50 protein-coding genes (1 of these 50 cut by a window edge) are annotated in these 57,433 nt (G+C 68.3%); 26 read left to right on the top strand and 24 right to left on the bottom strand.

Annotated features, from left to right (window positions below; all coding sequences use genetic code 11):
• Positions 1–1,054 carry the 5' portion of a CaiB/BaiF CoA transferase family protein gene (locus tag MMF94_RS39480; protein ID WP_277398938.1) on the bottom strand. The gene continues 158 nt to the left of window position 1, outside the view, so 1,054 of the gene's 1,212 nt are visible here — the first part of the coding sequence; it begins with the start codon at positions 1,052–1,054; the stop codon falls past the left edge of the window.
• Between the two features lie 78 nt (positions 1,055–1,132).
• On the opposite strand from MMF94_RS39480, the gene MMF94_RS39475 reads away from it, so the two are divergent.
• On the top strand, positions 1,133–1,852 hold the full coding sequence (locus MMF94_RS39475) for an IclR family transcriptional regulator (RefSeq protein ID WP_241042608.1): 720 nt from the start codon (positions 1,133–1,135) through the stop codon (positions 1,850–1,852).
• A gap of 46 nt (positions 1,853–1,898) precedes the next feature.
• Here MMF94_RS39475 and MMF94_RS39470 read toward each other — a convergent pair whose 3' ends face one another.
• Positions 1,899–2,792 carry a LysR family transcriptional regulator gene (locus MMF94_RS39470; protein ID WP_241042607.1) on the bottom strand — a complete coding sequence of 298 codons (894 nt, stop codon included), beginning with the start codon at positions 2,790–2,792 and terminating at the stop codon, positions 1,899–1,901.
• 85 nt (positions 2,793–2,877) lie between these two features.
• Between MMF94_RS39470 and MMF94_RS39465 the strand changes: the two genes are divergently transcribed.
• Together MMF94_RS39465 and fabG are read left to right on the top strand one after the other, a co-directional pair.
• Positions 2,878–4,125: an acyl-CoA dehydrogenase family protein gene (locus tag MMF94_RS39465; protein WP_241042606.1), complete on the top strand. Its 1,248-nt coding sequence runs from the start codon at positions 2,878–2,880 to the stop codon at positions 4,123–4,125.
• Entirely contained in the window at positions 4,125–4,895 is a 771-nt protein-coding gene (gene fabG / locus MMF94_RS39460; RefSeq protein ID WP_241042605.1) for a 3-oxoacyl-ACP reductase FabG, read from the top strand. The genes MMF94_RS39465 and fabG overlap by 1 nt, the downstream gene beginning before the upstream one ends.
• Positions 4,896–4,943: 48 nt before the next feature.
• Here fabG and MMF94_RS39455 read toward each other — a convergent pair whose 3' ends face one another.
• On the bottom strand, positions 4,944–5,879 hold the full coding sequence (locus MMF94_RS39455) for a LysR substrate-binding domain-containing protein (RefSeq protein WP_241042604.1): 936 nt from the start codon (positions 5,877–5,879) through the stop codon (positions 4,944–4,946).
• 136 nt (positions 5,880–6,015) lie between these two features.
• Between MMF94_RS39455 and MMF94_RS39450 the strand changes: the two genes are divergently transcribed.
• Positions 6,016–7,629 carry a thiamine pyrophosphate-binding protein gene (locus tag MMF94_RS39450; protein WP_241042603.1) on the top strand — a complete coding sequence of 538 codons (1,614 nt, stop codon included), beginning with the start codon at positions 6,016–6,018 and terminating at the stop codon, positions 7,627–7,629.
• Between the two features lie 31 nt (positions 7,630–7,660).
• On the opposite strand, the gene MMF94_RS39445 is transcribed toward MMF94_RS39450, so the two are convergent.
• Positions 7,661–8,563 (bottom strand): LysR family transcriptional regulator, encoded by a 903-nt coding sequence (locus MMF94_RS39445; protein WP_241042602.1) that lies wholly within the window; start codon positions 8,561–8,563, stop codon positions 7,661–7,663.
• A gap of 83 nt (positions 8,564–8,646) precedes the next feature.
• On the opposite strand from MMF94_RS39445, the gene MMF94_RS39440 reads away from it, so the two are divergent.
• The 6 genes from MMF94_RS39440 (at position 8,647) to MMF94_RS39415 (ending at position 16,780) form a co-directional block, all read left to right on the top strand.
• On the top strand, positions 8,647–9,903 hold the full coding sequence (locus tag MMF94_RS39440) for an MFS transporter (protein ID WP_241042601.1): 1,257 nt from the start codon (positions 8,647–8,649) through the stop codon (positions 9,901–9,903).
• Between the two features lie 150 nt (positions 9,904–10,053).
• Positions 10,054–11,316, top strand: a complete 1,263-nt coding sequence (locus MMF94_RS39435; RefSeq protein WP_241042613.1) for a CynX/NimT family MFS transporter — start codon at positions 10,054–10,056, stop codon at positions 11,314–11,316.
• Between the two features lie 166 nt (positions 11,317–11,482).
• A complete protein-coding gene (locus MMF94_RS39430; protein WP_241042600.1) occupies positions 11,483–12,745 on the top strand; it encodes a cytochrome P450 in 1,263 nt (420 codons plus the stop codon).
• The gene (locus MMF94_RS39425) at positions 12,742–12,939 is read left to right on the top strand and encodes a ferredoxin (RefSeq protein WP_241042599.1); all 198 of its coding nucleotides are present in this window, start codon (positions 12,742–12,744) and stop codon (positions 12,937–12,939) included. The genes MMF94_RS39430 and MMF94_RS39425 overlap by 4 nt, the downstream gene beginning before the upstream one ends.
• Positions 12,936–14,132, top strand: a complete 1,197-nt coding sequence (locus MMF94_RS39420) for an NAD(P)/FAD-dependent oxidoreductase (RefSeq protein WP_241042598.1) — start codon at positions 12,936–12,938, stop codon at positions 14,130–14,132. Before MMF94_RS39425 ends, MMF94_RS39420 begins: the two co-directional genes overlap by 4 nt.
• 251 nt (positions 14,133–14,383) lie before the next feature.
• Positions 14,384–16,780: a LuxR C-terminal-related transcriptional regulator gene (locus MMF94_RS39415; RefSeq protein WP_241042597.1), complete on the top strand. Its 2,397-nt coding sequence runs from the start codon at positions 14,384–14,386 to the stop codon at positions 16,778–16,780.
• Between the two features lie 5 nt (positions 16,781–16,785).
• Here the strand turns inward: MMF94_RS39415 and MMF94_RS39410 are convergent, their stop codons facing one another.
• Entirely contained in the window at positions 16,786–18,315 is a 1,530-nt protein-coding gene (locus MMF94_RS39410; protein WP_241042596.1) for a carboxylesterase/lipase family protein, read from the bottom strand.
• 410 nt (positions 18,316–18,725) lie between these two features.
• On the opposite strand from MMF94_RS39410, the gene MMF94_RS39405 reads away from it, so the two are divergent.
• The 7 genes from MMF94_RS39405 to MMF94_RS39375 are packed head-to-tail and all read left to right on the top strand — an operon-like array spanning position 18,726 to position 24,417.
• A complete protein-coding gene (locus MMF94_RS39405) occupies positions 18,726–18,989 on the top strand; it encodes a nickel-binding protein (protein ID WP_241042595.1) in 264 nt (87 codons plus the stop codon).
• 29 nt (positions 18,990–19,018) lie between these two features.
• Entirely contained in the window at positions 19,019–19,741 is a 723-nt protein-coding gene (locus MMF94_RS39400) for a hypothetical protein (RefSeq protein WP_241042594.1), read from the top strand.
• Positions 19,738–20,304: a cupin domain-containing protein gene (locus MMF94_RS39395; protein WP_241042593.1), complete on the top strand. Its 567-nt coding sequence runs from the start codon at positions 19,738–19,740 to the stop codon at positions 20,302–20,304. The genes MMF94_RS39400 and MMF94_RS39395 overlap by 4 nt, the downstream gene beginning before the upstream one ends.
• Before the next feature lie 57 nt (positions 20,305–20,361).
• The gene (gene fdxA / locus MMF94_RS39390; protein WP_241042592.1) at positions 20,362–20,712 is read left to right on the top strand and encodes a ferredoxin; all 351 of its coding nucleotides are present in this window, start codon (positions 20,362–20,364) and stop codon (positions 20,710–20,712) included.
• Positions 20,713–20,714: 2 nt separating this feature from the next.
• The gene (locus MMF94_RS39385) at positions 20,715–21,674 is read left to right on the top strand and encodes a CobW family GTP-binding protein (protein WP_241042591.1); all 960 of its coding nucleotides are present in this window, start codon (positions 20,715–20,717) and stop codon (positions 21,672–21,674) included.
• Positions 21,671–23,398 carry an amidohydrolase gene (locus MMF94_RS39380; protein ID WP_241042590.1) on the top strand — a complete coding sequence of 576 codons (1,728 nt, stop codon included), beginning with the start codon at positions 21,671–21,673 and terminating at the stop codon, positions 23,396–23,398. Before MMF94_RS39385 ends, MMF94_RS39380 begins: the two co-directional genes overlap by 4 nt.
• Before the next feature lie 38 nt (positions 23,399–23,436).
• Positions 23,437–24,417 (top strand): LysR substrate-binding domain-containing protein, encoded by a 981-nt coding sequence (locus tag MMF94_RS39375; RefSeq protein ID WP_241042589.1) that lies wholly within the window; start codon positions 23,437–23,439, stop codon positions 24,415–24,417.
• Positions 24,418–24,439: 22 nt separating this feature from the next.
• Here the strand turns inward: MMF94_RS39375 and MMF94_RS39370 are convergent, their stop codons facing one another.
• From MMF94_RS39370 to MMF94_RS39340, 7 genes are all read right to left on the bottom strand, one after another.
• Entirely contained in the window at positions 24,440–25,480 is a 1,041-nt protein-coding gene (locus tag MMF94_RS39370; RefSeq protein ID WP_241042588.1) for an amidohydrolase family protein, read from the bottom strand.
• Between the two features lies 1 nt (position 25,481).
• On the bottom strand, positions 25,482–26,003 hold the full coding sequence (locus tag MMF94_RS39365; protein ID WP_241042587.1) for a 3-hydroxyanthranilate 3,4-dioxygenase: 522 nt from the start codon (positions 26,001–26,003) through the stop codon (positions 25,482–25,484).
• Entirely contained in the window at positions 26,000–26,455 is a 456-nt protein-coding gene (locus MMF94_RS39360) for a RidA family protein (protein WP_241042586.1), read from the bottom strand. The genes MMF94_RS39365 and MMF94_RS39360 overlap by 4 nt, the downstream gene beginning before the upstream one ends.
• Positions 26,452–27,258, bottom strand: a complete 807-nt coding sequence (locus MMF94_RS39355) for a 2-keto-4-pentenoate hydratase (RefSeq protein ID WP_241042585.1) — start codon at positions 27,256–27,258, stop codon at positions 26,452–26,454. Before MMF94_RS39355 ends, MMF94_RS39360 begins: the two co-directional genes overlap by 4 nt.
• Positions 27,255–28,091, bottom strand: coding sequence for a 2-keto-4-pentenoate hydratase (locus tag MMF94_RS39350; protein WP_241042584.1), 837 nt, complete (start codon positions 28,089–28,091; stop codon positions 27,255–27,257). The genes MMF94_RS39355 and MMF94_RS39350 overlap by 4 nt, the downstream gene beginning before the upstream one ends.
• The gene (locus tag MMF94_RS39345; RefSeq protein WP_241042583.1) at positions 28,088–29,542 is read right to left on the bottom strand and encodes a 2-hydroxymuconic semialdehyde dehydrogenase; all 1,455 of its coding nucleotides are present in this window, start codon (positions 29,540–29,542) and stop codon (positions 28,088–28,090) included. Before MMF94_RS39345 ends, MMF94_RS39350 begins: the two co-directional genes overlap by 4 nt.
• Positions 29,543–29,743: 201 nt before the next feature.
• Positions 29,744–30,865 (bottom strand): PrsW family intramembrane metalloprotease, encoded by a 1,122-nt coding sequence (locus MMF94_RS39340; protein ID WP_241042582.1) that lies wholly within the window; start codon positions 30,863–30,865, stop codon positions 29,744–29,746.
• A gap of 117 nt (positions 30,866–30,982) precedes the next feature.
• Here MMF94_RS39340 and MMF94_RS39335 point away from each other — a divergent pair, with 117 nt between their 5' ends.
• Positions 30,983–31,738: a helix-turn-helix domain-containing protein gene (locus MMF94_RS39335; RefSeq protein WP_241042581.1), complete on the top strand. Its 756-nt coding sequence runs from the start codon at positions 30,983–30,985 to the stop codon at positions 31,736–31,738.
• A gap of 50 nt (positions 31,739–31,788) precedes the next feature.
• On the opposite strand, the gene MMF94_RS39330 is transcribed toward MMF94_RS39335, so the two are convergent.
• Both MMF94_RS39330 and MMF94_RS39325 read right to left on the bottom strand, forming a co-directional pair.
• The gene (locus tag MMF94_RS39330; protein ID WP_241042580.1) at positions 31,789–32,496 is read right to left on the bottom strand and encodes an SDR family NAD(P)-dependent oxidoreductase; all 708 of its coding nucleotides are present in this window, start codon (positions 32,494–32,496) and stop codon (positions 31,789–31,791) included.
• A 290-nt stretch (positions 32,497–32,786) separates the two neighbouring features.
• On the bottom strand, positions 32,787–33,659 hold the full coding sequence (locus MMF94_RS39325) for an alpha/beta fold hydrolase (protein WP_241042579.1): 873 nt from the start codon (positions 33,657–33,659) through the stop codon (positions 32,787–32,789).
• Positions 33,660–34,162: 503 nt separating this feature from the next.
• Between MMF94_RS39325 and MMF94_RS39320 the strand changes: the two genes are divergently transcribed.
• The 4 genes from MMF94_RS39320 to MMF94_RS39305 all read left to right on the top strand — a co-directional run bounded on the left by MMF94_RS39320 (position 34,163) and on the right by MMF94_RS39305 (position 39,588).
• Positions 34,163–35,494, top strand: coding sequence for an MFS transporter (locus MMF94_RS39320; protein ID WP_241042578.1), 1,332 nt, complete (start codon positions 34,163–34,165; stop codon positions 35,492–35,494).
• Between the two features lie 311 nt (positions 35,495–35,805).
• Complete coding sequence (locus tag MMF94_RS39315) at positions 35,806–36,741, top strand: alpha/beta hydrolase (RefSeq protein WP_241042577.1); 936 nt, start codon at positions 35,806–35,808, stop codon at positions 36,739–36,741.
• Positions 36,742–36,886: 145 nt separating this feature from the next.
• Positions 36,887–38,422 (top strand): GMC family oxidoreductase, encoded by a 1,536-nt coding sequence (locus MMF94_RS39310; protein WP_241042576.1) that lies wholly within the window; start codon positions 36,887–36,889, stop codon positions 38,420–38,422.
• A 194-nt stretch (positions 38,423–38,616) separates the two neighbouring features.
• Positions 38,617–39,588, top strand: a complete 972-nt coding sequence (locus MMF94_RS39305) for a helix-turn-helix domain-containing protein (RefSeq protein WP_241042575.1) — start codon at positions 38,617–38,619, stop codon at positions 39,586–39,588.
• Between the two features lie 66 nt (positions 39,589–39,654).
• Here MMF94_RS39305 and MMF94_RS39300 read toward each other — a convergent pair whose 3' ends face one another.
• A complete protein-coding gene (locus MMF94_RS39300) occupies positions 39,655–40,791 on the bottom strand; it encodes an ABC transporter substrate-binding protein (protein ID WP_241042574.1) in 1,137 nt (378 codons plus the stop codon).
• Between the two features lie 488 nt (positions 40,792–41,279).
• Here MMF94_RS39300 and MMF94_RS39295 point away from each other — a divergent pair, with 488 nt between their 5' ends.
• The 4 genes from MMF94_RS39295 to MMF94_RS39280 all read left to right on the top strand — a co-directional run bounded on the left by MMF94_RS39295 (position 41,280) and on the right by MMF94_RS39280 (position 46,317).
• Positions 41,280–42,290, top strand: coding sequence for a zinc-dependent alcohol dehydrogenase family protein (locus MMF94_RS39295; protein WP_241042573.1), 1,011 nt, complete (start codon positions 41,280–41,282; stop codon positions 42,288–42,290).
• A 752-nt stretch (positions 42,291–43,042) separates the two neighbouring features.
• Positions 43,043–44,017, top strand: a complete 975-nt coding sequence (locus MMF94_RS39290) for a carbohydrate ABC transporter permease (RefSeq protein ID WP_241042572.1) — start codon at positions 43,043–43,045, stop codon at positions 44,015–44,017.
• A 4-nt stretch (positions 44,018–44,021) separates the two neighbouring features.
• Positions 44,022–44,867: a carbohydrate ABC transporter permease gene (locus tag MMF94_RS39285; RefSeq protein ID WP_241042571.1), complete on the top strand. Its 846-nt coding sequence runs from the start codon at positions 44,022–44,024 to the stop codon at positions 44,865–44,867.
• A 208-nt stretch (positions 44,868–45,075) separates the two neighbouring features.
• Positions 45,076–46,317: an ABC transporter substrate-binding protein gene (locus tag MMF94_RS39280; protein ID WP_241042570.1), complete on the top strand. Its 1,242-nt coding sequence runs from the start codon at positions 45,076–45,078 to the stop codon at positions 46,315–46,317.
• A gap of 12 nt (positions 46,318–46,329) precedes the next feature.
• Here the strand turns inward: MMF94_RS39280 and MMF94_RS39275 are convergent, their stop codons facing one another.
• The 9 genes from MMF94_RS39275 to MMF94_RS39230 all read right to left on the bottom strand — a co-directional run bounded on the left by MMF94_RS39275 (position 46,330) and on the right by MMF94_RS39230 (position 56,780).
• The gene (locus tag MMF94_RS39275; RefSeq protein WP_241042612.1) at positions 46,330–47,538 is read right to left on the bottom strand and encodes an MFS transporter; all 1,209 of its coding nucleotides are present in this window, start codon (positions 47,536–47,538) and stop codon (positions 46,330–46,332) included.
• 74 nt (positions 47,539–47,612) lie between these two features.
• On the bottom strand, positions 47,613–48,125 hold the full coding sequence (locus MMF94_RS39270) for an aromatic-ring-hydroxylating dioxygenase subunit beta (protein ID WP_241042569.1): 513 nt from the start codon (positions 48,123–48,125) through the stop codon (positions 47,613–47,615).
• Positions 48,122–49,324: an aromatic ring-hydroxylating dioxygenase subunit alpha gene (locus MMF94_RS39265; RefSeq protein ID WP_241042568.1), complete on the bottom strand. Its 1,203-nt coding sequence runs from the start codon at positions 49,322–49,324 to the stop codon at positions 48,122–48,124. Before MMF94_RS39265 ends, MMF94_RS39270 begins: the two co-directional genes overlap by 4 nt.
• A gap of 276 nt (positions 49,325–49,600) precedes the next feature.
• Positions 49,601–50,437, bottom strand: coding sequence for a LuxR C-terminal-related transcriptional regulator (locus tag MMF94_RS39260; protein ID WP_241042567.1), 837 nt, complete (start codon positions 50,435–50,437; stop codon positions 49,601–49,603).
• 140 nt (positions 50,438–50,577) lie between these two features.
• Positions 50,578–52,089, bottom strand: a complete 1,512-nt coding sequence (locus MMF94_RS39255) for a GMC family oxidoreductase (protein ID WP_277398939.1) — start codon at positions 52,087–52,089, stop codon at positions 50,578–50,580.
• A 645-nt stretch (positions 52,090–52,734) separates the two neighbouring features.
• Complete coding sequence (locus MMF94_RS39245; RefSeq protein WP_241042565.1) at positions 52,735–53,853, bottom strand: NAD(P)-dependent alcohol dehydrogenase; 1,119 nt, start codon at positions 53,851–53,853, stop codon at positions 52,735–52,737.
• A 58-nt stretch (positions 53,854–53,911) separates the two neighbouring features.
• The gene (locus tag MMF94_RS39240; protein ID WP_241042564.1) at positions 53,912–54,448 is read right to left on the bottom strand and encodes a YceI family protein; all 537 of its coding nucleotides are present in this window, start codon (positions 54,446–54,448) and stop codon (positions 53,912–53,914) included.
• 249 nt (positions 54,449–54,697) lie between these two features.
• Entirely contained in the window at positions 54,698–56,110 is a 1,413-nt protein-coding gene (locus tag MMF94_RS39235) for an FAD/NAD(P)-binding protein (RefSeq protein ID WP_241042563.1), read from the bottom strand.
• 94 nt (positions 56,111–56,204) lie between these two features.
• A complete protein-coding gene (locus MMF94_RS39230; RefSeq protein WP_241042562.1) occupies positions 56,205–56,780 on the bottom strand; it encodes an isochorismatase family protein in 576 nt (191 codons plus the stop codon).
• Between the last annotated feature and the right edge of the window lie 653 nt (positions 56,781–57,433).

The following is a 57,433-nucleotide window of genomic DNA, read 5'->3' as shown; positions in this document are numbered from 1 at the left end:
AGCGGTAGCGGCCCTCACTGGGGTGGTCGGCCTCGGTGAGCAGCCCGCCGGAGACCACGTACGGGTCGGTCTCGGCGTCGTCCAACGACAGCACCGGTGCGAACGGGATCGAGTGCTCGGCACAGAGCTGCGCCCAATCGTCGGTGGTCCGGGACGAGGCCAGCTCACCGATCAGCGCGTACAGATCGGGCTGGTGCCGCGACAGCGAGGCCGAGTCGGCGAACCGCTCGTCCGTCGCAAGGTCCTCGCGACCCGCGGCATGGAAGAAGTCGGCGACGTTCGCCGGGGTGTAGGGGAGGATGCACGCCCAGCCGTCCTTCGTCGCGACGGCCTCGTGCTTCTCGGCCATCGACCGGTTGAACCCGGTCGGCCCCTCCGCCGGGACGAAGGTGTGCCCGGAGAGGTGCTCCACCAGGTTGAAGGCCAGCAGGGTGTCGGTCATCGGGACCTCGACAAGCTGGCCCGCACCGGTGGCCCGCTGGTGGATCACCGCGGCGAGCACCGAGTAGACGATGGTCAGGGCGCAGACCTTGTCGGCGAGGATCGTCGGCGCGTACGCCGGGGTGCCGGTGGCCCGGCGCATCAGGTCCACCATCCCGGATGAGGCCTGGACGATCTCGTCGTAGGCCGCCCGGTCGGCGAGCGCGGAGTCGCTGCGGAAGCCCTGGGCGCGGACCTGCACCAGACGCGGGAACCGTGCGGACACACGGTCCGGGTCCAGCCCGAGCCGGGCCAGCGCGCGGGGGCGCATGTTGGTGACGAGCACGTCGGCGGTGTCGAGCAGGTCGTCCAGTACCGCGCGGCCGTCGTCGGTCTTGAGGTTCAGCGCCAGCGACCGCTTGTTGCGGTTGACGTTCAGCGCAAGCGCGCCCATGCCGGCATTGCGTTGCGGCTGGGTCCGCCGGGTCATGTCGCCCTCCGGTGGCTCCACCTTGATCACCTCGGCGCCGAGGTCGCCGAGGATCTGGCAGGCGTAGGGGCCCATCACGACCGAGGCCAGGTCGATCACGCGCAGCCCGGACAGGGCCCCTGCGGCGCTCGCGTCCCGAGTCACGTCCTCACGTCCTTCCGTAGCGCTTCAGGGAATGAGTATTGCTAACTACTTTTCATGATCGGGGCTAGAGTTACCCATATGCGTAACCATCACCGAACCGTGGACCGGGTGGCGGGACTGCTGGAGGCGGCCGCCCGCCGGCCCGGCGGCAGCACGTTGACCCGCCTGGCCCGGGCGGTGGGCGCGCCGGTGTCGTCGGTGCAGAAGTTGGTCGACGGGCTGGTCGCCACCGGCTATCTGGACGAGCGCGAGCGCCGCTACACGCTCGGCCCGGCGCCGTGGATGCTGGCTGCGCGGGCCGGGGCGCCGCCGGTGCCGGCCGTGCCGCACGAGGCGCTGACCCACTTGTCCGGGGTCATCGGCCTGCCGGTGCTGCTCGCCGCCCGGGTGGGGGATGACGTCGTCTACGTGGACTGGGCGGGTGCCGACGAGTCGTTCGACGTCGCAATATCCGCGCGAGTGCGCTCTCCGCTGCCGGACACCGCGGCCGGGCGGGTGCTACTGGCGTTCCTGCCTGCCGCCGAGCGCAAGCGGATCGCGCTGGCCGTGTACGACGCGGACCCGGCCGCGGCTGCTGCGCTGCTCGACGCGTGCGCCCGGATCCGGGACACGGGGGCCGAGCGCGGGGAGAGCGGCGCGGTGCTCCCCGGTGCGGTGGCGGCCGCCGTCCCGCTGCGGCACGACGGGGTGGTCACCGGCGCGCTCTCGGTGGCCGATCGCCGCGCCGAGCCGAGAGGGAGAATCCCGGACGCCGTCATCGCCGCACTGTCCGATGTGACCGAGACCTGGTCGACCTGACCGGTCGGCGAACCTCCGCTGTAGCTCGTGTCCGGGTTCGCCGCGGTCACTCGGCGCCGGGCAGCACCTCCACCGACGTGCGCAGGACGCGGTGCAGGACGGGATCGTCGTCGCCCTGCCGCCACAGCAGGTAGACGGAGATCGCGGGCGGATCGGCGATCTCGCAGATGTGGACGCCGTCGAGCGGAAGGTGGGCGACCGCGGTCGCCGTCGTGAAGTGCAGACCCACTCCGGCCGAGACCAGCGCGATGCTCGTCCATGAGTCCGGGGCGATCTGCACGAACCGCGGGGCGAACCCGACGGCCTGGCACCCCGAGACGAGGATGGCGCGAACCGACGAACCGAAGGACTCGGGGAACGCGACGAACGGTTCGTCGCGGAAATCGTCGAACCGGAGCTCCTCGGCCTGCGCGAGCCGGTGGCTCGTCGGCACCGCGACGACGCAGCGGTCGCGGGCGATACCGCGGCTGGACACCTCGGCAGGTGGTTCGGCGAACCGCGCGAGCGCGAGGTCGCTGTCGTGGCGCAGCAGGTCCGACAAGACCGACGCACCGTAGCGCCCCGGCAGGAACACGAGGTCGATCAGCGGGTGCTGTTGCCGGACGGCCCGGGCGAGCTGCCCGACCGCGTCGTGCGCGGACGGCCCGGCGAAACCGATCCGCACCCGCCCGCTCCTCCCCTCGTGGGCCGCTGCGACCGAAGCGCGCGCTTCGTCCCCCATCGCAAGGATGGCCCGCGCCCGATCCACGAGTGCCGCTCCCGCCGGCGTCAGTTCGACCCGGCGGGTGGTCCGACGGAACAACGGAGCGCCGAGGTCCTCCTCGAGCGCGCGGATGGTGCGGCTCAGATACGGCTGGGCGATATGCAGACGCTGGGCTGCCCGGCCGAAGTGCAGGTCCTCGGCGACGGCCACGAACGCGCGCAGCTGGATCGGGTCCACCCGGACCTCCATTGATGCGGATCCGCCAACAATAACCAGCGAACTGGTCTTGGAATTGCATCAGCGCCGCGCACACCATCGGGTTATGACCGAGACACAGGTATCGGGTGAGTACTTCGAGGTCATCCGCCGGCGGGTCCGAACGTACATCCGCTCGGAGGTGGTGCCCCGCGAGATCGAGATCATGAATGAGGGCCGAATCCCCGACGACCTGCGATCAGCGGCGGCCGAGATGGGCCTCTTCGGCTACGCCATCCCCGTCGAGTGGGGCGGTCTCGGGCTCGACCTGACCCAGGACGTCGAGCTTGCGATGGAGCTCGGCTACACGACTCTGTCGCTGCGCTCGATGTTCGGCACCAATAACGGCATCGCCGGTCAGGTGCTCGTCGGCTTCGGCACCGACGAGCAGAAGCAGATCTGGCTGGAGCGGATGGCAGCCGGCGAGGTGGTGGCAGCGTTCGCGCTGACTGAGCGCGGCGCCGGCTCGTACCCTGCCGGCCTGCGGACCTGGGCCTGCCGTGACGGCGGTGCCGATGATGCGGGCTGGGTGATCGACGGGGAGAAGCAGCTCATCACCAACGCCCCCGACGTGGGCCTGTTCATCGTTTTCGCGCGCATCGCCGACGCGGAGCCGCGCGACCCCGGGATCGCGTTGTTCCTGGTCCCTGCGGACACACCCGGTGTGACGGTCAGGCCGAAGGGCACGAAGACTGGCCGGGAAGGCGCCTGGAGCGCCGATGTCACCTTCGACGACGTCCGGGTACCTGCCTCCGCTCTCGTCGGCGGCGAAGTGACAGCCGGCTACCGCGCCGCGATGATCTCTCTGGCGCGGGGTCGGGTGCACATCGCCGCCCTTGCGGTCGGTACCGCCCAGCGCGCCCTCGACGAGTCCGTCGCGTACGCCGCCCAGAGCACCCAGGGCGGCCGACGTACCGGCGATTTCCAGCTCGTCCAGGCCATGCTCGCCGACCAGCAGGCCGGTGTTCTCGCCGGGCGTGCCATGGTGCGCGAGACCGCCCGCGCCTACGTGAGCGGCGAGGATCGCCGGATCGCCCCGTCAGCAGCCAAGTTGTTCTGCACCGAGATGGTCGGCAAGGTGGCCGACCTGGCCGTCCGGATCCACGCGGACGCCGGATACATGCGGGAGCTGCCCGTGGAGCGGATCTACCGCGACGTGCGGCTACTGCGCCTCTACGAAGGCACCAGCGAGATCCAGCGGCTCATCGTCGGCGGCGGACTCGTCCGCCAGGCCGTCAGCGCCGACAGGGCTGGTCCCCACCCTCGGCGAGCACGACTACGCCATCCCGAAGCCTCTCGTGAAGGAGCCCTCTGATGCCTGGAACCCGATCGACCGAAGGACGCGTCGCGATCGTCACGGGCGCTGCCCGCGGCATCGGCGCTGCCACCGTGCAACGCCTGGCGGCTGACGGGCTCACCGTCGCCGTGCTGGACCTGGAGGAGTCGGGCGCGACGAAGACCGCCGACGGCATCAGGACGGCCGGCGGCACCGCGATCGCTGTCAGGTGCGACGTGACGAACGCCGGCGCTGTCGACGCCGCCGTATCCCTCGTGGCGGACGAGCTCGGGCCTGCGACGGTGCTGGTGAACAACGCCGGGATCACACGCGACAACCTGCTCTTCAGGATGGACGAGTCGGACTGGGACGCGGTGATGGGAGTACACCTGCGCGGCTCGTTCCTCATAACCCGGGCCGTACAGAAACACATGGTCAGCGCCGGCTGGGGCCGGATCGTGAACCTCTCGTCGACCGCGGCGCTCGGCAACCGCGGTCAGGCGAACTACTCGACGGCCAAGGCCGGGCTCCAGGGATTCACCAAGACCCTCGCCGTCGAACTGGGCAAGTTCGGGATCACCGCGAACTGCATCGCGCCCGGGTTCATCGCCAGCGACATGACGCGCGCGACGGCGAATCGGCTCGGCGTTGCATGGGAGCAGTACGCCGAGGATCGCGCAAAGGCCATCCCCGTCCAGCGGGTCGGCCGGGTCGAGGACGTCGCCAACGCAGTGTCCTTCTTCGTCGACGAACGATCGAGCTTCGTCTCCGGCCAGGTGCTCTACGTCGCCGGAGGCCCACGGGCGTGATGCGTCGACGCGGTCGCACGGTCCTGATTTCGCGTATCTGTGGCCGCCTCAGAGCTGCAGAGACGGGTGCCGCGCCGTCAGATCCGCCAAATAGCACGGCACCGACCTACGCGCGGCGTCGACGAAAGCCGACAGGGTTGCGGAAGTGTTGTCGGTCCGCCAGGCGAGCTCCAGCGGCCGATCCGGGATCGATCCGGTGAGCGGGACGAATCGCACACCGCGCCGGCCGAGGTTCACGAAGGACGTGGGCAGGAACGCGATGCCGAGGCCGGCCGCGACCAGGGCCAGGACGGACTCGACTCGGGGGGACTCGTCGACGACGCGGGGATCGATCTGGTGGCGCCGGAACAGTTCGACGACGTCGGCGTACACGGTGGGGGCCGCGGCCCGCGCCCACAGCAGCGTCGGTTGCCCTGACAGCACCGACGGGGAGAGCCGTTCCTCGCCGGCCAGGGGGTGATCGTCCCAGAACACCGCCATCAAGGGGTCGTGGAGCAGCGGTTCGACGGTCAGTGACGCGTCGTCGATGGGACCGCGCAGGAAGCCGATGTCGAGCCGGTGTTCGACGAGTTGATGCGCCTGCTCGAGTGTCCCGAGGTCCACCACCTCCAGCGCGACGTCGGGGTGGCTGCGCCGGTGCTCGCGGATGACGTGCGGCAGGACGCCGGAGACGGCCGCCTGCATCGCACCGATGCGGACCTGGCCCAGTTGGCCGGCGGCCGCGAGCCGCGCTGCGGTGAAGGCACGTTCGGCGTGCACGAGGCACAGTCGTGCCTCGGCGAAGAACGCTTGCCCCGCCTCGGTCAAGCCGATCGGCCGGCACGAGCGGTCGAGAAGCTCGGCCCCCAGCCCCTGCTCGAGTTTGCGGATCTGCTGGCTCAGCGGTGGCTGCGCCATGCGCAGGCGCTCAGCGGCCCGACCGAAATGGCGTTCTTCCGCCACTGCGACGAAGTAGCGAAGTAACCGCAGTTCGGACCTCGTCATATCTTCACGATATGACGAGGGCTGCAATCTGTCTTGGACGTAGATGTTTCCCGGTGCCTAGCGTGAGATCCACAGGAACCGCAGCGCGCGCCGGCTCACGACCGTAGGCGCGTTTTGCCGGATTGAGGGAGATTGAATGAAGCTCTACCAAGCGTTGGCCGACGCCTTGATCGAGCAGGACGACGCGCCGGTCTTCGGGCTGATGGGTGACGCGAACATGCTCTACGCCTCGGCGTTCCGTGAGCGGGGCGGCAGGTTCGTCGCTGCGGCCCACGAGACGGGCGCGGTAGCGATGGCGGACAGCTGGTCGCGGGCTACCGGCCGGATCGGCCTCTCGACCGTCACCCACGGGCCGGGTGTCACCAACGCCCTCACCGGCCTCGTGGAGGCGGTGCGCAGTCGCAGCCACGTGCTGCTGTTGACCGGCGCGACCCCGGCCGAGCCGACGCACTTTCAGCGGCTCGACCTGTCGACCTTCGCAGCCGCGGCGGGCGCCGGGTACGAGCGTGTTCATCGGCCGGAGTCGCTGTACCGAGACGTGAGTCGCGCGTTGCAGAGAATCCTCGCCGAGGAGCGGCCGGTACTGCTCGATGTGCCATACGACTTCCTGCTCGCGTCCGTCTCGGTCGATCCCGCGGCGCTGCGGGCGCCCTCCCACCGCGCGCGATTCGTCGCGGGGGAGATGCAGCTCGACTCCGCGCTGGGCCTGATCGCCTCGGCGAAACGCCCGGTGATCCTGGCGGGGCGGGGCGCGGTGACCGCCGGGGCGGAGAGGTCGCTGGCCGAGCTGGCGGAGCTGATCGGCGCTCCGCTCGCGACATCGGTGCCGGCCAAGGACCTGTTCGCCGGTCATCCGAGCAACCTCGGCATCTGCGGCAACCTCGCGCACGCGGCCGCGTCGACCGTGCTCGCCGAGGCCGACTGCATCGTCGCCTTCGGGTCGAGTTTGAACCTCCACACGACAATGCACGGCGAGCTCACCTCGGGGAAGAAGATCGTTCAGATCGACTCCGATCCGGGCAGGTTCGGCTGGTATGTGCGGCCCGACGAGGCCGTGGTGGGGGACGCCGACGACGTGGCGAGTGGGCTCATCGCCCTGCTGCACGAGGCAGGACACAAGCCGCAGCGAGGCTGGCTCGATCGGGCGCAGGGCCTCATCGCCGACTTCGATCCCCGGTCCGAGTTCCTGGACCGCTCGAACGGCAGCACCATCGATGTGCGTGTCGCGGCGGCCGAGGTCGACGAGCGTCTGCCCGCCACGCGCAACGTCGTCAGCGACATCGGCCGGTTCGTCAACGCCGCCTGGCCTTACATCCACACCGATGACGCCTCCCGGTTCACGGCAATGGGCGGATTCGGCGCGATCGGACTGGGGTTGGCGGGTGCGATCGGCATGGCCGTGGCGCGCCCGGACGCCCCGACCGTCTGCCTCGTCGGCGACGGCGGATTCATGATGAATCCCGCCGAGCTGGCCACCGCGGTCCGCGAACAGCTCCCCTTGATCGTGGTGGTCTTCGACGACGGTGCCTATGGCGCCGAGTACCACAAGTTCGTGGTCCACGGCGTCGATCCCGCGCACTCGTACATGAGCTGGCCGGACATCGGGCGGGTGGCGGAGGGCCTCGGCGCAGAGGCGATGTCGGTGACCAAGACATCCGACTTCGATGCCGTGGCGGAATTGCTCGTGAACCGCACCCGCCCGCTCGTGCTCGACATCCGCCTGGACCCGACGGTCGACATCGTTGCCTGACCGTGCGATTGCCCAGGCTGGAAGGTCGCCGTCAGAACGAGCTCTCGAGCGAATACCGATAGAACGAGGCCGCCGCGGGCTCGAGGTGCCGTTTGTTCGACGTGATCAGCCCGATCTCACGGTGGCGCTGCGGTCGGAGGTCCAGTTCCGCTGCACCCGCAAGGGGTCCTCCCTCTCGGGCCGGCAGGACCGCCACCCCGAGACCGACCGCCACCAAACCCCGGACGGTCTCCACGTCATCGCCTTCGAACCCGTGAGCAGGGCTGAATCCCGCCGCAGTGAACAGGCTGTCGACCAGGCTGCGGAGCCCCACCCCCGGCCGGAGGCTCACGAACGGCTCGTGGCGGCACTCCTCCAGACGGATCCGTCGGCGCTTCGCCAGCCGATGATCGGCTTGCACGACCAGGACGAGCGGCTCCCGATACAGCGCCACCGAATGCAGATCCACGGGCACCGCCAGGGTGGAACTCAAGGCGACGTCGACCGTGCCCGCGGCAACCCGCTCGAGCAGCTCGTTGTGGCCGGCCTGCAGAAGGCTGAACCGCACATGAGGGAATTCGGACCGGAAGCCACGCAGCAGCTTCGGCACGCTAGTCGTGCCCAAGCTGCGGAGGAACCCGAAGACCACATGACCCCGCTCCGGATCCGCGGCCTCCAGTGCCCGGGCTACCCCGATGGCCAAGCTCTGGTGCGAGGTGACGACCGCATCCGCGAGTGCGAGTCCGGCTGCAGTCAGCTCCGATCGCCGCCCGACCCGCCGGGTCAGCGCGACGCCGACTGTGCTGCTCAGGTCGCCGATCCAGCGGGTGGCAGTCGGCTGAGGTACACCGGCGGCTTCGGCGGCCGCGCTGAGATGGCCGTGGGATCGCATTGCCCGCAACAGAGTGAGGTGCGGTGTGAGATCTGCGGCAATGGTTTCCGCCGTACCGGCCATGACCACATCGTACTCATTTCTGGATCGATTGGCATTCGAAAGTTCATGGGACGGATGACTTGTGCGCGCCTAACGTCAATCTTGTGAAAGGCGCATCCGAGAATCCGATCGTGCGCGAGCTCGTGGCCGCCGACGAGATCGGCCACCGCCGGGGAACCCGCGAGTTCCGTCGTGTCACCCTGGCGCTCGTGGCCGGAGCCTGCGCCACGTTCGCCGTGCTCTACAGCATGCAGGCGCTGTTCCCTGCGGTCGGTCGGCAGTTCGGGGTGAGCCCGGCGATCGCGAGCTTGACGCTGTCGGTACCGACAGCAGCGCTCGCGGTCTCGACGATCCCGCTCGCCGCAATTTCCAACGCCCACGGGCGCACGAATGTCATGTCGATCTCCATCGTCGCGACCGCCGTGATCGGATTAGCTGTTCCGTTCGCACCGAGCTTTGCGGTTCTGTTGGTGCTACGCGGGCTGGAGGGCTGTGCACTGGCCGGGCTCCAGGCCACGGCGATGTCGTATCTGTCCGAGGAACTCCACCGCGGTTCCCTGGGCTCGGGGATGGGCCTCTACGTTGCGGGCACCGCGTTCGGCGGCATGCTCGGACGCACACTGGCCGGAGCGGTCGCCGATTTCGCCGGCTGGCGCGTAGCGCTCGCCACGGTGAGCGTCCTGTCGGTGGTCGCGGCTGTGGTTTTCATTCCGGCGGTCCTGCAGTCACGGAACTTCCACCCCGTCCCGCTGCGCTTCGCCGCTGCGCCGGGTGGCGGGTCGCGAACCTTCGGCGACCGGGGCCTGACAGCTCTCTACGTGATCGGGTTCCTGGACATGGCCGGGTTCGTGACCGTCTACAACTATCTCGGGTACCGGCTGCTCTCTCCGGAGTTCGGGCTCTCACAGGCATTGGTCGGCGCCCTGTTCGTCATCTACCTGACGGGGGCGGGGGCGTCCGCGGTGGCCGGCCGGCTCGTCGGTTCGTTCGGCTACCGAGCAGTGCTGTGGCCCGGCGCGCTCGTGGCACTCGCCGGGGTGGCTCTGATGCTCAGCTCCCACGTCGCGGTGATCGTGCTCGGTCTGGTCCTGGTCACGATCGGGTTCTTCGCCACCCACTCCGTGGCCAGCGGCTGGGTCGGCGCCCGATCAGGACAACTGCACGGTTCGGGCCCCGCGCTGTACCTGTTCTGCTATTACCTCGGTTCCTCGATCGGAGGCACCGTCGGCGGCGTCTGGTACGGCCGATCAGGCTGGAATGGTCTCTCGATCTACCTTGCGGTCATCTTCGCCGCGATCATCGCTGTCGGTGTTTCGCTACGACACCTACGGCCAATCGCCTCCTCGCCCGTCTCGACGTGAGGGCGGCCACGCCTTTTCATCGGCCATTTGAGAGCGGAGACCGTGTTGGAACAAGGCCATGGATCTGATGAAATCCGAGCGCGATCACGTCAGTGCGCATGGTGGCGTGTTCGACAAGCCGCGAGCCGCCGACAAGGACACGGCACGGTGATGACGCCGCCTCGTTCCACACTCTTACCGGCCGTCGGCGTCATCTTGCTGGGAGCGAACCTGCGGCCGTTGGTGGTCGCCGTGTCCCCGCTGCTGGGCGCGATTCGCGCCGACACGGGGTTGTCGGTGTCGACCGCCGGGCTGCTGACCACGCTGCCGGTGCTGTGCTTCGGGGTGCTGGCGCCGCTCGCCCCTCGACTGGGTCGACGACTCGGCATCGAACTGACGTTGCTGCTCACCATGGTGCTGATCACGGCCGGCGCAGCGGTTCGCCTGCTGCAGCCACTGGCGGCACTCCTCGCCGGCACAGTGCTGATCGGTGCCGGCATCGCGATCGCCAACGTGCTGCTGCCAGGAGTGATCAAGCGCGATTTCGAGCGCAGGGTCGGGCTGATGACCGGGCTCTACACCATGACGTTGTTCGCAAGCCCCGCCCTCGCCGCTGGGTTGAGCGTCCCGCTGGAGAGGGCTACCGGGCTGGGTTGGCGCCGCGTGCTCGCGTTGTGGGGTGTGCTGGCGGTCGCGGCGATCATCGTGTGGCTGCCACAGACTCGTCGGCGCACGCGAGTTTCGGCTGCCGACACGAAAGCGGCCGCGCGTCCGGTGTGTGGACTCTGGCGCAACCCGCTTGCCTGGGCGGTCACCTGCTTCATGGGTCTGCAGGCGATGACCTTCTACATGGTTGCGGCGTGGCTGCCGACTCTGCTGGCCGACGCCGGAATGAGTGGCGTGACTGCGGGCGTGATGCTCTCGCTGAGCAGCGTCGTGGGCATCGCCGGGGCATTCCTGGCCCCCATGCTCGCCGGGGGAGCGGTGCGGACTGCAGCGATCGTGGTGGCCGGCTCGGTGCTGTACGTGATTGCCCTCGGTGGATTGCTGGTCGCGCCGATCGCAGGAGCGTATCTGTGGATGTCGTTGCTCGGACTCGGCCAGGGCGCGGCGATAAGTCTGGCCCTACTCTTCATCGTGCAGCGGGCACCGGATATTCGGCACGCGGCGCAGTTGTCCAGCATGTCGCAATGTTTCGGCTATGTGCTGGCAGCGCTCGGTCCGCTCGCGCTGGGTGTGGTTCATCAGGCCACCGGCGGCTGGACCATCCCACTTCTTCTGGTCATCACGGTTCTGATACCGCAGACTCTCTCTGGAGTGCTCGCCGCCCGGGACGGGCACGTCTCCGGCTACCCAGATGAGCCTCCTGTGGAGGGCGAACTGCTGGCCTTTCCCAGTTCAGGCCGATGTCAGGGCACGGGCCCTGCCAGGTAGCGCCGCTCCAGTCGTCATAGCCGAACAGGCATGGTTCACGCCGGAAAAGGTTCTTGTGTGCACGGTCCTGCGGGCCGACTCTGGCTTCCTGCCCGGCTCACACTCGGCGGACCCGGTCACGACGTGCACTGGGAGCGTGCGTGCACATGTGAGGAGTAACCATTCGATGTCGGCAGTGGCGGGATGTCCGGTAGCCCACGGGTTCGATCCTCTTTCCGATGAATATCTGGCTGAGCCGTATTCGATCCTCAACGATCTGCGGGAGAGCGGGCCGGTTCATTACGTGCCGTCGATCGACTACTGGGTGGTCACCCGCTACGAGGACATCGCGGCCATCCTGTCCGACCCCGTGACGTATTCCGCGACGGTTGCGCAAGCTCCGCTGTCGGCACTGACGGACGAGGCTCAGGACATTCTGAGGCTGGGTCTGCGCAATGTGCCGGTTCTGTCCAACCTCGACCCGCCTGCCCACAGCCGAATCCGCCTCCACCTCGCGCCGCTGTTCCTGCCGCGCAAGGTGGCGAAGCTGCAGCAGCGGATCGAGGAATTCTCGAAGCGCCTGATCGATGACTTCGCGCAGCTGGGCCGGGTGGACATCGTGCCCGCCCTGACGTTCCCGTTGCCGGCACTCACGGTCTTCCGTCTGCTCGGGTTCCCCGATGCGGACGGCGAGCAGCTCAAGCAGTGGTGCGGAGACAAGCTGGAGATCAACTGGGGCCGCCCTGACGCCGGCTACCAGCTGCGCGCGGCCACGAACATGGTCAAGTTCTGGGACTACTGCGAGCGCTTCGTCGAGCAGCAGACGCAGGCCCCGGGCGACAACCTGACCAGCCAGTTGATTCGTCAACGAGAGTCCGACGACAGCGCGCTGAACGATCGGGAGATCGCGAGCGTCATCTTCGCGCTGAGCTTCGCGGGCCACGAGACGACGACGAACCTCATCGGCAATGCCCTCCGCAATCTCCTCTCCCATCCTGGACTGTGGCAGCGATTGCACGCGGACCCGACGCTGGTCGACTCCGCTGTCGAGGAGACGCTGCGGTTCGACTCGTCGGTGATCGCGTGGCGGCGAGTCACGACCAGGGCGGTCACGATCGGCAATGTGGACATCCCCGCGAACACACGGTTGATGCTCGCTTTCGGCGCCGCCAATCACGATCCGAGTGTGTTCCCGGAGCCCGAGGTGTTCGACATCAACCGCGAGAACGCGCGGGTGCAGCTCTCGTTCGGCAAGGGAACCCATTTCTGCTTGGGCCAGCATCTGGGCAGGGTCGAGGTGCGCACCGTGATCGGCATGTTGGCCCGCCGCTTCCCCGACCTGCGGCTGGCGGAGGGGCAGACCGTGACGTATCCCAGGAACATCTCCTTCCGCGGCCCCGAAAGCCTGATCGTCGAGTGGAGTCCGCAGGAGGCTGCGCAGTGGGCATGACCCTCAGCGTCGACCGGGACGGATGTACGAGCTGCGGCGACTGTGCGCTGGCAGCACCTGAGGTGTTCGACCTCGACGACGACGACGCCAAGGTGATCCTGTTGCTGGCGCAGCCGCCGGAGTCCGCGCGTGTGGCCGTCGAGCAGGCGATCCGTGACTGCCCGGCCGGTGTGCTCGCCATGGTCGAGACGTGATCGGTGCTGCCCGCGTCGTCGTGGTCGGCGCCTCCCGGGCAGGGACGACGGTGGTCGGCACGTTGCGCGCACGCGGGTTCACCGGGTCGATCACGTTGGTCGGTGACGAAGACGTCATGCCGTACGACCGCACGCATCTGTCGAAGGAGGGCATCCGCAACGGGGCGTCGAGCGTCGCGGCCCCGTTGTGCGGTCCGGACGACCTCGTGGGTACCGACCTCCGCCTCGGCACCCGGGCGGTGGGCGTGGACAGCACGAGCCGAACCGTCCATCTCGACGACGGCAGCGAGCTGCCCTACGACGGCCTGTTCGTGGCGACCGGTTCCGCGCCTCGGCGTCCGCATGCTCTGAGCGGCTGCGATGGCGTGTACGTGCTGAGGACCTTCGCCGACGCGCAACGTCTGCGCGCGGCACTCGCTCGCGCCTCGACGGTGTTGATCGTGGGTGGCGGGTTCGTGGGCGCCGAGATCGCCGTGGCCGCCCGCGAGCGGGAGCTCCCCGTGACGATCGTCGAGGCAGGCGCGACGCTTCTGGAGCGTGGACTGGGTGAGCAGGTCGGCGCCGAGTGGACCGAGCTGCACCGACGGCGAGGCGTCACGGTCCACTGCGGCAGGACGGTCGTGTCGCTGAACCAGCGCGATGGGCGCGTCGACGCAGCCGTGCTGGACGACGGCCGGGTCGTTCCCGCCGATCTGGTCCTGGTGGGCGTGGGTGCCGCGCCCAGCACCGACTGGCTCTCCGGCGACGACGCGCTGAAGATCGACGACGGCCTCATCTGCAGCGAGACGCTCTGCGCCGCGCCGGGCATCTACGCCGTGGGTGACGTGGCCCGATGGCGCGACCGGGACACCGGCGAGTTGCGCCGCATCGAGCACTGGACGAACGCTCACGCGCAGGGTCGCGTGGCGGCCGGGAACTTCCTCGGTGACGACCAAGCCTTCGTGTCGATGCCCTATGTCTGGTCCGACCAGTACGGGCACCGGCTGCAGATATACGGGACGACCCGCAACCCCGACACCGTCCGAGTGCTCGATCCGGGCGCGGGCGTGTCTCGCCTCGTCGTGTACGAGGCGGATGGTCGGGTGGTGGGCGCTGTCGGAGTCGATGCCGCGAAGGAGCTGCTGCCCTGGCGTCGCGCCATCGCCCGACAACAGCCCCTGGACGACGCCCTCCGGGGCCTCGCTCCGAAGTAGCACTCCTGTCGACCTGCATTACCGCTGCGCGTCCGATGTCCGCCGTTTCGTGTCGCATGCAGGAGCCATCTCTGATGAACGAGAACCTCGGCACGGCTGATGCCCGAGACCCGGGACACGCGGGTATGAAGGGCCGTGCCATGTCTTCTCGGCACAGCCCGATGCCCGTTCATGCATAGGACGGCGCGGAGCCGTGGCACTCCGTCCACAAGGGACTCGTCGGGGGCGGCGGAACTGGTTCAATGGCCGGCATGCCCGGCGATGACGCTAGCGCTACCCCGGCTGGTGGCAGCGCACCCGCGGGCACGGCAGCTCCGGGCCGGTCCGCGACCGTCGACAACCTGCCCATCGAGCTGACGACGTTCGTCGGCCGGCACAACGAGCTGGCCGAGACCCGGAGGCTGCTGCGCACAGCCCGCCTGGTGACGCTGACCGGGATCGGTGGGGTGGGCAAGACCAGGCTGGCGCTGCGGGCGGCCGAGAAGGTCCGTGGGAGCTTCCCGGGCGGGGTCTGGCTGGTCGAGCTGGGGGAGCTGTCGGATGCGTCGTTGCTGGTCAACGTGGTCGCCGGCACGCTCGGGGTGCTGGCGCCCGCCGACAAGCCGCTCGAGGACGCGCTCGTCGACAAGCTCGCCGACGCCGACTGCCTCCTGGTGCTCGACAACTGCGAGCAGATCGTCGACGCCGTCGCAGCGTTGTGCGATCGGGTGCTCCGCCGGTGCCGGCGCGTGCACATCCTGTGCACCAGCCGTGAGGCGCTGCGGGCCGCGGGTGAGGTGCTCCTGCGCGTCCCGCCGCTGGCGGTGCCCGGCGACGCCGACGAGATCACGCCCGCCGGCCTGGTGGAGTCCGACGCGGTCGCGCTGTTCGTCGAACGAGCATCGGCCGCTGCCCGCGGGTTCGTCCTCACCGATGGCGTGGCCGGCGACGTCGCGGACATCTGCCGCCGCCTCGACGGGCTGCCCCTGGCCATCGAGCTCGCCGCGGCGCGGCTGCGGACGTTGTCGCCGTCGCAGATCCTCGAACGGCTCGCCGATCGGTTCGCGCTGCTGACCCACAGCGGCCGCGGGGCACCCACGCGCCAGCAGACGCTGCGGCTCTGCATGGACTGGAGCCACGAGCTCTGCAGTCCGGCCGAGCAGCGGGTCTGGTCCCGCGTGGCGTTCTTCGCCGGCAGCATGGACATGGAGGCTGCGGCGGCGATCTGCGGGGCGGACGGCCTGCTCGACATCGTGACGTCGCTGATCGAGAAGTCGATCCTCATGAGGGAGGACTCCGACGCCGCGCCGGCGCGCTTCCGGATGCTGGAGACGCTGCGGGAGTACGGGCAGGAGAAGGCGCGCGAGCAGGGCCACGCCGACGAGGTGGTCGAGCGGCTGACCCTCTGGTACTGCGACCTGGCCGGAACTGCGCACGACGAGTGGATCGGGCCCCGCCAGCTGGAGTGGATCGCTCGTCTCGAGCGGGAGCTGCCGAACTTCCGCGACGTCCTCGACCGCTGCGCGCTCCAGGATCCGCAGCGTGGGCTGCGGACGGCGGTCGCGCTGTTCCCGTTCTGGAACGCGCGAGGCCTCTTCAGCGAGGGGCGGTACTGGCTGGATCGAATGCTCGCGCAAGACGACGGGATGGTTTCGGTCGAGCTCGCGACGGGCATCTTCGCCGACTGTGTGCTCACCGCGTCGCAGGGCGATCTCGAGGCGGCTCTCGCACTGGTGGCCAGAGCCAGGGCGACCGGGACGGCGAGCGCGGATCCCCTGGTGCACGGCATCGTGGCGCTGACCGACGGGATCGCGGCGCTCTTCTCCGCCGAGGTCGACCGGGCCAGGGCGCTGCTGGAAGTCGCCGTCGCAGTGCTGGGTGGTCCGGGCACCGAGGAGATCCTCCATCTCTCCGCGCTGACCATGCTGGCGTTCGCCTACGAGCTGGGGTCCGACAGCGAGCGAGCAGGGCGATGCTTCGAGCAGGCACTCGACATCACCGCGGCGCGCGGTGAGTCGGTGTTCCGGTCCTACCTGCTGTGGGGGACGGGCGTCTCGCTCTGGCGCAGTGGCCGGGGGGAGGACGCCGCGGTCCGGCTGAAGGAGGGCCTGCGCGTGGCCGACGACGTCGGCCATCCGCTCGTCGCCGCGGTCTGCCTGGAGGCGCTCGCCTGGATCGCGGCAGGTGACCGGGACTCCAGCCGCGCAGCCGCACTGCTCGGGGCGGCGGACGCGCTCAGCCACCGGACCGACAGCGTGCCGACCTTCCTGCCCGCGCTGCTGGTCCACCATCGCGAGGCCGAACAGGGCATCCGCGAGGCGGTGGGGAAGCGCACCTTCTCCCGGGCCTACCGCACGGGTGCTGAGCTCGCCGCCTCCGGTGACATGCGGTCGTTGCTGGAGCCGGCGGCGCCGCCACCCCGTGTCGCGGCATCACCCACGCCTGCGCTCACCACGCCCGCCGACCCCCGGGCGAACCCTCTGACCCGCCGGGAGCTGGAGGTCGCCGCCCTCATCGGCCGGGGTCTCACGAACCGGGCGATCGCCCGCGAGCTGGTCATCTCGCAGCGCACCGTCAGCGGACACGTCGAGCGCATCCTGGCCAAGCTCAACCTGTCGTCACGGGTGCAGGTAGCAGCCTGGGTGGTGCGTCACCAGTCCGTCCCCTGAGGCGGTCACGCGCGCAGTTCGTCCCACACGGCGCGCAGCGATGCGCCGAGGTTGCCGGTGGGAGCTGCCACCACCCCCTGCTCGCAGAACACCATGCCGTTCGGGGCGCCCGCCGAGAACGGGGCCCAACCCGCGGTCGCCCCGACAGCGGGATCGCCGTCGCGGGCATACGCGAGCCACGCGGACCGCATGGCGCCCGTCGCCGTTCGTGCGGTGTCCGCGTCGACATCACGGGTCAGCACCGCGTCGCCGAGGCGCATCGCGTCGAACGTGCCGAATACGAACGGGATCTCGAGGCAGTGCGCCCCGCCGAACACCTCCGTGCTGCCGGACAACGACAGGCCGAACTCGTAGGCGTGAACGGGGAGGCCCCCCGCGGAGAGCGCCGCCGCCCGGTCGAGGCACGGGATCCGGAACATCTCATCGCCCGCGTAGCAGGTGAGAAGCTCCTGAACCGAGTCCGTCCGGTAGAGGTCCCGGTAGCGGTCCAGAGCCTTGTCCGCGGCGTCGCCGAAGCTCCACCGCATCCGCTCCACGAGCCGGGACGGCGGCACGTCCTCCGGCTTCGGTTCCCGCCCGAAGAAGAACGCGAACTCCCGGCTCGTCCACCCGATCATGATCTCGGTGTGGGGGGAGTGCGTCGGCACGTCGTCCCAGACCGAGGCGTGCAGGTACCGGCCGTCGACGTGCGGTTGGAAGACCGGCAGGTAGCGGCCCCACTCCGCGGTGCGGCCGATCATCTCCGGCACCGCTGCGATCAGCGCGCTCGCCGGCAGCGCCCGCACGGCAGCATCGTCGCCGACGCCGAGGACCGACCGGTAGAGCTCCCGGATCCCTGCCTCGTCGTCGGCCGTCCGCATCGGCGAGCCCAGCGGGGGGCTCTGCAGGATCGCGCGCCGCAGCGCAGGTGCGTCCGGCATCCCGAGCAGGGTCAGGATCGACCAGGCCCCGCCGGACTGGCCCACAGCGGTGACGTTCCCCGGGTCGCCGCCGAACGCCGCGACGTTGTCGGCGACCCACTGCAGGGCCAGCGCCTGGTCGGTCAGGCCGCGGTTGCCCGCTGACCGGTCGCCCGGGTGGCAGTCGAGGTAGCCGAAGGGACCGACCCGGTAGTTGATCGCCACGACGACCACATCGCCGTGCCTGGCCGGCGACGCCCCGGAGTAGAGGGGCAGGCTGCCGGCGCCGGTGAGGAACCCGCCGCCGTGGATCCAGACGACGACGGGCCGGCGGCGGTCGTCGGCACCCGGGGTCCAGACGGTGAGGGTGAGGCAGTCCTCGGACATGGCGGCCGGGTCGATCGTGTAGCCGAGCAGGGACGGAACGGGTCCGCGTCCCGGCTGCGGGCAGACGGGGCCGTCGGCCGACGCGTCGCGCACTCCGGACCAGGGGATGGCGGGTTCGGCGGGCAGCCAGCGCCGCTCACCGATGGGCGGGCGCGCGTAGGGGACGCCGCGGAAGACCTGCACTCCGTCCTCGGTCCGGCCGCGCACCACCCCCGCGGTCGTGCGGGCGGTCGGTTCGGTGTCGGTCATCGGGAGCCCCCGGAGTGTGGTCGGAACACGGACACCGGTCGCGCGGCCGGCTGCGGGGACACGGGTCCGCACGGGCGCGACGGGTCGGGACCGCAGGCGGGCACGACATCCTTGCCGGGACGAAGGGCGCAGGCGGTGGACCGGACTGTAGCGGCGGCCCCGCGGCTCGACAACGCGCCCGGGAAGGCCCTTTTCGTCAAGGGGTAGACATACCTGTTTCGTAGCCGCGGGGGTACCTGATCCGGCCCGGGGCTTCGGATTACCCGTGTCCTGCCGACGCCCTGTCGATATGGTTCGAAGCACAGGTATCCGGCGTCACCGTCGGGAAGATCGGCGATCGGCCGACGCCGATACCGGCGTTGCGGTCCGCGACCCGGTATCCGCGCACCGCTTCTCTCCAGGAGATATCCATGGCCAAGTACCTCGTGATCCTGCACGCGCCCGGCATCACCCTCGAGCAGTTCGGTGAGTCCGCCCGGGAGATCGTCAAGAACGAGCACGCGACCTTCGTGCACGCCTACGCCAACCTCGTCGACGGGACGATCGTGAACATCTACGAGGCGGAGAACGCGGACCAGGTGGAGCTGGAGATGGAGCGGCTCGGCTGGCCGTTCGACGAGATCGCGAAGATCCAGTACGAGACCTCGCTCGCGGATCTGACCGCGAACGTCTGACCCGTTCCCGCCCGGGAGGAGATGACCGCATGACCGTGCAGACCGACGAGCCCGTCGAGGAGACCCTGGAGTGGTTCGGCGAGGGTGGCCCCACGAAGGAACCGCGCGCGGCGAACAGTTTCGAGCACATGCTGACCCACCAGGGGATGCAGCAGCAGAAGGAGATGTTCAACTTCTTCGGGCCGGGCGACATGGTGCCGGTCACCGCGTTCTCGTACTCGATTCCCGATATGCCGCGTTTTCACTTCTACCATTACAACGACCAGCAGGAGGTCGTCATCAGCATGGCCTCCGAGGGTGCGCCGCTGAAGACGGGCCACGTCCACATCCAGGACACCACGCACGGTGTGACGATGTTCCTCAACAAGCCCAAGGCTCCGGTCATGCAGGCGTACCAGATGTGCATCATCGCCATCCGGATGCGCGACGCCGCGCCGCAGAACGAGGCCAAGATCTTCCGCTGCTCGGAGTGCAACGAGGTGATCTTCCGTCTCGACGTCGACATGCACGTCGGCCCGCCGCACCCGTACTACCAGGAGTTGCCGAACATCCGGCTGTACGCCGATGCGGTCGATGCGTTCAACGAGACCGACCGGATCTGCTCCGCGTGCGGACACCACAACGAGGAGTTCCCGAACTACATCGCCGGCTGGAGGCGATACACCCAGTACATCGAGCTGGCCAACCGGGCACGCGGCGATATCGAGAAGGCCGGCGCCGAGGCGGGCTTCGGCGGGGAGATCGCGCGATGACCGCCGCACGTGAGTATCCCATGCGCAAGAAGACCATCAACATCTTCAAGGAGGGGAAGAAGACCTGGGGCTCCTACGACGACTTCCCCCTCGCCGCCGTGGGCGTCGACCCGGCGCCGCACCTGAGCCGCAACAGCGTCGCCCAGCCCTTCCACCTGGTCACGGCTATGGACGAGCTGCTGGTGACGATGGCAGGGACGGGCACGGTCGAGTTCCGCACACCGAGCGGGGTCACGACCCTCGAGTTCGAGCCCGGCACCGTGACCTACCTGCCCGCCCGGACGCCGTCCCGGGTGCTGCCGGCCACCGAGGCGCTGCAGGTGCGGCTCAAGGCGCCTACTCCCAACCAGGAGGCCGCAGCATTCTTCTGCACCTCGTGCGACGCGCTGGTGCATTCCATCGAGTTCGTCGCGGACGTGCCGCAGCAGAAGTACTGGGACGCGGTCGTCGCGTTCAACGGCTCGGTCGAGCAGCGGACCTGCACGAGGTGCGGCACGGTCGCCGACCCCGTCGACCTGTCCGGAGTCGCCTGGAACGACGTCGCCGACGTGCTGAAGGCATGACGTCGCCCGCCGACGAGGTCGATATCGCGGCCGGATGAGCAGGAAAGGAGGCAGGCGATGCCCTACGTGATCGCGGAGCCCTGCGTCGACAAGATGGACCGCTCGTGTGTCGAGGAGTGTCCGGTCGACTGCATTTACCAGGGCGAGCGGAAGATGTACATCAACCCCGACGAGTGCATCGACTGCGGTCAGTGCGAGACGGTGTGCCCGGTCGACGCCATCACGCTCGACAAGCAAACGCCGGAGCAGTACGCAGCGCACGTCACCGACAACATCCGTTTCTTCGCCGAGCCCCTCCCGGGCCGCGACGAGCCGATCGGCAGCCCGGGCGGGGCGGCGGACTTCGGTCCCGTGGGCGTGGACACCGAGCTCGTGGCCGCGCTCGAGCCGCGCGATCCCGTCGCCTGAGCATGGCCTACCGCGCGGTGCTGCCCGTACTGGTGATCACGGGGTTCCTGGGCAGCGGGAAGACGACTCTGGTGAACCGGGTGCTGGGCGGGGCCGACGGTGCCCGGCTCGGCGTGGTGGTCAACGACTTCGGCGAGATCGGCATCGACGGCGCGCTGATCGCGGACAGCACCGACGACGTGATCGAGCTTGCCGACGGCTGCCTGTGCTGCCGCAACACCGGCGATCTCGAGGCGGCGTTGGCGGCGTTGACGGCGCAGGCGCACCGGTTGGACGGCATCGTCGTGGAGACCAGCGGCCTCGCCGACCCGACCGCGGTCGTGGAGGTCGTCGCGAACAACCGGACGGACACCCCGCTGGCGCTGGTCGGAGTCGTCACGGTGATCGACTGCCAAGAGTTCGACGCGAACCTGCGCCACGCGACCGTCGCCTACCGGCAGATCGTGGCCGCCGACCTGTTCGTGCTGTCGAAGACCGCGGTGGCGTCCGCCGCGAATGTCGAGTTGATCCCGTCGCGGCTCGCGATGATCAACTCGGTCGCGCCGGCGGTCCGGGACGGTGAGGCGGTGGACGCCGTCGCGTCACTGTTCGCTCCCCAGGCCGTCCCGGCCCGCCGGCGCGACGTCCCCGAACCCGGGGCACGGGAGCACACGACGCTGCCCGTCGTGACGCTCTCGGTGCCGGATCCGCTCGACCGGGTTCGGTTCACGAGCTGGATCGACGGGCTGGATTCGAGCGTCGTCCGGGTCAAGGGCTTGGTGACCTTCGACGGGGGCGGGCCGCCGCTGGTGGTCGACCGGGTCGGAGCGCGCACGACGTTCCGGTTCGCCCCGCCGGCGGCGGGGCGGGTGCTGCAGGACAACGACGCGGTTCTCGTGCTGTTCGGCCGGGGAGCGGACCGCGCCTCGAAGGCACTCATCGCCTGCACGCCGTGGGCGAGCGGGAAGGACGTGGTGACGTGAAGATCGATTCAGGCCGGCTGGTCCCGGACACGGTCCTGCACGGCGGGAAGATCGTGACTGTGGACGCCAGGTCCTCCGTGGCCGAGGCGGTGGCCATCGCCGACGACCGGATCGTCGCAGTGGGCAACGACCGCGAGATACGGGCACTGGCCGGGTGCGGGACGCGGGAGGTCGATCTGCAGGGCGCCTCGGTGATCCCCGGCCTCATCGACAACCACACCCACCCGATGATGGCGGGGTTCGAGGCGGCGGAGGTCGGAGCCAAGGTCGACGTCGCGTCGGCGCGGTCGATCGGGGAGATCCTCGCGCTGATCCGCACCGCGGTGCGCGACGCGAAGCCGGGGGAGTGGGTGACGACGTCGTGCCTCTACCGCGGGGGCATCGAGGACGGACGCTTCCCGAACCGGCACGACCTCGACACCGTGGCGCCGGACAACCCGGTCTACATCGCCGACGGCGGCCGCAACGTCATCGTCAACACGCTGGCGCTGGAGATGGCCGGCATCGGGCCCGACACGCCGGACCCGGACGGCACCGACGAGCTGTCCGAGGGCCACATCGTGCGGGACGACAACGGGGTCCCGACCGGGCACCTGATCGTCGGGGCCGGGGACCTTGCGCGGCGGGCGTGGTGGGTGCGGCTCGGCCAGGAGCCCCAGATGTGGGACCTGCTGCAGTACGACCGGGAGACCAGCAAGCGGGCGATCCTCGCGCAGATGCGCAAGCTCAGCGCGGCCGGGATCACCGGGACGCGGGACATGGGCACGTCAGTGGCGGACCTCGACGCGTACGTCGACGTGGCGCGCAGCGGTGACGCGACGGTCCGGATGGACCTGCTGCTCGGGCTGCCGGTGCAGCACTGGAGCGTGGAGCGGATCACCGAGACCCTGCGTTCCTACTTCGGCCCCCGGCAGGGATTCGGCGACGAGTGGGTGCGCATCGGCGGGCTCAAGCTCGTCGCACAGAACTACGGCTACTGGACGACGACCCCGCGCAAGCTCGAAAGCCTCGTCCGGGAGGGCAACCGGCTCGGGTGGCGGTTCGCGATCCACGGGACGCCGGGCGATCTCGGCGACGACATCACGGTGATCCTCGACGCGCTGGAGGCCGCCGATGCCGAGAGCCCGCTGGCCGGGAAGCGCTGGAGCTACGAGCACGCCTTCGGGCTCATCGATCCCGTCCACCACGAACGGCTGCGCAAGCTCGGCGTGATCATCGCGGCGAACCCGATGCTCGCCTACTTCGGCGCGGGCCGGGCCATGGAGATGCACAAGACCATGGAGGCCCTGAAGCTGGTGGCGCACAGCGAGGATCTGACGCCGCTGGAGCACACCGTGCGGGAGTGGGGTCAGCCTGTCCGCTCCTGGCTCGACGCGGGCCTGCTCGTGACGGGTGGGACGGACACCCCGGCCATCCCGTACGACCTACAGCGACCGTTGCTCGGACTGTGGACGACCTTCTCGCAGGACACCCTTGCCGGGGAGCTCATGCCCGGGGAGAAGGTCAGCCGCATGGAGGCGCTGCGCATCTGGACCCTCAACAACGCCTATGCGACCTTCGAGGAGCACATCAAGGGGTCCATCGAGCCGGGCAAGCTCGCCGACCTGGTGATCCTCTCCGGGGATGTCCTCGACGTGCCGGACAGCGAGTTCCTGGACCTGCGCGTGCTCGAGACCATCGTGGGCGGGCGGACGGTCCACGAGCACTCCACCACCTCGGTCTGAGCCGTGTGCCCTGCGGACCCCGACCAGCAGGCCCGTCGATGAGCGGGCGGGAGAACCACCTCCTCGACGGCCGGCTCAAGATCCGGCACCTGGTGCTCGTCCAGACCCTGACCCAGCAGCAGAGCATCGTGGCCGCGGCCAACGCCTTGCACGTCACTCAGCCCGTGCTGACCCGGCGGCTGCGCGAGCTCGAGGAGATCCTCGGTGTCACGCTGTTCGAACGCACCTCGCGCGGGGTCACTCCGACCGAGTTCGGCGCGGCGTTCGTCGAGCACGCCCGTGCTGTCCTCGCCCAGATCAGCCAGGCGGCGCGGCACCTCGACGAGATCGCCGACGCGCGTCGTGGCCGGGTGATCGTGGGATCGCACCTGGTGGGCGCCAACCTCCTCGTACCGCGGGCCATCGCCGCGTTCAAGGCGCAGAGCCCGCTCGTCACGGTCGTCACCCGGGAAGGGACACCGGAGTCGCTGCTGCTGGAGCTCGAATCCGGTCAGGTCGACCTGATCGTCGGACGGCTCACGTCGCCACCTCCGGCCGGGATGACGCAGCGCCACCTGTACCACGAGCCGATCACGGCCGTGGTCGGCGCGCAGCACGCGCTGGCGGGCCGGGCTGCGGTGCGCTCGGAGGGCCTGAGCGAATACCCGTGGATCCTGCCCGGGCCCGAGACGGTGCTGCGCCAGGAGTTGGAGGAGTACTTCTTCCGCCGCCGGATCAGCGTGCCGCAGAACGTCGTCGAGTCGACGGCGTTCCTGACGGTCCGTCAGCTCCTCCTCGACGGGGACTTCGTCGCCTTCCTTCCGACGCTGATAGCCCAGGAGGACGAGCGGCTCACGGTCCTCGACATCGGACTTTCGGGGATCAGGCAGACCGTCGGCGCGACGATGAGCACGGGACGGCGCCTCAACCCGGCATCACTGGCGTTCATCTCCTGCCTGGTCGGGGCCGCAGGCCCGCTCGAGGCCGCCCGGGCGCAGGACACCCGGACAGCCGAGGCCGGGGAGCGGATTTCTCCCTGATCTCGCCTGTCCGGGTCGCCGGTCATCCCGCCGGTGCGGCCGCCCGCCCCGACGAGGACGAGAGCGTCGGGAGCTCGACCCCGAGGAACCGCTCGGCGTTTCCCCGCCGGATCAGCGCACGCTGCTCGTCGTCCAGGAAGGGCGACCGGTCCACCACGGCTCCCACCGGACGTTCCCCCAGCGGGTACGGATAGTCGCTGCCGACCATCACCGAGCCCACCCCCAGCGTGTCGACCAGCAGCCGCAGGGACTCCGGCCGGAAGACGACGCTGTCGACGCTGAACCTGCCCACATAGGACGACGGTGGTGCCTCCGACGTCGCGATGACGTCGGGTCGCTGGTGCCAGGCGTTGTCCATGCGCCCGAGCCAGTAGGCGAACGAGCCGCCGCCGTGCGCGAAGCAGATCCGCAGGTCCTCGCTGACGTCGTCGAACACACCGCCGAGCACCAGCGCCAGCATCGACAGGTGGGTCTCGGCGGGCATGCCGACCAGCCACTGGGCCATCCACCGGTCCAGCCGTGGCGACTGCGGCATGTCCCACGGATGCACGAACACCGGGACGCCGAGCCGCGCGCAGTGCTGGAGGAACGTCCGGATCCCGCCGGCGTCCAGATCCTGGTCGCCGACGTGGTTGCCGATCTCCACACCGACGTGCCCGTCGGCGAGGCTGCGTTCGAGCTCGGCGCACGCCGCGTCGATGTCCTGCAGGGGGACCTGGCAGAAGGGCACGAGCCGCGGGGACGCGCTCGTGATCTCGAGCGCCAGCTCGTTGAAGATCCGGGCGATCTTCGATGCCACGCTGGGATCCGCGTCGTAGGAGAAGAACACGGGGGTCGGTGAGAGCACCTGCACGGCGACGTCGTCGTCGTCCATGTCGGCGAGCCGCACCTGGGGATCCCAGGCGTCGTCGCTGATGCGGCGGAACTCGTGGGTGCCCAGCATGATCATCGCGTCGCGTTCGCTGCGGATCTCCAAGCGCAGCCCGTCCGGTCCGCCGGGCAGCTGTGGCCAGCCGCGCGGGACGTAATGGGAATGGACGTCGACGATTCCCGCCGAATTCACCTCAGCCCTTCCCCGGGTGCAGAGCGCCGCACCCATCGCACGTACGGGCCTTCTCGTCGGCGTAGAAAGCACTGAAGACGGGCGGGAGGTCGGCGACGATGTCGCGGACCTGGAGCTCGACCTCGTGGACGAGCCCTCCGCACTCCGCGCAGTACCACTGGAATTTCTCCAGGGTGCCCTCCTCGCGGACCCGCTCGATCACCAGGCCGATCGACCCTGCCTGCGGGCGTTGCGGCGAGTGCGGAACGGAGCCCGGAAGGAGCCAGGTCTCGCCTTCCCGGACGTGCACGGTGCGCGGCCCCTCGTCGGTGATCACGTCGATGTGCATGTCGCCCTTGATCTGATGGAACCATTCCTCGTAGGGGTCCACGTGGAAGTCGGTCCGCTGGTTGGGGCCGCCGACCACCTGCACGATGAAGTCCTTGCCGGTGAAGAGCGCTTTGTTGTTGACCGGCGGTTTGAGCGAGGGTTCGTGCTCGGCGATCCACTGTGTGAAGTCCACGGCCGCACCGATGTCGGTCATGGTGTTCCTCCTGTCGGGGGGACGGACGTCGGGTCGAGCCGGCCGGTGTACGCCATGGCCTGGATCTCGATGAGCAGGTGCGGATGCGGCAGTTGGTGAACCGCGACGGTGGTGCGCGCCGGACCGGTCTCGTCGAAGTAGCGGCCGTAGACCTCGTTGTAGCCACCGAAGTCGTTCATGCTGACGAGGTAGGTGGTGATCTGGACGAGATCGCTCAGATCGGCGCCGCCGGCGTGCAGGACGTCGCGGATGTTCTCGATCACCGCCGCGGTCTGCACGCGGATGTCCAGGTCGACGGTGCCCATTTCGTCGACCCGAGCTCCGACGATCTCGTTGCTGGGCAGCCGACTGCTCGTTCCGGACACGAACAGGAACGGCCCTGCCCTGCGTGCGTGCGGGAACCGTCCCCGTGGCCGGGCCTTGCCCGTCACGAGCAGGTGTGACTCGCTCATGTGCGCTCCCCGTCGTCCCGTGTGCCGGTGATCGTGAGCGCGACCCGCCCGAGCCCGGCGACCCGCGTTTCGACGTGCCCCGTGTCGACCGGAAGCGCCGCCGTGGCTGCTCCGGCGAGCACGACGTCCCCGGCCCGCAGCGGGATGGAGTGCTCGGCGGCGATCCCCAGCAGGGCTGCACCGATCCGGCGCGGGTCGCCGAGGATGGCGGCGGTGGACCCGAAGGCCACCGGCCGGCCTGCGATCGACAGCGTCACCGCCGCGTTCGCCAGGTGCGCCCACAGTGCCGCGTCCAGCGGCACCCAGTGCCCGACGGCGAACGCGGCGGCCGAGGTGTTGTCGGCCACGACACGCGGCAGGTCGAACGCGAACCCGGAGAACCGGGAGTCGATCAGCTCAACAGCGGGGGCGACCGCGTCGAGAGCGCTCACCAGATCGGCTCGCGGGTCGGCCGGGTCGAGATCGCGCGACAGCCGGAAGGCGATCTCCGGCTCGACGCGCGGGTGGATCAGCCGCGACCGGTCGATCCGGCCGCCCTCGCGTACCCGCATGCGGGCGGTGAGCGCGCCGACGATGACGTCGTCCACGCCCATCTGCCGCATCTTGGCGGTGCTGGTGAACCCGAGCTTGACGCCGACGCGCGGGTCGCCGAGCGACTCGCGGTTCCCGACGAGGACCCGCTGTATGGCGTAGGCCTCGGTCAGGTCGAGGTCGGGTAGCTCGGCCTGGGGGGACAGCGGCGTCCGGTCGCGTGCCGCGTCCTCCAGGAGTCGTGCCACGTGCTGCACGTCCGCGACCGTCATTGCGTCGCCTCCTTGTGGATCGGCCCGTCGTCGACCAGCAGGAGCTCGACGTGCCCCAGTCCGGACAGCTCCGCGCGGTAGCGCCCCGGACGGCTGAGATCGGCCATCGGGCCGAGGGCGCCGGAGAGCACGACCTCGCCAGCGCGTAGCGGACGTCCGCGGCGCGCGGACTCGCGCGCGAGCCAGGTCACGGCCCGGGCGGGGGAGCCGAGGCACGCCGCCCCGACGCCGCTGGAGACGAGTTCGCCGTCGTGGTCGAGCGCGAGAGCCACCTCGGTGAGGTCCAGCCCGCGTGGCGACACCGGTGTCGTGCCGAGGACCACGGCCCCGGAGGACGCGTCGTCGGCGATCGTGTCGGTGATGGCGATGTCCCAGCCGGCGATGCGGGAGTCGACGATCTCGATGGCAGGCAGCAGGAAGTCGGTGGCGCGCAGGACGTCGACGACGGTGGAGCGGGGGTCGTCGAGGTCGGCTCCCAGTACGAACGCCACCTCGCCCTCAACCCGGGGCTGCAGGAACTCCGCGCGGTGCACGTGCTCGCCGTCGGCCCGCACCATCGTGTCGAGGATCGGTCCGAAGTCCGGCTGATCCACCCCGAGCTGGGCCTGCACGGGAGGCGCGGTCAGCCCGATCTTGCGGCCGACGAGGCGCAGGCCCGCCGCCGTCCGGCGCTCCAGCACGAGTTCCTGCACCGCGTACGCCGCATCGACGTCGGCGGCGCCGAGCACATCGCGCACGGGGGCGCACGGGGTCGCGCTCGCCCGCGCGTCCAACAGTCGTTCGGCGGCGACCAGGACGACGTCGCGGCGGGTGGTGGTGTCGAAGGCAGTCACAGGGCAACACACACGTTCGTCGTCTCCGTGTAGAAGTCGAGGGAATGCCGGCCGCCCTCGCGGCCGATCCCGGACAGACCGGTGCCCCCGAACGGGGACCGCAGTTCGCGCAGGAACCAGGTGTTGACCCACGCGATCCCCACGTCCATCCGCTGTGCGACGCGGTGGCCGCGGCGCAGATCACTGGTCCACACAGCCGCGGCCAGGCCGTAGTCGGTGTCGTTGGCCAGGTGGACGGCCTCGTCCTCGTCGTCGAACGGGATCAGCGCGGCGACCGGACCGAACACCTCGTCGCGCACGACGCGGTCGGCGTTGGTGAGTCCGGTCCAGAGCGTGGGCCGCAGCCACCAGCCGCCGCTCAGTGCGTCCGGCATGTCCGGGACGTCCCCGCCGGTGCGCACCTGCGCCCTCGACTCCTCCGCCAGCCGCAGGTAGCGCAGGACTTTCGCGCGGTGGGCGGCGGAGATCAGTGGCCCGGTCGTCGTGCGCTCGTCGTCGGGGGCGCCCAGGTGCAGCGCTTCCGCGCGTTCCACGAGCCCGGCGCACACGTCCTCGAAGACGCTGCGTTCGACGTAGACGCGCTCCGTGCAGAGACAGACCTGGCCGGTGTTGGCGAACACCGACCGCGCGAGGCCGTCGAGCGTGGCGTCGAGGTCGGCGTCGGCGAACACCACGGCGGCGTTCTTGCCGCCGAGCTCGAAGGACACGGGCCGCACCCGCGGAGCCACCGCTCGCATGATCGCGGCGCCGGTGGCCGAGGAGCCGGTGAAGGTCACCCCGTCGACGGCGGGGTGACCGGTGAGGAACTCACCGGCCGAGCCGGCGCCGCGGCCGTGGACGACGTTGTAGACCCCGGCGGGGAAGCCCGCCTCCTCGACGAGCTCCGCGAGCATCGTCGCCGATGCCGGGGTTTCCTCGGACGGCTTCACCACCACGGTGTTGCCGCACGCCAGGGCAGGTGCGAGCTTCCAGGTGAGCAGGAGCAGCGGGAGGTTCCACGGGACGATCACGGCGACCACCCCGAGCGGCTTGCGCATCGCGTAGTTCAGCGCCTGGCCCCCGGGGTGGTCGAGCAGGTAGGACTCCATGCCCTCGGCCGCGGCCATATCGGCGAACGAGCGGAGGTTGGCCGCGGCGCGGGCGACGTCGAGGCTGCGCGCGACGGCCGCCGGCTTTCCCGTGTCCGCGACCTCCGCATGCACCAGGTACTCGGCCCTGGCATCGACGAGGTCGGCCAACCGGCGCAGGAGGCGGCAGCGATCGCCCACCGAGGTGCGTCCCCAGGACCCCTGGTGAGCTGCACGGGCCGCGAGAGCGGCCCGGTCGACGAGCGGGGCGTCTGCCTCATGCACCTCGGCGACAGTGGCGCCGGTGGCCGGGTCGACGTCGGGGAAGGTGCTCACCCCGTCGACGAACCGTCCGCCGACGTAGTTCTTGATCTGCAGCATCATCGCCTCTCGCCGGCTGCCGGGGACTCGTCGGAAGCCCTTCCGACGCGGCGGAAGAGGTGCGGAGGGACCGACGACGTTCATCGTCGTGTCGACACGCGATGCAGGTCCAATGCGGATTCCGGGCGCGGCTATGCCTGTTCGGGTAAGTCGGCGGCAGGCGTCATGGGGCCCCGCGGGATCCCTCTGCTGCACCTGCGTGCGTCAGGAACGAGGCGCCGCAAGGACGTCGAGCATGTCCGCCCTGGCAGCCGCTGTTGCCTGGACCTGCTCGTCGAGCCCGTCGCTGGTGCCGGTGGTCCGCGCGCGGGCCGTTCGGATGCCGAGTGCACTCGCTTCGGCCTGGTAGCGGCCGGTGGCGCGAGCCGCGGCTCGGCCGCAGCGGCGACGTACGTCTCGCCTCCAGCGGCGGCGTTTCCCGAGGTTCGCGAGAGGTGTGACCTCGTCGGGAGCGATGTGGCCGTCGCGAGCGAGAGCCGGCAAGGCCGCGCTGATCATCGTCCCTTCGCGGCTGCGGAGGACGAGCGCCAGGACCAGCACCACGAGGAACACCGGCACCATGACGGCTGCGTAGATCTTGTAGATCAGGAACGGATCGCTTCCGGCGAGACCCGCCCAATCCCACACACCGTGCAGGGTGATCGCGACGAGCAGGCCCACGAGGGCGAGTCCCACGCGTGCGGCTCGGCTGCGCTTGTGCGCGGCTGCGGCGATGCCGAGCCCGAATACGGCGACCATGAGCGGGTGGAAGAACGGCACCATCACCATCCGCAGGAAGAAGCTTGCGGCGAGCAGGGCGATGGCGTTCACGTCGGACACGTCCGACGTGGCGAAGGTCGTGACGGTGCGGCCCAGGTAGAGGACGTTCTCCGTGAACGAGAATCCCGCGCCGACGAGTCCCGCGTAGACGATGGCGACGAGCGGGCCGGTGATCTGCTTGCGGCGGTACACCAGCAGCCAGACCAGGAACAGGCCTTTGAAGACCTCCTCGGTGACAGGGGTGATCACGAGCGGGCGAAACCATGCACCGAAGTCCGTGCCCAGAGTGATGTCGACGACGGCTTGGAGTCCTTGCTGCGACCAGAGCGAACAGAAGGCCGCGAACGAGGCGCCCCACACGAACGCCGAGACCAGGCGGTGCGGACGCTCGGGCTCCCAGCGGTCGAGCCAGAGAAATGCGCCGACGACCGGAAGGGTGATGAGGGCGGACAGCAGCAGACCGCCGGCCACCCCGTCCGGACCGACCTGCGTGGACACCCAGAACATGGATATGAGCCAGGCGGCTCCCGCCGCCACGGGCCAGAGAGTCCACGCCGATCTTTGCATTGCCGTTCCTTGCCGCCTTCTCGACGCCGCGGGTGTGCGGTCGCTGTCGCAGGAGACACCGTGCCGTTGCGGCATACTCAAGTCCGCTGATCATGAGACGTGGTGAGGAGGGCCGGCGTGGGCTGGAGCACCCGGGAAGTCGCGCAACTCGCCGGCACGACCCTGCGCACCGTCCGCCACTATCACGAGATCGGCCTGCTCGACGAACCGGAACGACTGTCGAACGGCTACAAGGTCTACCGCACCGAGCACCTCGTGCGTCTGCTGCAGATCCGCCGTCTCACCGGGCTCGGCTTCTCGCTCACCACGATCGCGGCGATGCAGGAGGGGTCGGAGCATCTCGAAGCAGCCCTCGAAGCCGTCGATGCGGAACTCACCGCCACGATCACACGGCTGCAGGAAGCGAGGGAGGAGATCGTGAAACTGCGCCGTCGACCGGTGCCGACCGACCTTCCGTTCGACATCTCGGCCGCGGCGACCGAAGCGCGACTGTCACCGGCCGACCGGTCGCTGTTCGCCGTGCTCTCCCATGTGATCGGCGATGACAACACACAGCACTGGCGGGCGCTGTTGCAGGACTACGAGCGCGATGATGTGGCCGACGAATTCGACGCGCTCCCGCCGGATGCCGACGAGGAGACGCGTGAACAACTCGCGCGACGCATGTTCCCGCAGATGATCGCGCTGAGTGGAAAGCACCCGACGCCACCGCGCACCGTCGAGAACGCGGTGCTCGGTCGGCACGCAGCAACCGCCGCGATGATCAACGCGCTGCGCGATCTCTACAACCCGGCGCAGCTCGACGTGTTTGTGCGCATCTGGAACCAGCAGGGCTCATCCGAGACCAGCCGACAAGGGTTCGTTCCAGAGTGATCTCTCGAGCCGGCGGCGCCTTCACCACGAAAGGCGTTCAGCCGCGTGGCTCAGTGGCCGGCGCTCTGGCCGCCGTCGATGTGCAGGAACTCGCCGGTGACCAGCGGGGACTGCTCGAGGTAGATGACGCCCCTGACGATGTCCTCGACGGTCCCGGGGCGCTTGCTGGGGTGGAACTGGGCGAGCTGCTCGGGCGTGGCTCCGCCCTGGAGCGGGGTGTCAATGAAGCCCGGTGCGACGGCGTTGACGCGGATGCCGCGGGCGGCGTACTCGATGGCAAGGGACTTGGTCGCCGCGGCGAGGCCGCCCTTGGTGACCGAGGCGAGCACCGACGGAACGTCCGAGCGGGCGGACTCGACGAGGGTGGTGGTGATGTTGACGATGTGGCCCCCGCCCTGCTCGAGCATCGGCTCGATCACGCGCTGGGTGAGGTGGAAGAAGCCACCGAGGTTGATGTCGATGTTGTTCCTGAAGTCCTCCGGGGTGAACTCGGTGAACGGCTTGGCCGTGAAGATGCCGGCGTTGTTGACCAGCGCGTCGATCCGGCCGAACCGGTCCAGGGCGGTGGCGACGATGTCCTGCGCGGTGGCGGGGTCGGCGATGTCGCCTGCCACTGCTTCGACACCTGCGTCGTCGCTGGGCTTCATGGATCGGGAGTTCGCCACGACGGCGTACCCGATCTGGCGGTAAGCCGTCACCAGGCCGGCGCCGATTCCCTGGGATGCGCCGGTGATGATCGCAACCTTCTGCTCGCTCATGGGTGTGCTTTTCCTGTTCCGATGTTGTGTTTCGTGATTTCGGGAGCTCAGCATTGGCGCTGGCTCCTCCTGGACCCGGCCCGCCGCAGTCGCGGCGGCCGTGGGCCTGGTGCTTGGGGCAGCTTTCTGCCGCGGAGGCGGATGCGGGACGGATGGCTCAGAACGCCGCGCGATCGCCGATTGCGACCTCGCCCGCCCTGACGACTTCGGCGTAGGCGCTCAGGCATGGCCGGCGCAGCGCCACCACCGATCCAGCGCCATCGCTCTCGTTCTCCACGGTCGCCTCGGACTCAGGCCGTCGGCAGGTGCTTGGCGAGGAACTCGCGGATCAGCGCTGCGACCTCGTCGCCGGCGCTCTCCAGGAGGAAGTGCCCTCCCTCCATCAGATGGACCTCGGCGTTCTCGGTGTCGCGAGCGAACGCACGGGCCCCGTCCGGGCCGAAGAACGGGTCGTACTTGCCCCACGTCGCGAGCACCGGCACCTGCTTGGTCCGCAGCCACTCGTGCAGCGCTGGATACAGCGGCGGGTTCGTCGCGTAGTTCAAGAACAGCTTCAGCTGCACCTCGGCGTTCCCCGGGCGCGACAGGAAGGCGTGGTCGAGGTGCCAGGTGTCCGGGCTGAGGATGCTCTCGTCCTCGACGCCGGTCACGTACTGATCCCGGATTGCCCGGAGCGTGAACACCCCCCGCAGCGCCGCCTCGTTCTCCGGGGTCTGCTCCCGCTGGTAGTCCCAGATGCCCTGCCAGCCGCTCGCGACGAAGCCCTCGTCGTAGCCGTTCCCGTTCTGGCTGATCACCGCGACCACCGCCTCGGGGTCGCGGACCGCGAGCCGCCAGCCGATCGGGGCGCCGTAGTCCTGAACGCCGATCGCGTACCGCGTCACACCCAACTGCTCGAGCAGCCCGGCAGTCAGGTCCGCCAGCGCGTCGAAGCTGTAGTCGAACTCGTCGACCGACGGCGCATCGGAGAGCCCGAACCCGAGGTGGTCCGGCGCGATGACCCGGTAGCCCTCCAGCTGTGGGATCAGGTTGCGGAACATGAACGAGCTCGTCGGGAAGCCGTGTAGAAACACGACCGTCGGCATGCCGGCCGATCCGGCCTCGCGGTAGAAGAGCCGACGGCCCCCGACCGTCGCGTACCTGTGGTGGACCACCACGCCCATCCCTCTAACCTCCATGACTGGTCGATGACGGTTATGAGGAGACCACGAGCGTCCTAACCTGTCAACGTGCGAATGAAGGTTATGAACATGACCGACGTCACGACGCTCGGCGAAGGGCTCCTGGTGTCCCGCTGAACGAGAACCGGTCGTAGTGGGCTTTCGGGGCAAGTTTCGTTACAGATCTGTACTGTAAACTTCTGGGAGCGGTCCACTGTGTGAGGAGAGGTCCAGAGTGCCTGTCCGCTCGATTCGCTCGTCCGACGTTGCGGCGCGAGAAGTTCTGCGCCGCAGGGGTTTGATGCCATTCGGGGTCGATATCCGGCCTGTGCCGGTGGTGGGACGCGACGCCGGGCGTGCAGGCGATCAAGCCCTCCGGGCCGACGGGTGGTCTCACCTGGGTCAACGTGACCATCAACCCTCGCTGACGGCTTTCTGAGCCGCCTCCGCGCTCCGGAGAGTCTCGTCCATTCGTTTTTCGACCAAATTCTGAAGGGAGCGGCGCCATGTCCGCTGTACCCGGGCGCGGAGTCACGCCCGCCACCAAGTCGTTTCGGCGAATAGGAAGTCGCGCCACCCGGAAGGCGACGATCATCGCCTTCTTCGCCTGGCTTTTCGCGGTCTTCGACTTCATCATGTTCGGCACGCTGCTGCCGCAGATCTCCGCCAGTTTCGGCTGGGACGACGCCACGGCGTCCCTCGTCTCCACGCTGGTCTCGGTCGGCACGGCGATCATCGCGCTGGCGGTCGGACCGATCACCGACCGGATCGGGCGCCGCAAGGGCATGATCCTCACCGTCTTGGGCACGGCGGTGGCGTCGGCTCTCTCGTCCGTGACGCCCAGCGCCGCCTACCTCATCGGTGTTCGGTCCCTCGGTGGTCTCGGTCTGGCCGAGCAGGCGGTCAACGCCACCTATCTCTCCGAGATCTACGCGGTCACCGACGACGAGAAGATCAAGAAGCGCCGCGGCCTGATCTACAGTCTCGTGCAGGGCGCCTTCCCGCTCGGTGTGCTCCTGGCCTCCGCCTGGGTCGCGATCTTCCTGCCGGTGATCGGCTGGCGCGGCTGCTTCCTGCTCGCGGTGTTCCCCGCGGTGGTCATCGCCCTGATGCGACGGGGGCTGCGCGAGAGCCCGCAGTTCGAGCTGGAGTTGCAGCTGCGCAGGCTGCGCAAGCAGGGGCGCACCACCGAGGCCGCCGAGCTGGCCCGCTCCTACGGCGTCGACGAGCGGCCCGCCGCTCCGCTGGCGGCGATCTTCAGGGGTCACGCGCTGCGTAACACGCTGGTGCTCGGGTTCGCGTGGTTCATCAATGCGGCCGGTATGCAGCTGTTCGCCGTGCTGGGCACCACTGTGCTCACCGAGGGCAAGCACGTGAGCTTCACGAATTCGCTGGTGCTGCTCATCGTGGCGAACGCTGTCGGTTACGTCGGCGACATTGCGCACGGATTCCTCGGCGACCGGCTGGGCCGCCGCAACGTCATCGCGTTCGGCTGGATCACCGCCGGGGTCCTGTTCGCGTTCATGCTGACGGTGGCGAACGGCACGATCGCCGTGGTGATCCTGTACTCGCTGGGCTTGTTCTTCCTGACCGGTGCGTATTCTGCGATGTTGTTCTACATGGGCGAGTGCTACGACACGACGTGTCGCGCCACGGGCACCGGGTTCCTCAACGCCATGTCCCAGCCCGGCTCGATCGTGGCCGGCGCCATCGTCACGGCGATGCTCGCGAGTGGCTCGACCTGGGCGCACGCCACGCTTCTGGTCGGCGCGGTCGGCACCTTCGTCTCCGGGGTCGTCATGTTCGGTGCCCGCAGGGCGCCGCTGCTGCAGGGCTGATCGGAAAAGCCCCATATCCGCCAATTGGTGTGATCAGGTTCAATCTCCTGCGGCAGATACGGTGGAAATGCCTCCTCGCTGAGGAAGAAATGCCCGCCCCGATATGGTCCGGTACGGTCGACTGGGGCTCGGGCTCTCGGAGAGAGGTTGATGCAGGTCGCCCGCAAGCCGTTGCCACGAGCGGCAATCGTGCGGCGGTCCTGCGCCGCCCCGCATGTCTGATTCGCGCGGTCCACGGGCGGGTCGCGCGAGAGCGGGAGATGCCTACGACATGCGTGACTGCGGCACAGAGAGGCGCGAGACGAACATCCATGTTGTATAACAAAATTCCGATTCCGGACGTCGACTCCCAGGCTGCGCGGGCGATCGTCGCGGAGGCAGCGTCCAGGTCGCTGCCCGACCCCGCAACACCTGACGGGCTCGCGATGCTGCGGTCAGCGGCGGACCGCGCACCGCGCACCGAACGCGCCGTGGACAAGCTGATTCCGGGTACCGCCGGCGAGGTGCGTGTGCGCATCATCCGGCCGGACGAGGAGGCTCGCGCCGTCCTGCTCGACGTCCACGGCGGTGGCTGGTTCGGTGGCAAGCCCGAAGAGAACGACTACGCCAACGAACTCACGGCCCGGGACGCCGGCGTGGCGACGGTGAGCGTCGACTACCGACTCGCGCCCGAACATCCCTATCCGGCCGGCCTCGAGGACGTGCTGGCCGCCGTCGAGTGGCTGATCGACAACGCGGTTTCCGAGTTCGGCACCGAGAAGCTGCTCATCAGCGGCAACTCCTCAGGTGCCCATCTTGCGGCGCTGTCGGTGCTGCACGTCCGCGACGGGCTGGGCGCGATCGACCGCCTGGCCGCGGTCAGCCTTGTCAACGGCGTCTTCGACCCCACCCTGACCCTTGCCGAGCGCCTGACGACTCCCGCCACGCCGATCGTCAACACGTCGTTCCTGCGCGCCACCCGCGAGCTGATCTTCCCGGACACCGCCGCGGTACTGCGCAACCCCACGGTCTCCCCGCTGTACGCCGATCTCACCGGTTTGCCGCCTGCGCTGTTCACCATCGGGGAGCTCGACCCGTTGCTCGACGACGCCCTGTTCATGGCAGAGCGCTGGCGGGCGGCCGGAAATGACGCCGAGATCGACTTGTACCCCGGAGCCATCCACGGATTCGTGAACTCCGTTCCGCCGCTCGGGAAACACGCGCAGGCGCGGATCAACACCTGGATCAGCGATCATTTGACTGCCTAGTCCGAGAAGCGCGGCTTGCGAGGATGAATCCTCGACGGAGAGCACGCAACAAACAAGGGCCGCATTGCTGATTGCGGCAGCGTGCGTGTCCTCCGATACTCGGTCAGGCGCGCGCTCGTCGGCACTCGAACAGAAAGTCCGATCCGTGAGTTCTGTGGCCCGTTGTCATGACTTCATCGTCGCCGGTGCGGGAACCGCGGGCTGTGTGCTCGCCGCGCGCCTCTCGGAGAACCCCGACACCAGCGTGCTCCTGTTGGAGGCCGGCTCCCGTACGCCGCTGGAGGCGGTTGCCTCGGCCGAGACCTGGCCGGCACTCATCGGCTCGTCGATGGACTGGCAGGACACGTCGGTCGTCCTCGAGAGCAGCGGACGAGCCGTGGAGTTGCCGCGCGGCCGTGGGCTCGGCGGCTCGTCGGCGATCAATGCCATGGCGTTTCTGCGTGGGCATCGGTCGAGCTACGACGCGTGGGTCACAGCCGGGGCGGAGGGTTGGGGGTTCGCCGACCTGCTGCCCTACTTCAAGCGCACCGAGCACATCGACGGACGAGACCCCGCCGTGCGCGGCCACAGCGGGCCGCTGCGGCCCGGGCCGACCGCTCCGCCGCACCCGATCGCCGAATCCGCGCTCGAGGCAGCGCGGCAGGCCGGCCATCGGATCGCCGGCGACATCAACAGCGGCCTCGAAGAGGGCTTCGGCGTCACGGACATGAACATCATCGAGGGCAGGCGGCAGAGTGCCGCCGACGCCTACCTGCGCCCGGCCCTCGACCGGCCCAACCTCGACCTGGTCACCGACGCATTGGTGCATCGCGTCGTCCTCAACGGCGACCGGTGCAGCGGGGTCGAGTACAGCATCGGGCAGCAGACGTTCGTCGCGCAGTGCGATGGGGAGGTGGTCCTCACCGCCGGTGCCATCGGATCGCCGCAGGTGTTGCTGGCATCGGGGATCGGTCCGAAGCCCCATCTGGACGACGTCGGGATCACGGTGCTCGCCGATCTTCCTGGCGTGGGTGCCAACCTGCACGACCACCCGGCGTCCGGCGTCACCTACTACTCGGCCCGAGCCGTCCCGCCGTCGAATGGCAACATCGGAGAGATCAAGGGCCTGATCCGCAGCAGGGATGGCCTCGACGGCCCGGATCTGCAGATCATGATCGTGTCGCAGCCGCTGCGTCAGCAGACGAGGCCGGGCCCCGGACCGGGGGAGGGCTACGAGATCATTGTCGCGCTCATGACGCCGTTCAGTCGTGGATCGGTGCGGCTGGCCTCCACCGTTCCCGGCGCCCCGCCGCTGATCGACCCGCGCTACTACACCGACACCCGCGACGTCGACGCCGTGGTCGCCGGCCTGCACCGTGCCCGTGAGCTCGGGCAGATGCCCGCCTTCACGCCGTGGCGGCGCGAGGAGTCGGAGCCCGGCGCCGACCTGCGGCGCGAGGAGGATCTCCGCGCGTACGTCCGCGACGGTGCCAGCAGCTATTTCCACTATGCGGGTACGTGCCGGATCGGGACCGACTCCGACGCCGTGGTCGACAATGAACTGCGGGTGCACGGCCTGCGCGGACTGCGGGTGACGGATGCGTCCGTGATGCCGTCCCCGGTGTCGGCCAACCTCAACGCAACCGTTTATGCCATCGCCGAACGTGCAGCGGAGCTCATCCGGGGCGAGAACGGCTCGTGACCCTGTCGAACGAACTCTCCCACATCGACGCCGAAAGCGGTGCACATGAACGATGAACTCGACGCCGCGCAGCCCTGGTCGTCCACAAGAACTCGAGAAGATCACGTGTGAATGATGTATCCAGATGACGCTATCCATACAAATCGGAATGCGGGTAATTGTCGACATGCAGTACCGCGGATAGCCTCGGGCCCGTGCAGATTCACGAGTTCGCCAGTGGGGAGTTCGAAGACGTCGCCGGTGAGTTCTTCATACCGGTGATCGTCCGAACGGCTCCCGGCGTCCGTGGGCGGATGGCGGTGCAGGACCTGGGCGAGGGCTTGGTGCTCTCTCGGCTGCATTCGGGCCCGAGATCGGCGGATCGGACCGACCGGATGGCAGCGACGGCTTCGGAAGACGACCGGATGCTCTTCGTCGTACAGGTGGCCGGCCAGGGCCGCTTTTCCCAGCACAACCGCCTCGCCGAGCTGGGGGCCGGTATGGGGTTTCTGCACGAGGCGCGCGCTCCCTTCACGTGGGTCTCGCAGACCGACACGCGGCATCTCGTCTTGTCTTTCTCGCGCGAGCTGCTGGCGCTGCGCGCCCCCGAGATCACCGAGGCCTGTGGCCGAAGCATGGACCCTGCTTCCCCGGCCATGCACACGCTGGCCGCCTACCTCGATCGGTTGTTCGAGATCGCCGACGGCCTCACGCTGCCGCAGCGGCTGGACGCCGGGCACGCCGCGATCGACCTGCTCGCCATGGCGCTGCGAGACGTCGTCCCCTCGGTAGCCGGCGGCGACGGCCCGGCGGAGGTGCTGCTCGACATGATGCTGATGCACGTCCGCGAACACCTGGCCGACCCGCACCTGCAGGTGGACGAGCTGGCGCGGCGGCACCACGTGTCGGTCAGCCACGTGTACACCCTGTTCGAACGAATCGGATCCACGCCTGCTTCGTACCTGCGCGAGCAACGGCTGCTCGCCGCACAGGCGATGCTGGCCGACCCGAGGCACGCCCGGCTGGCGACGTCGGACATCGCGGCTGTGGCGGGGTTCGTCGACCGCAGGACGTTCGAGCGGGCGTTCCGGCGGCAGTACGGGATGACGCCCGGCAACTGGCGCCGTGAGCGTTGCCGCTCAGGATCCGCTTCCGCAACCCTGGAGGAAGAAATGCCTCCCCCCTGACGAGGAGGCGCCGTTCCCCGAGAAGGCGATGGCGCACCCGGCCATCGGGCGCATCCGGGCCCTCGGTCAGGAGAGTGCGCGGAGCTCGGTCTGGATCTCCTGGTAGACGGTGACAGTGTCGGGGTTGACCACGAAGCTGGTGAGTTTGGAGAGGTCGAGGCCCGGACCGCCGAAGATCAGGTCGGCGTGGTCGGTGCCGGGGGGCAGTTTCTGTTGCAGACCGGCGAGTGCGGCGGGATATCCGAGCGACTGGGTGTCGGTGATCTGCGCCTGCTCGGTGAGTTGGTGCTTCAGGAACGCGTAGGCGGCGTTGGTGTGCGGGGCGCCCCTCGGCATCGCGTAGCAGTCCACCCACAGCTCGCTCGTCGGCGCCGGCACCACCCAGCGCAGGGCGGGGTTCTGCATGATCGCGCGCCGTGCCTGCGACTGGTCGTACATGCTCACCACGATCGAGCCGTTCACGAGGGGGTCGACCTCCGTGCCTCCGAGCTGCGGTTTCGCCCGGGTCGCCCAGTCCTTGAGCCGGTCGCCCGCGGCGCGGATCACCGACTGGTCGGTGGTGTTCCAGTCCTGTCCCCGCACCCACATGACGATCCCGACGTTCTCCCATCCCGAGCCGGACAGCCGGATCTTGCCCTGCACCCCCGGGCGCTCGCCTGCGTCGAGGACGTCCTGCCACGTGCTGATGTTCCCGCCCACCGCACGCGGGTCGTAGACCACGCCGACGACGCCCCAGTCCTTCGGGATCGAGTACTGGTTGTGCGGGTCGTAGTTGCGGCTCAGCAGCGAGGGATCCAGCGTGGACAGGTCGACCCTGCCGGTATCGATCTTCTCGATCTGGCCGCGGGAGGCATAGAAGGGGATCCAGCCCGACGTCGGGACGACGAGGTCGAACCCGGTGGCGGCCACGCTGCCCAGCTTCGCGGCCAAGGTGTCGTTGTCGTCGTAGGTGCTGATCTTCGGCGTGATCCCGGTCGCCGCGGTGAACGCACTGAGGTTGTCCTGGGCGAAGTAGTCGGCCCAGCTGTAGATGTCGACCTCCGAACTGCGGCCCGACGGCGGGGCACTCGCGGACCCACCGCAGGCTGCGACGAACGCGGTTGCCGACAAGGCGCCGGCGGCAAGGAAGCTGCGGCGGGTCAGCCGCGCCGGCGACCTGAACCGGGCCGATGCCGTGGCGGGCACCAGATCGTGCTGTGTCATGAGTGACTGCCGTTCCTGCAATGGATGGACGGGACCGGCCGAGGCCACCGGTGACGAGGCAGGCGCGGCCGTAGAAGGGCTGGCTCGAACCTTCTGCCGAATACGCGTTGATCGGTCATCTCCGGAGGAGCACGCCCATCTCACGATCACTGGTCATGAAGCGGTCATTTACGGATTTCAGAACGCCGGCATGACCGCCCACCGATGCACCCCAGTGGACCGCGCCGGTCGGCTCGGGGGCGGGCATTTTCTCGTCAGCGGAACGGTATTTCCTTCACGAGGGCTGCGCAAGCAGACCCTCGGCTGTGGGGCGTCATCCCGGGGTATCTTCTGTGGTGTGTCGGGTGGTGGGCCGAGGGTTCGATGTTCCAGTTCTCGGACCGGCCAGGTCGTGCCGTCGTCAAGATCGTGTGAGTGCTGCGGCCGGGCGGCAAGGTTGGTCGACAGCGACCGCGCGATCGTCCTGGGTCGATGAGAGGAATCGAATTTTGCAATCGGTTGCCTATGTGATTGACAAACCGGGGAGGTTGTCGAAGCCGATCACCCGTGCCGCGGCCGGCCGTCGGGCGGGTGAAGTTTTGCTGCGCATTCATGCGACGAGTGTGAATTACAAGGATTATCTGGGGGTGGTGACCGGCGAGCTGCCTGACCTGACCTGGCCGCGGGTCCCATTCGCCGACGCCAGTGCTGAAGTTGTCGAGGTCGGTGACGGGGTCGCGAATGTTTCGATCGGCGACCGCGTGATCCCATCCTTCTTTCCGAAGTGGCAGGCCGGCGATCCAACGGCCGATGGTCTCTCGCTCATCCATGGTGACCAGGTGGATGGCATGCTGCAGACCCATGTCTGCGTCTCGTCGGCCTGCCTGGTGCCGACACCTGCTCATCTGTCGGACGTCGAAGCTGCAACTCTCGGCTGCGCCGGCGTGACGGCGTGGCGCGCTTGTTCGAAGGCGAGCGTGAAGCCCGGACATACTGTCGTGATTCAAGGCACCGGGGGTGTATCCCTCTTCGCTCTCGGGTTTGCCAAGATGGCCGGAGCCACGGTCGTTCTCACGTCCTCCTCGGACGCCAAGTTGGAGCGCGGGCGCGCGCTGGGCGCGGACCACACGATCAACTACGGCCGGATCCCGGAATGGAGCACGGCGGTGTCGGACATAACCGATGGGCGCGGAGCGGACGCAATCATCGATGTCGGCGGTGGTCACACGCTTGCCCAGTCGGTCCGGTCCGCCCGGATCGGTGGCCACATCGCCTGTGTCGGTTTCGTGAGTGGTCGCGAAAGTGCGGAATTCCCCAACGTCGTGGTCATGGCCAAGAACATCACCATGGTGGGGTCCACTGTCGGCAGCATTGACGACACTGCCGATATGTGCCGGGCAATTGACGTTCACAAGTTCCGGCCGTCGGTCGACCGGGTCTTTCCCTTTGGCGAGGCGCAGGAGGCGGTTGACCATCTCCTCACGCAGGGGCACTTCGGGAAGGTGTCGATAACGATGTGACCGCGTTGCCGTCCGTGCGCGTGATCGGAACCGGGTTGGTCGACGGCCAGGGCGCGAGGGGGTCGGTGTCGACTCCTCCTACGTCTCCAGGATCTCCGCGGTGCGAGTGAGCACCCGGCCGCGGAGTGGTGGGGGCGGCCCTGCTGTTGGTAGTGCAAACGCTTGGAGCTCGGGTTCTGCCGCGTGTAGCTGCTCGTCGACCCGCAGGAGGAGACCTCAGGGAGGGTCTGCGGCCGCCGATGACTCCATGATGCAAAGCCCTGCAAAGTTCCGCAAGAGTCATTGACGGGGTCCGTGTTGTTTGACCTAATGATCCGGAGCCGAGCGGCCTGTCCCGATCCATAGCGACGCTGCCCGGGTCCGTGAGCGATCGAAGGAGCTCCTCATGACCATCTCGGGTGGGCACTGCGCCGTGCCGCCTTCTGTGCCTGGCGCCCGTTCGCTCGGGCTGCCGCAGGCGTCGCTCGTCGGCGTGGCGGGGCCTATCGCTATGTCGGCTACCGGCGGAGGTTCTGCAGCGCGCTCACCGGCGAGGTCCGGGTAGACATCGCCATCGCCTGGAGGCCAAGGCCGGTCCGTAACGGTAGCCGCGGGCTCGATGGGGGTATGTCGGCGCGGCAACGTGGTGGTCCCCCCGCAGCCGATGCGGCGGGTCGCGACCCTGAAGGCCCCGTGGCAAACGACCAACTCGAAGTGCTGCGCCCGATGCGAAGGGTGCAGATCCCGGCACCGCGAAAGGATTGGCTCATGTCATGTCCTTGATCAGCGGCGATCAGAAACATGTTGCAGTGGCCGACGATTCAACGAAACCGGAACCCCGACCGCTACGCCGCCGGCTGCGGTTGCCGGCGATGGCGGAGCGGTATGCGCCGTACATTTTTCTGGCTCCGTGGTTCGCAGGCCTGGCGCTCATCACCGTTGGCCCCATTCTGGCGTCGGCCTATCTGTCCTTCACCGACTACAGCCTCATCGGAACACCGTCGTGGATCGGGCTGGACAACTACCAGCGTATGATCAGCGACCCACGGTTCTACTCCTCGCTCAAGGTCACCTTCATCTACGTCCTGGTGTCGGTACCCCTGCAGTTGGCGTTCGCGCTGGCGCTGGCGCTCGTGCTGGACAAGGGCATCAGGGGGCTACCCATCTACCGGTCGATCTACTACTTGCCGTCGCTGCTCGGTGGCAGCGTCGCGGTCGCCATCCTCTGGCGTCAGATCTTCGGTACCGACGGGCTCGTGAATGCCGCACTGGGTTTCTTCGGCTGGGAGGACGCCCCGGGGTGGGTGTCGAACCCGGACTACGCATTGGGCACGCTGATGATCCTCAACATCTGGACCTTCGGTTCACCGATGATCATCTTTCTTGCCGGCTTGAGGCAAATCCCGCGGATGTACTACGAGGCGGCATCCATCGACGGCGCCGGCCGGGTCCGCCAGTTCGTGCGCATCACGTTGCCCCTGCTGAGCCCGATCATTTTCTTCAATCTCATCCTGCAGATGATCGGCGCCTTTCAGACGTTCACGCAGTCCTTCATCGTCAGTGGCGGGACCGGTGGGCCTGCCGACTCTACGCTCTTTTACACGCTCTACCTCTATCAGCGGGGATTCGGCAACTTCGACATGGGCTACGCCTCGGCGCTCGCCTGGGTGCTGCTGATGATCGTCGCTGGATTTACCGCGGTGAACTTCCTCGCTTCGAAATTCTGGGTGTTCTATGGCGACGACTGATGCAGTGACGTCAACCCCGCGAACCCGACGGCGCCCCCGCTACCTGGCCCACGCGGGCCTCATGGCCTTCGGGCTGTTCATGCTGTATCCGCTGATCTGGCTCCTGTCGAGCTCGTTCAAGCCGACGCCGGAGATCTTCACCTCGCCGGGGCTCATCCCCGAGAACTTCACACTGGAGAACTATGTGGCCGGCTGGACAGCCCTGGACAGCCCGTTCAGCCGCTATCTCCTCAACAGCCTCATCGTGGTGGTCGGGTCCATCATCGGCAATCTGCTGGCGTGCTCGCTGGCCGCATACGCATTCGCCCGGCTGAACTTCAAGTTCAAGCGGTTCTGGTTCGCGGTGATGCTCGGCACGATCATGCTGCCGATACATGTCGTGATCGTGCCGCAGTACATCCTGTTCGCCCAGCTGGACTGGATCAACACGTATTGGCCGCTCATCGTCCCCAAACTGCTCGCCACGGACGCGTTCTTCATCTTCCTCATGGTGCAGTTCATCCGCGGCCTGCCCAAGGAGCTCGACGAGGCGGCGCGTATCGACGGCTGCGGCCACTTCGGGATCTTCTGGCGTGTGATCATGCCGCTGTCGCTCCCGGCATTGGCTACGACGGCGATCTTCACGTTCATCTGGACCTGGAACGACTTCTTCAGCCAGCTCATCTTCCTCACCGGCCCGGACATGTACACGGTCCCGGTTGCACTGCGAACGTTCGTGGACGCGACGAGCCAGACTCCATGGGGTCCGGTGTTCGCGATGTCAATCGTTTCGCTCGGCCCGATCTTCGGGTTCTTCCTCGCGGGCCAGCGGTACCTCGTGCGTGGCATCGCAACTTCGGGGATCAAATGACCGAACGGAGCGAGATCAGTCGATCGGGGCGACGTCACCAGCGACGGGTCTCCATCGCCGCGGATTGCTGGGACTGCCGGCTGTATCTCGGCAGACGGCGCAAGCTCAAGGCCGATAGGGAGGGAGTCAGGCGATGGTAGGACCAGGAATCGCTGCAAGGGAGGGTCGGCGCCCTTGGCGTATCGCGCTCTCCGGCGTCGCGGGCACAGTGGCGCTGCTGGCGGTGGCCTGTGGTGGCGGGGCGGGTGGGGGTTCGGAGGGCGTAACGCTCCAGTTCGCCTGGTGGGGGAGCGATGTCCGGCACGAGTACACCCAGAAGATCATCGACCTCTACGAGTCGGAACATCCCGGCATCACCATCCAGCCGACCTTCACCGGCTTCGCGGACTACTGGGATCGCCTGGCCACGTCCGTTGCAGGGGGGAACGCGCCGGACATCCTCCAGCACGAGACGCGTTACGTGCGCGAGTACGCGGAACGCGGGGCGCTGCTGGATCTGTCCGAGTACGCGCCTGACATCATCGACACCACGGATCTCGACCAGTCAGTGATGGGAACCGGCGTGATCGACGGCCGGATGTACGCCATCCCGATCGGTGTCAACGCCCACGCCGTCGTTGCCGACCCGCAGGTGTTCGCTGATGCAGGTGTCGCGATGCCGAACGACGATACGTGGACCTACGACGAGATGATCGACGTCGCCGCTCGAATCACTCAGGCCGCTCCTGATGGCACCTGGGGTTACCAGATGACCACGGCGATCGACACAAGCTTCGAGACCTTCGCGAGGCAGCGCGGAGAGGCACTGTTCAACGAGCAGGGCGATCTCGGATTCAGGCGGGAAACCCTCGTTGACTGGTGGACGTACCAGCAGGCCTTTATCGATCGGGGCGCAGGTCCACCGGCGTCGAAGGCAGTGGAGATCGAGGCTGCCGACATCGACGGGTCACTGTTCTCCACACACCAGGGGGCGATGGGAACCGCGTGGACCAACCAGCTGCTCGCACTGGAGGAGGTGTCTGGCCGTAGCCTGGAACTGTTGCGCTTCCCCGGCCAGGGCACCGACAAGCTCGGCATGTACTACAAGCCCTCTCAGTTCTGGTCCGCCAGCGCAAGCACCGAACATCCGGAGGAGGCCGCTGCATTCATCAATTTCCTGCTCAACGATCCGCGGGTGGCCGACCTCATGCTCAGCGAGCGTGGCCTCCCGGTGAATCTGGTCGAGCGCGCTCGCATCCTCGGGAAGCTGACTCCTTCCGACCAGCGCGCTGCCGCCTTTCTCAAGGACATCGAGCCCGATATCGCGCCCCCGCCGCCGCTGCCCCCGCGGGGTGCCGGCGAAGTGCAGGGAATCTTGCAGCAACTCAACGAACAGGTGATGTTCGGTCAGGTGGCTCCCGACAACGCTGCGGATCAGTTCATGCAGCAGATTGCCACCGTGACGAGTTGATCTCGGCTTCCCTCATTGCGTTCCCTGGCCGGCAACGGGTGTGGCGGTGCCGAGGTTCTTGCCGAAGTGGATGCCTTTTGCTTCGGTGCCGAGCAAGGTGAGGGCGGCGACGGCGCAGAGGACGGGGACGATCGTGATGATCAGGGCGTAGGGGTAGCCGTGGGCCGCGGCGAGGCTTTGCTGGATGGGCAGGTTGAACGCGGCGAGGCAGTTGCCGAGTTGGTAGGTGACGCCGGGGTAGAAGCCGCGGATGGCGTCGGGGGACATCTCGGTCAGGTGGGCGGGGATGACCCCCCAGGCGCCTTGGACGATGACCTGCATGAGGAATGAGCCCAGGGCGAGCAGGCCCGCCGTGTGGGAGAGGGCGAACAGCGGCACGATGGGCAGCCCGAGCACGGCGCAGAAGGCGATGGTGTAACGGCGGCCGTAGCGCTCGGACAGGGTGCCGAAGACGAGCCCGCCGATCGTTGCGCCGACGTTGTAGAGCACGGCGATCCCGGTGGCGGTGCCCGGTAGGAGGCCGGCGCCACCGTCGTGCTTGGCCTGCAGGAAGGTGGGGTAGATGTCCTGCGTGCCGTGACTGAGCCAGTTGAAGGCTGTCATGAGCAGGATGAGGTAGCCGAAGCGGCGGACGATCGCGGGGTTGAGCAGCACGTCGCGGATCGAGGAGTTGGCCATCCGCATCTGCCGGCGGGTGTCGGTCCAGACTTCCGATTCGCGGACGCGAGCCCTGATCAGCAGGCTGATCAGGGCGGGGATGATGCTCAGGGCGAACAGCCAGCGCCAGGACAGGCCGAGACCGGTGAGCACGATCAGGGAGGCCAGGGAGGCCAGCAGATAGCCCAGGGAGTAGCCCTGCTGCAGCAGACCGGAGAAGAAGCCGCGTCGGCGGACGGGGATCTTTTCCATGGCCAGTGCGGCGCCCAGGCCCCACTCGCCCCCCATGCCGATTCCGTAGAGCAGGCGCAGGATCAGCAGCACGGTGAAGTTGGGTGCGAACGCGCAGAGGAACCCGACGAGGGAGTAGAAGCAGACGTCGACGAGCAGGGGGATGCGACGTCCCATGCGGTCGGCCCACAGCCCGAAGATGGTCGCTCCGACCGGGCGCATCACCAATGTCGCGGTGGTGATGAAGGCCACCTGCGTCAGCGAGATGCCGAAGTCCGCGGCGATGTCGGCGTAGACGAACACCACGACGAAGTAGTCGAACGCGTCCATCATCCAACCCAGCAGGGCCGCAAGGAATGAATTGCGCTGATCGGCTGTGAGCGGGGTCGGCGAATCTTGCGTCTCGGTCACAAGAAGATCCCGAGGTTTTTCGTTCCCAGCGAGGCCTGGTCGAGCAGGACTCGCCGCCTGCTGATTTTCAGCTCGCCCGCCACCCACCGCAGATGATCGGTGCGTTCACCGACGATGAGGTCGTAGCGCCCATGGTCGCCTCGGCTACGGAAGAGCATGAGGTTGCCCACCACTTGATAGCCGTCCTCGTTCGCTGTGATCCTGAGATTGGTGACGAATCGGCGGGTCATCGATCGAGGATCCTCGGCCCATGCGACGGGGGTGCCCAGCCGCCGCACTCGCAGCTCCAGTGACTGGCGATTGTCGTCGAACCAGCAGATTTCCTCGACCACGTCCGGATTGCCGGTCTTGCGAGTGACGCGGATCGGGGCCACGTACTCGACATCGTCCGTGAAGAGCTCCAGCCACTCCTCGTAGCGCCCCGCGTCCAGCAATGCTGCTTCGTCGACAAGCAGATCATGGACCGCCATCCGGGTCTCGATGTCGACACGGGGCGGCGTTGCGGTCATTCGAACTCCCGGCCGGCCAGGTAGTCCAACCATGTGCGGTAGAACGTGCGCCCGGCCGCCTCGTTGAACTTGCCGTCATAGACGTCCCCCGGGCCGGGGAAGTCCTGCAGCGGCTGCATGCCCAGGCCCATCTCGTAATGCAGGAACACCTCGTCCGCCCGGCTGAGCGACGCCGTGGCGTTGCGGGTCTGGGCTTCCCAGTTCTCTGTGTCGTCCTGGTCGAACATGCCGGACGCACCGAAGGTCTGGGTGTACATCTTGCGTCCGAGAGTCTTCCACCAGTTCGGCGCGTTTTTCTCCACCAGGTGCCATGACCACACCTGCGTCTGGTCCGGGCCGATCGGTTGCCACGACCGCAACATCATCCCGCTGACCAGGCGCCCGTCGATGTTGATGAAGCTCGGGATCAGGAAAGAGAGGTTCGGGAAGACATTGCCGTGGACATTCTTGACCCGCTTCAACAGGTTCAGCTGATGAGGAGTCAGCCTGCTGGCGTACTCGTCCGTGAGTTCGGCAGGGAAGTACGAGCCCGCCTCGTCGCCGTGCACCCCGACCCCCAGGCCGTGCCCACCACCAGGGTCGACGTGGTAGCCGTCGCGGCCGAAGTCCACTTTCTCCACCAGTCCCAGCCGCGCCAAGAACGAGTGTGCGGTGGCTGTGTGATAGGCGTCAGCGGTGAAGTTCTCGGACGGCAGTTTCCAGCCGGTCGGAACCACCCATTTCTGGGGGACCCCCACGACTTCCATCTCGGCGCGCCCCACCACGAGGTCCAGGTACCAGGCGACATTGCCGAGATAGCTGACGAGCTGAGGAGGGTGTTTGCTCCACGTGGCGAAGACCAGTCCTTGGTAGATGTCGACCTTCGCCTCGATGAGGTGCAGTGCGTCGCGGTCCAGGCCGCCCGGGTACGCGACTCGCTCATACGGCGCGCCGACCAACGTGCCGAGGAACTCGCCCTTACTGCCGTAGGTGAAGCCGTGGTACGAGCACCGCCACGCGTTCGTGGAGCCGAAGTCCTCACATGCCAGACGCATGCCGCGATGCCGGCAGGCGTTGAGGAACACCCTGACCGTCCGATCGTCGCCGCGAGCGACGATAATCGACTCCTCGCCCATGTCGCGAACCACGAACGAACCCGCCTCGGGCAGCTCCGACACGTGGGCGACGAACAGCCACGCCTCTCGGAATACGGTCGACATCTCGAGCCGATAGACATCCGGGTCGGAGTAGATGAACATCGGAATCCGGCCGTATTCGGGCTGAACGGTCTCGATCAGCCGAGAACGGACACGGTCGATGGCAAGCGCATGCATTATCGAATACCTATTGCGCCTCGTTGGCGGCGTGGTGATTCGGCGGGACTGTGCATGGGCTCATCGTTATCTCTTTACATGCAGCACGGCGATAACCCCCGAGAGGCATGTTTCCGAGGCAGCGGGCGGTTGCGGCCCAGTGGGTAGCTCCCGAGCGAGGGATCAAAGTCTGCCGCCCTTGCTCTGAAGGTAGCGGAGAGCATCGAGACGAGAGCGCACACCGATCTTGTTGAAGATGTGCTTCATGTGCTGCTTGACTGTGTTCGTTGCGATCCCCAGGTCGATGGCGATCTCGGCGTTCTGCAGGCCGCTCATGGCCAGCACGAGCACTTCGCGTTCGCGCTTGGTCAGTACCTCGGTGACATCGCAACCGGAGCCGACGGCGGGGTCGTGGTCGCCGGCCTGCAGGCCGTCCAGCCGAAGGGTATGGGTGTCGCCGTCCGACCAGCTGGGCGGGGTCAAGGGGTTCGCCACCGGTCTGCCCCGTGCGTGGGTGACCGCGTTGGCCAGCGCGATCGAGAGGAAGCCGCCGAGCCGGTGGGCCACGGTCAAGTCTTGCGGAGTGAAGGGCGGACGCCCGGTCCGTCGTGCAACAGTGGCCGTCCCCACCGGCCTGCCGTTGCGGAGAAGCAGCGCGAACAGACAATGCTCGAAACCGTACCGCGACAGGACGAGGCCCACCGGAGATTGCTGGTGCTCGCCCACTTCGTTGTGGATCATGGCGTCGTGCACGGGGAACCGCGTGGCGAACGACCGTTGCCGGTAGACGTCCGTGTGGCGGGAGATCGACTCGAAGTCGGCGAGCATGCTCACCGGCGCGCCTTTGATTGTGGCGACCAGGCCCCGATAGCGGTGATCGATCAGATGGATCGCGCCTGAGTCGGCTTGCAGCATGCGAATGAGGTCCGGCAATGTCCGCCGCTGGACGGTGACAGGATCGAGCGAGCCGCAGGCCCGCTCACCGAATAGGGCAACATCCTGCCAGTCAATGCCGCTCATGCGGATGGTGATTCCTCCCGGGCGCATCGAGCCGCCGTTCCGCTCGCCACGGTGCGGCCGCCCCGAGAGAGGAGGGTTCATGGGTCGCGTCGTCTTCGTACGTCGGCGCACTGGACGGTTCACTGTCGTTCAACATGTGCTCAGACCCGCGCGGCCGCTCGGGCACGGAGAAGGTGGGCGGCACGCTCGGCGATCCCGTAGACCGTGGCGTTGGTGTTGGCGTTGACAGGGGTCGGCATCACCGAGGCGTCGATCACACGCAGTCCCTCGATCCCGCGCACCCGCAGCTCCGTGTCGACCACGGCGTGGTCGTCGGTGCCCATGCGGCAGGTGCCTGCGTAGTGGAAGTAGGTGTGCATGCTGCGGCGTACGTAGCCGCGCAACTGGTGGTCGTCACGCGCCGGGAGGCCGGGTTGAGCTTCCTCGCCCCGCCACGGCGCGAACGCGGGTGCGTTTCCCAGATCACGTGCGGCGCGCAGCCCTGTCACCGCGGCGTCGAGATCCCGGCTGTCGCTGAAGTAGGCCGGGTCGATGAGCGGCGCCGCAGCCGGATCGGCGCTCGCCAGCCGGACCGAACCCCGGCTGAACGGCGCCAGAATCGCGACCACGATGGTGTAGCCCGCCCCTCGCTCGGGGCCCGGGACCGTGTCGCCGAGCATCGGCGCGATCGCGCAGAACAGTTGCACGTCCGGCCACGCCGCGTCGGCGGTGGTGCGGATCGTGCCTTTGGCTTCGCCGCCGCCATTGCCCACGCTGCCCACGACGGGCTGCCGCGATCGGTACACCACGCCTGTCAGCGGGTGGTCGTGCAGGTTCGCGCCCACCCCGGGAAGATCGGCGACGATCGGTACACCGACCTCGCGCAGGTGCGACTGCGGGCCGACGCCGGAGCGCATCAGCAGCTGCGGCGAGCCGATCGCACCGGCTGCCAGCACGACGTCACGGTCGCACGTCACGCTGACGACCTCCGAGCCGACCTTGTACTTGAGACCCGTGCATCGCTCGCCGCTGAAGAGGAGCCGGTGCACCAGCGCGTCGGTGACGACATCGAGGTTGGGCCGTTGCAGCGCCGGCCTCAGGTAGGCGTCCGCCGCGCTCTGTCGCCTGCCGTCGACGATCGTGAACTCCGCCCAGCCGAATCCTTCCTGCACGCCGCTGTCGATGTCGTTGACGAGCGGATGACCGACCTGTCGGGCGGCCTCCAGCATGGTCTCCGACAGTGGGTGCGGCGGCGACACCCGCCACAGCCGCAACGGACCGCCGTTGCCCCGCACGGCAGGGTCCCGGCCCTCGACATGCTCACTGCGCTTGAGGAAAGGCAGCAGGTCGTCGAACCCCCAGCCCGTCGCTCCGGCCGCGACCCACGCGTCATAGCTCGCCCGGTGGCCCCGGATGAACGACATCGCATTGATCGCCGAGGACCCACCCACACCGCGCCCGCGCGGCAGCCGCACCCGCGGGCTGCCGGGCACACTCACGGATACGTCGCCCCAGTCCATCGAGGTGCCCGCCAACGAGGGCCATGCCTGGGGATCGGCAGCGGCCGGCAGCGGATCCCGGCTCCCTGCCTCCACCAGCAGTACCCGCGTGCCGGCGTCCTCTGTCAGTCGGGACGCGAGCACACAACCCGCCGTTCCGGCACCAACGATCACCACGTCGTACGGACCCGAATGAGTAACCAATTAATCGACTCCCGTGCAGATGTTGTAGTGACCACGCATCACGCGGAGGCGCCGTGCTGATGGCACCGCCTGGACTCCCACTGTCGAGATCAGGTGCCCACCGCGCATCACGCGGACGTCACGCGAGATCCGCGAACGTCCTGTCGCGTAGGTCGGCGGCGAAGGCGCGGTGGGCAGGGATCGGCGTCCGTGCTCGACCACCGACGACCCTGCTCGAACGTGCCGCAGTGTTCTCTGCAGGAGGAGGTCCGCATCGTCGGGTGGACCGTCCAGCAAGAATTCGGGGGGTACCTCGGCCGGCAACTCTGGAGTTCGCGGAGCGCATCGACTACTTTCCCTGCATTCGGTGCAGGTCTCGAGGTGTTGTTCGAGCGTGATATTCGATGTCATTTCCTCTCCTGTATCCCGTCCGGACGCCGATGACCACGTGGGATCACTCCCGCGCCGGCCGGCCACGCCGCTCCAGTGGGCGTGGCCAGCCGGCCGGCGGGGGAGCGGCAGGGCTCGGACCGATGATTCGGGGCCCGTGGGGGCGACTGCCGGATAGCGGCATCCACTCGTCCACCGAGGCGAGCAATGCGTGTGCCAGGGCAGGCCCCGGACCGAGTGCGACGGTCATGACGGCACGAGAACCGGCTTGATCGTGGTGCCCGCCTTCATGGCCGCTGCGGCCTTCTCGATGTCGTCGAGAGGAAAGGTGCCGACGAGCTTCTCGACCGGCAGCCGGCCCGTCGCCACCAGCGCGGCCAGCCGCGGCAGGAAGACCGGTGGATTGCTCCGTCCCTCGACGACGCCGACGACGCGTTTGCTGCCGTTGACCAGGTCGGCCACGTCGAACGGAGCGGTGACGCCGAACGGGGGCACGCCCACGACGGCGGCGGTGCCGCCGATCGCGAGGCTCTGGATCGCCTGAGCCAGCACGGCGGGCACCCCGCTGCTCTCGACCAGGTACTGCGGGCCGCCACCGGTGATCTCCGTGACCCGCTCGCGAGCGTCCTCGGTACGGGAGTTGACGACATCGGTCGCGCCCAGCGCGCTGGCGACATCGAGGCGCGTGTCCTGCACGTCGACGACGACGATCTTGCTGACCGGCAGCATCGCCGCCGCCATCACCGCCGACAACCCGACCACGCCTGCCCCGAAGACGGCCACCGTGCCGCCCGCCTCGGGGGCCAGCGTGTTGAGCACCGCCCCCGCCCCGGTCTGGATGCCACAGCCCAGCGGCCCGAGCACCGCGGACGCGACGTCGGCCGCCACATCGGGGACCCGGATGGTGTTGCGCTCGCGGGTCAGCGCGTAGTCGGCGAAGGACGACTGACCGAAGAAGTTGCCGTGCACCGGCGCATCGCCGTCCCACAACGTGGGTGTGCCGTCCGGGCGCGCACCGTTCGTGAAGTTGTAGGCCACGAACTCCACGCAACGCGACGGTTCGCCGGACACGCACCACACGCAGTGTCCGCACGAGTCGAAGGTCAGCATGACCCGGTCGCCGGGGCGCACCGAGGTCACCCCGGCCCCGACGGCCTCGACACGTCCGGCGGCCTCGTGGCCCGCGACACCCGGCAGTGGGAAGGGGAATTCCCCTGCCTGCACGGCGAGATCGGCGTGGCACATGCCGACGGCCTCGACGCGGACGAGCACCTCGTCGGCGGCGGGTTCGCCGATCGTCAGATCGCGGCGGGTGAACTCCGCACCTGCACTACTGAGAAACATGGCGGTGGTTCGGCGGCTCATCGTCGCACTGCTCCAAATCTCGTCGGACCGGGGCGGGCCCGCTCGGGCCGATGTGGGGTCAGCTCTCCCGGGTGGTCTGGAGCTCGAGGGTGATGTCGGTCGTGTCACCGATGAGAAGTGGACCGCCCACCTTGGAGACGTTGCCGTTCACGCCGAATGCGGACCGGGAGACGCGCCCGTACGCGGTGAAGCCCATCCGGAAGGCTCCGGTCTGGTCCTCGCCATCGCCGGAGAATCGCACCTCGAGTTCGACGGACCGGGTCGTGCCTCGGATGGTCAGGTCGCCGGCCAACAGGAACCGGTCGCCGTCCGGGACGAGGCCGCTCGATGCGAACGTCGCCACCGGGTGGTTCGCCGCGTCGAAGTAGTCCGCCGAGCGCAGGTGGTCATCACGCGCGCTGACGCCTGTCGAGAGAGTGGTCACGTCGATCTGCGCCTGGACGGAGGACTTGGTGAGATCCTCGGCGATCTCCAGGTGGCCGGACAGCCCCCTGAACGTCCCCCGCACGCGCGCGCCCACGAAGTGGGTGGCGAACTGGAGGAACGAATGGACCGGATCGAGGGCGTACCGACCGGCGGGAATATCGATGCTCATTGTTACTCCTTCGCGCAGGCCCTATGAGGCCGTCGAGGTCACGGCTCATGATTGTTCAGCTGAATATTTTCGCAATGATCGACACACCCAGGCCTGCGGTTCGCGACCGGCTGAGAGCGGAGTGTTGTCCGAGCGGACGACGAAAAGCTCCGGAAGGAGCGGGTCGAAATCGCCGGATTTCGCCGCTGCTCGAACCCGGACCCGTTCATCTGAGGAGTTTGCCGATCTGCGTCGGTTTGTTCCGTCTTTTCATTGTCCGGTGACGGGCATCGCGGTGCGACTTACTGCAGTGGTGCCGGTGAGGTGCGTGGCGAGTCGGGCGGCTTGGTTGCGGATTTCTGGGACGGATATGGCTTCCCAGGCGGTGCCTCTGGTGGGTGGGCCGAGGGCGTACATGCCCGGCACGACGTCGCCGCGGCTGTCGAGGAGCTCACCGCTTTCGGTGCATGCGACGCCGAGGCCGAGTGGGTCCGGGGTGATGGAGCCGCGGTCGAGCAGGGCCCGTAGGAGCGGGTTCGTGGTCTTCGTGACGTCGCTGAGGGGACCCGTGCAGTTGATGAGTGCGTCGGCTTCGAACGTGGTGTCGGCGAGGTGCACGCGGCAGCGGGTGCCCAGGTCGTCGACGGTCCGGAGTCCGCCGGCGTGGAGGGTGAGTCTCCCGGTGTCGCGGTAGGCGCTGATCCGGGCGGCGATCTGGGGGGCCATGCGGTTGCGGTGCACGTGCCAGGTGTGTTCGTAGGTGGTGAGGAAACGCCGTCGCTGGGATTGGTCGAGGCGGCGCCAGATCGACTGCGATTGCGGGCGCATGCCGTCGAGGACTGCGCGCCAGTCGACGCCACGGTTGTGGGCGGCGGCGATCTGGTCGTAGACCAGATCGGCGATTCCGTCGGTGGTCAGGGGGCCGGTCGGGATGGGTGTTCGCCAGTCGGGGAGTACCTGTTCGAGGTGGGCGCGGGGGAGTTCGCCGCGGCGGCTGACCATCACGACCCGGCGTTGGGAGGCGTCCTCGAGGAGGGTGATGGCCGCGTCGATGGCGGTGAGGCCGCTGCCGGCCAGAACGACGGTGGCGTCGTCGGGCACGCGAGCCAGGGCTTCGAGATCCCACGGGCTTTGCAGGTGCCACGAGGCGTCGCGGACCGGACCTGCTGCGGTTGCCAGCCGGTGGGGAGCGGAGACACCGTAGGCGAGAACGACGCTCTCGGCCGGGGCGGTTGCGCAGTCGGTGCTGATCTCGAAACCGCCCTGGCGGGACGCGATGTCCTTCACCCGGGCGCCCACGATGCTCAGTCGGTGGCCACCGAACTGGCTGACCAGGTCTCGCAGATAGTCGCCGTAGACCATGCGCGGCAGGAAATCGGTGGGTGTCCACCCGCGCCCGGCGCACCGGGCCCAATCCGCGAAGTGGTCGGGCTCGTCGGGGAATGCGCTCATGACCTGCGCGCGGAGGTTGAGCAGGTGCCGGGGATCGGTCGTGCCGTAGGCGACGCCGAGATGGCCCCGACAGGGGTCGGCCTCGAACAGTGCGATCCGAAGACCGGGATCGCTGCTGGTGCGCAGCAGGTGAAGTGCGGCGAGCGTGCCGCTCGCACCCCCGCCGACGATCGCCACGCTCGCCTGCAGGCGGTCCGGATCCGCCGAACCGATATCCGCGCCGTCACTCACACTGCACTCCCATCCTCCCGGGCCCGACATGTGCACGTCGGCGGATAGGGCTGACCGCGTAGCGGCTGACCCGGGTACCGACACCCTGTCCGGTTCAGCGCTTGGTGTAAGAGTCGGCGATCTGGCCCACGAGCACGGCGAAGGGCATGTCGAGAGCGGCGTAGACGTCCGCCGCGAGCGGATGGGCATTGTCGGCGAGGATTTCGACCATCACGTTCGAGTAGTCGACCGGGATGACGCCTGCCTGCGCCATCCGCGCCAAGCCGGCTTCCCTCTTTGCCTGCCAGAACGTTCCCGACGCGTCGATCGCGGCGTAGGTGTCGAACCCTTCGGCCGTCGCGGCCAACGCCGGCAACGCCAGACATACTTCAGTGGACACTCCGGTGATGATCAGCTTTTTCCGGCCGGTCGCCCGGATGGCGCCGACGACACGTTCGTCGTCCCAGGCGTTGACGGTGGTCCGGTCGATCACCTCGAGGTCGGCAGGCAGTGCTGCGGCCAGTTCCGGGATGAGCGGGCCCCACATGCTGTCTGCCGCGGTCGTGGTGACCACCAGCGGCAGCCCCAACACCTGGGCGGCCTTGGCCAACGCCACGACGTTGTGCTTCAGGTCGCCGACCGGGATATCCCGGACGCCGCTGTAGAGGCCGACCTGATGGTCGACGAGCACTAACGCGGCGTTGTCTCGAGTCAGCCGCTCGGTGAATCTGTTTGCAGACATGACTTCTCCCCATAATAGGAACGAATAGGCATGAATCGGGCGATCTGAGCGGCCGACGCCTGACTATTCGGCCGGTATCAGGAGTCCTGAGACCGAGCCGAAGTAGTCATACTCCACGACTATCACAGGGCTGGACTCGCCGCAAGGTTGTGGAGTAAGGACGGCCACGGAGTAGCCGTGTGTTCATCGAAGCGTCACTGGACGCTGGAAGCTTCATCGGATTGCCGAGAGATCATATCGGCAGGTCAGAACGATCATATCGGGCGATTTCGGGTGAGCCCGCGTCTCGGCGGAGACGTCGAACGCGCCTCGGTGAGGGGCTTCCGGTAGTCGGGCCGCCGCCTGCTCGCCCTGGCAAATTTAGTCATGGATTTGGACGATCTGCGACGTGGGCGGTGGTCGATCGCTGACAGGGGGTGAACCCGAGCTGCTCGATGGAGTACCGCGGGCGTGTCCGCTGGTGCGTCGATCGGGTGTCAGTCCTTGATGTTGAGCAGTCGTGACGCGGTCTGGCTGCGGATGAGCTCCTTGTCTTCCTCGCTCAGTCCGTGCACGCCCTCGAGTTGTCCGAGTGGGTCGTAGTGCCCCATGTCGAAGGGGTA

The sequence above is a fragment of the Pseudonocardia alaniniphila genome (assembly GCF_022524485.1).
Taxonomy (GTDB): Bacteria; Actinomycetota; Actinomycetes; order Mycobacteriales; family Pseudonocardiaceae; genus Pseudonocardia; species Pseudonocardia alaniniphila.
This window is presented reverse-complemented; position numbering and strand designations above follow the sequence as displayed.

What these genes read in the sequence shown, in the direction of transcription:
- MMF94_RS39475 (WP_241042608.1), top strand. Translation starts at nt 1,133, where the DNA reads ATGCGTAACCATCACCGAACCGTGGACCGGGTGGCGGGACTGCTGGAG.
- MMF94_RS39465 (WP_241042606.1), top strand. Translation starts at nt 2,878, where the DNA reads ATGACCGAGACACAGGTATCGGGTGAGTACTTCGAGGTCATCCGCCGG.
- fabG (WP_241042605.1), top strand. Translation starts at nt 4,125, where the DNA reads ATGCCTGGAACCCGATCGACCGAAGGACGCGTCGCGATCGTCACGGGC.
- MMF94_RS39455 (WP_241042604.1), bottom strand. Translation starts at nt 5,879, where the DNA reads ATGACGAGGTCCGAACTGCGGTTACTTCGCTACTTCGTCGCAGTGGCG.
- MMF94_RS39450 (WP_241042603.1), top strand. Translation starts at nt 6,016, where the DNA reads ATGAAGCTCTACCAAGCGTTGGCCGACGCCTTGATCGAGCAGGACGAC.
- MMF94_RS39445 (WP_241042602.1), bottom strand. Translation starts at nt 8,563, where the DNA reads ATGGCCGGTACGGCGGAAACCATTGCCGCAGATCTCACACCGCACCTC.
- MMF94_RS39435 (WP_241042613.1), top strand. Translation starts at nt 10,054, where the DNA reads ATGACGCCGCCTCGTTCCACACTCTTACCGGCCGTCGGCGTCATCTTG.
- MMF94_RS39430 (WP_241042600.1), top strand. Translation starts at nt 11,483, where the DNA reads ATGTCGGCAGTGGCGGGATGTCCGGTAGCCCACGGGTTCGATCCTCTT.
- MMF94_RS39425 (WP_241042599.1), top strand. Translation starts at nt 12,742, where the DNA reads ATGACCCTCAGCGTCGACCGGGACGGATGTACGAGCTGCGGCGACTGT.
- MMF94_RS39415 (WP_241042597.1), top strand. Translation starts at nt 14,384, where the DNA reads ATGCCCGGCGATGACGCTAGCGCTACCCCGGCTGGTGGCAGCGCACCC.
- MMF94_RS39410 (WP_241042596.1), bottom strand. Translation starts at nt 18,315, where the DNA reads ATGACCGACACCGAACCGACCGCCCGCACGACCGCGGGGGTGGTGCGC.
- MMF94_RS39405 (WP_241042595.1), top strand. Translation starts at nt 18,726, where the DNA reads ATGGCCAAGTACCTCGTGATCCTGCACGCGCCCGGCATCACCCTCGAG.
- MMF94_RS39400 (WP_241042594.1), top strand. Translation starts at nt 19,019, where the DNA reads ATGACCGTGCAGACCGACGAGCCCGTCGAGGAGACCCTGGAGTGGTTC.
- MMF94_RS39395 (WP_241042593.1), top strand. Translation starts at nt 19,738, where the DNA reads ATGACCGCCGCACGTGAGTATCCCATGCGCAAGAAGACCATCAACATC.
- fdxA (WP_241042592.1), top strand. Translation starts at nt 20,362, where the DNA reads ATGCCCTACGTGATCGCGGAGCCCTGCGTCGACAAGATGGACCGCTCG.
- MMF94_RS39385 (WP_241042591.1), top strand. Translation starts at nt 20,715, where the DNA reads ATGGCCTACCGCGCGGTGCTGCCCGTACTGGTGATCACGGGGTTCCTG.
- MMF94_RS39375 (WP_241042589.1), top strand. Translation starts at nt 23,437, where the DNA reads ATGAGCGGGCGGGAGAACCACCTCCTCGACGGCCGGCTCAAGATCCGG.
- MMF94_RS39365 (WP_241042587.1), bottom strand. Translation starts at nt 26,003, where the DNA reads ATGACCGACATCGGTGCGGCCGTGGACTTCACACAGTGGATCGCCGAG.
- MMF94_RS39360 (WP_241042586.1), bottom strand. Translation starts at nt 26,455, where the DNA reads ATGAGCGAGTCACACCTGCTCGTGACGGGCAAGGCCCGGCCACGGGGA.
- MMF94_RS39355 (WP_241042585.1), bottom strand. Translation starts at nt 27,258, where the DNA reads ATGACGGTCGCGGACGTGCAGCACGTGGCACGACTCCTGGAGGACGCG.
- MMF94_RS39345 (WP_241042583.1), bottom strand. Translation starts at nt 29,542, where the DNA reads ATGATGCTGCAGATCAAGAACTACGTCGGCGGACGGTTCGTCGACGGG.
- MMF94_RS39340 (WP_241042582.1), bottom strand. Translation starts at nt 30,865, where the DNA reads ATGCAAAGATCGGCGTGGACTCTCTGGCCCGTGGCGGCGGGAGCCGCC.
- MMF94_RS39330 (WP_241042580.1), bottom strand. Translation starts at nt 32,496, where the DNA reads ATGAGCGAGCAGAAGGTTGCGATCATCACCGGCGCATCCCAGGGAATC.
- MMF94_RS39325 (WP_241042579.1), bottom strand. Translation starts at nt 33,659, where the DNA reads ATGGGCGTGGTGGTCCACCACAGGTACGCGACGGTCGGGGGCCGTCGG.
- MMF94_RS39320 (WP_241042578.1), top strand. Translation starts at nt 34,163, where the DNA reads ATGTCCGCTGTACCCGGGCGCGGAGTCACGCCCGCCACCAAGTCGTTT.
- MMF94_RS39315 (WP_241042577.1), top strand. Translation starts at nt 35,806, where the DNA reads ATGTTGTATAACAAAATTCCGATTCCGGACGTCGACTCCCAGGCTGCG.
- MMF94_RS39300 (WP_241042574.1), bottom strand. Translation starts at nt 40,791, where the DNA reads ATGACACAGCACGATCTGGTGCCCGCCACGGCATCGGCCCGGTTCAGG.
- MMF94_RS39290 (WP_241042572.1), top strand. Translation starts at nt 43,043, where the DNA reads ATGTCCTTGATCAGCGGCGATCAGAAACATGTTGCAGTGGCCGACGAT.
- MMF94_RS39275 (WP_241042612.1), bottom strand. Translation starts at nt 47,538, where the DNA reads ATGATGGACGCGTTCGACTACTTCGTCGTGGTGTTCGTCTACGCCGAC.
- MMF94_RS39270 (WP_241042569.1), bottom strand. Translation starts at nt 48,125, where the DNA reads ATGACCGCAACGCCGCCCCGTGTCGACATCGAGACCCGGATGGCGGTC.
- MMF94_RS39265 (WP_241042568.1), bottom strand. Translation starts at nt 49,324, where the DNA reads ATGTCGACCGTATTCCGAGAGGCGTGGCTGTTCGTCGCCCACGTGTCG.
- MMF94_RS39260 (WP_241042567.1), bottom strand. Translation starts at nt 50,437, where the DNA reads ATGAGCGGCATTGACTGGCAGGATGTTGCCCTATTCGGTGAGCGGGCC.
- MMF94_RS39245 (WP_241042565.1), bottom strand. Translation starts at nt 53,853, where the DNA reads ATGAGCCGCCGAACCACCGCCATGTTTCTCAGTAGTGCAGGTGCGGAG.
- MMF94_RS39240 (WP_241042564.1), bottom strand. Translation starts at nt 54,448, where the DNA reads ATGAGCATCGATATTCCCGCCGGTCGGTACGCCCTCGATCCGGTCCAT.